Raw genomic sequence first — 57,671 nt, forward strand, 5'->3', positions numbered from 1 at the left:
GTCCAGGATGACGGGCCCTCGCCGACGGCGAGCACGTCCGGGGTGTAGACGGATTTCCAGCGCCGGTTGGTCACCGGGTTCTCGGCGCCGTGCATGGCGAGGCTGGTGGCCATGTCCTCGGTGATCGAGTCCTGCAGGCCGCCGATCGAGCGCAGTGCCGCGATGCGGACCGCGTTGTTCGTGCCGACCAGCATCGGGATGCCCAGGCGGTTGCCGGCCCGTTGCAGCAGTGAGTGGAACAGGTACTGCTGCGACTCGGCCCAGCGGGTGACCACGTTGTCGTAGTTGCCGTAGATCTGCGGGCCGATCACGAACGCCACGTCCGGGTCGCGGAAGTAGCCGAGCAGTCGTTCGGCGAAGTTGGGCAGCGGCACGTGGTCGGGGTCGACCGAGACGAAGACGTCGTAGTCGTCGCCGTTGGCGTCCACCCACGAGTTGTAGTTGCCGTGTTTGGTCTTCGCCTTGTACGCGCCGGCCTCGGTGTTCCACGCGGCCACGCCTTTGCGGCTGAAGTGGCGGATCCCGTTGCGCTCGCACATGGCCTTGACCTCGTCGTCGTCGCCCTCGTCGAGCAGCCAGACGTCGTAGTCGCCGGGGTGCCGGATCTTCGTGGCGGCGACCAGGGTCTGTTCCACCATCTCGATCGGCTCCTTGCCGGGCACGATCGTGGTGAGGAACGCGACGCGCAGGCCGCCGTCGGCCTCCACCGGCACCGGGTCGCGGGCCCAGAGCGTGGCGAGGCAGAGCGTGACCACGTTGATCAGGCGGAACAGTTCGATCAGCGCGGTCGCCACGATCATCAGGATGGTGGCGGCGAACAGCCCGGCCTGCATCTGCCGGTCGGGGATCTGCACCGACGAGAGCAGCCAGCCGAAGAAGGTGGCCTCGAAGGCGAAGGCGAACATCGCGATGAGAACCGAACTGATCGGACGGTTCCGGGAAAGTGGGCGCAGTCGGACCCGGTACTCGGTGTCCGATGCGGGCGCCGTCTCGGGTGAGCCGGCCAGGAGGCTGAAGCCCTGGTAGTCGTAATCACGCTTAGTAACCGGCGCGACCACGGCCGGTTCAGTCGCCAATTGCTGGCCTGTCATCGGTCTCCCCCGCGACTCGACGTCGCTCTGAGTAATTTGGACGGTCGCCGACTCCTGATCGACGAAGGTCGTACCACTCGTTTGCGCCCTTGCAAGACAGCACGTCAGAGTAGGTATTGACGATTGAATACGGCATCACCCGTGGGCAAGGTCACGGCCCCGGGGGTGTGAATCTGTCACGCACGGTCACGGGGCTCGCCCATTGGGGCAGGATGTCGGCGCAGGGTATCTTATTCGCTTACCAGGCACAGTGGAACAATAGCTATATTCCACTAAGATCGGACATACCGTGCACGCGTTCGTGTCGGCGTGCCTTACATCCAGCCCCGTTGATCAGTGGCCGACGTCACGGATCGTGTCCGGTGAACGCGCCGTGCCGCGGGTCGGAAAAGTGGCCTCACGCAGGGCGTACCCAAATGTTGATCTTGATTTGGGGGTCTTTCGTGATGACCGGTTCGGTCGATGTGTCGCCGGGGTCCGCGGGGGTCGCGGAATTTCGTCGCGGTCAGTTACCGAAACCGTCGAACCGACACGCGCCGTGATCCGTTCTCTCTGTCATGCGGGGCACGAGCGCCCCGTGATGACGACATAGGCGGTGGCGATGCTGATCCTGTCCCTGCTCATCCTGGTTCTGGCTGCCGCTTGCGTGCTCGCGGTGCGTGGGGTGCGTGCGGATGCGAGGGCCGAGGCGGAGCCGCTGAGCATCCCGGAGTCGTTCTTCGCCCCCGAGAGCCTCGAAGGCGTCCTCTGTGCCCAGCTGATCGAAGGCGAGATCACCCGAGGTCAGTACCGGCGGTCGATGGCCGGCATCGCGGCACGTGACGAGGTCCGCCACCCGCTGGTGGTGCCGTGGGCGGGCGGCGCCGAGGGCTGAACGTCATCTTCCCGCGTCCTGGCGTGCCCGAGGTTACCGGTGGGTAATAATGGTGTATGAGCGATCAGCACAACCACCTGCGGGACGTCCTGGACGGCCGGTGGGCGCACATCCGCCAGGCCGTCCGGGACCGCCTCGGCGCGGACTTCGTGACGGTGCACGGCGAGACCGGTCCGGAGGCCCGCGACCGGATCAGCACCCTGATCCGCAAGATCCCCGGTGACGCCGGGATCGCCGACGCGTTCCCGGTGGAGTACGGCGGCAACGGCGACCCGGCCGGCTCGGCGGTCGCCGCGGAGATGCTCGCGCACGTCGACCTGTCGCTGATGGTGAAGGCCGGCGTGCAGTGGGGACTGTTCGGCGGCGCGGTCGTGGCACTCGGCACGGAACGGCACTACGAGGCGTACCTGCGGGACATCATCTCGGCCGACCTGATGGGCTGCTTCGCCATGACCGAGACCGGACACGGCTCGGACGTCCAGCAACTGCGGACCACCTGCGTGTACGACCCCGCGACGCAGACGTTCGACCTGCACACCCCGCACGAGGCGGCCCGCAAGGACTACATCGGCAACGCCGCGAAGGACGGGCGGATGGCGGTCGTCTTCGCCCAGCTGATCACCGGTGGCGAGCGGCGCGGCGTCCACGCCTGGATGGTCCCGATCCGCGACGAGAACGGCGACCCGATGCCCGGCGTCACCCTCGGCGACGCCGGTGCCAAGGCGGGACTGCTCGGGGTGGACAACGGGCGGATCTCGTTCGACCACGTGACGGTGCCGCGCGACATGCTGCTGGACCGGTACGGCCAGGTCGCCGCGGACGGCACCTACAGCAGCCCGATCGAGAACGACACCCGGCGCTTCTTCACCATGCTCGGCACCCTGGTCCGCGGCCGGGTCACCGTCGGCGGCGCGTCCTCGTCGGCGACCAAGAACGCGCTGGCCATCGCGGTCCGGTACGGCGACGTCCGCCGCCAGTTCTCCCGGCCCGGCGCCCCCGACGAGGTGGTGCTCAACGACTACCTCGCCCACCAGCGCAAACTCCTGCCGGCGTTGGCGACCACCTATGCGTACGCGTTCGCCCAGGAGGAGTTGCTGGTCGCGCTCTCCGACGTGCAGACCGGCGGGACCACCGACGAACTCCGGCAGCGGGAACTCGAGTCCCGGGCCGCGGGCCTGAAAGCCGCGCAGACCTGGCACGCCACCCGCACCATCCAGATGTGCCGGGAGGCCTGCGGTGGTGCCGGCTACCTCGCCGAGAACCGGCTGCCCGGCCTGAAGGCGGACACCGACGTCTTCACCACGTTCGAGGGCGACAACACGGTGCTGCTCCAACTCGTCGCGAAGGGCCTGCTCACCGGATACCGGGACGCCTTCGGATCGCTGGACGGCTGGGGACGCGCCACGTTCGTCGCCGAGCAGGTCCGCGAGATGGTCCTGGAACGCACCGCCGCCCGCAGCGTGATCCAGCGCCTCATCGGTGCGGTGCCCGGACGCGAGGACGACGTCGCCGTCACCGACCGCGGCTGGCAGCTCAAGACCTTCGAGGACCGGGAGAGGCACCTGCTCGAAGGCGCGATCCGCCGCCTGCGCAAGGGCGCCGCGACGAAGAAGGACGACCCGTTCGCGATCTTCAACGACGTGCAGGACCACGTGCTGCGCACCGCGGCCGCCCACATCGACCGGGTCACCCTCGAGGCGTTCGTCGCCGGCATCGAACGTGCCGACCCGTCGGTCAAGGACCTGCTCTCCCGGGTCTGCGACCTGTACGCCCTCTCGGTCATCGAGGCCGACAAGGGCTGGCTCCTGGAACACGGACGCCTCACCCCGGGCCGGTCGAAAGCGGTCACGGCGGTGGTCAACGACCTGCTCAAGGAGCTGCGCCCGCACATGCGCACCCTGGTCGACGGGTTCGCGATCCCCGACGTCTGGCTCAACAGTGCCATCCTGCGTGAAGAGGAGCAGCGCCAGGAGGCGCTCAGGGCGCAGGCCACTCCCTGAGCGGAACCGGGCGGGCGTGATGACGGCGCGGGTCAGGTGTGCAGGCCGCGGGGGACGTGACGGGAGTCCGGCTCGCGGGTCTCGGGGCGTTCGGCGAGGGCGGTGAGCGCGGCCCACGGCATCCGGTCGGTCTCCTCGGCGCTGCCCGCCTCGGCCAGCGCGCGGTAGGCCAGCGACGCGCCGCGGACCGCGGCCAGCAGGGCGGCCAGCGGATGCAGCACCAGCCGGACACCGGCCGCCGCCAGTACGGCGTCGGTCGTCTCCGGGTCCGTGCCGGTCACCTTCGGGCTGGCGTAGAGCTGCGGGATCCGGCGGGGTGCGGCCTCGCTGCGCTCGATCACCAGGGGTACGCCCGGAGCCGCCCGGTGGATCGCCATCAGCTCGTCCGGGTCGGTCACCCCCTCCGGCAGGACCGCGTCGGCCCCGGCTTCGGCGTACGCGCGGGTCCGCCGTACGACACCGGGGAGGCCTTCGGTCGCGTACGCGTCGGTCCGCGCGAGAAGCGCGAGGTCCGGCACCTGCTCGGCCAGTGACCGGATGGTGGCCGTGGCCGGTGCGAGCCCGAAGATCTCCCTGCGGTCGCCGGTGGACCGGTCGGTCAGGTGCAGGCCGGAGATCCCGGCACGCAGGTACGCCTGGCCGGTCCAGACCGCATGCGACGGACTGTCGTAGCCGGCGTCCGCGTCGGCCAGCAGCGGCACCCCTTCCAGGGCGGCGACCAGGGTGGACGCCCGGTCGGCGACCTGTGTGGCGCCGACGAAGTCGAGGTCGGGGCGGCCGAGCAGGACGGCCGAGACGGCGGTCGTGGAGAGGTGGACGGCCGGGTGCCCGGCCCGGGCGGCGAGCGCGGCGGTGACCGGATCCCAGACGCCGGGCACGTGAGTGACCTTTTCGGAGGAGAGGAGGGCGCGCAGTGCGGATGCGGTCATGATCGAAGTCTGCACCGCGGATCGATTCCGGTCACCTCGGGAGGGGGTGGAGCGACGGCCGGGGACGGGCTTCATTCCGGTGGGAATCGGCCGATCGGGGAGGGGAGGGCACCGCCGGGCGGATTCATCGAGGTTTTACGTATCGACGATTGTACATCTGATCCGGTCCGGGCAGGGTGTGGGGAGTCGCAACGGAGGTGCTCGGTGGACCTGTCACGAACTCTGGCCGGGATCGGTGCCGGCCTGCTGGCCGCGGCCGCCCTGATCGGCGCCCCGGTGGCCGCCGCACCCACTGATCCCGGCGGTCCGTCGAGCCGGGAGTTCGGGAACGGGCCGGAGCGCAACGACGTCGCCGCCCTCGCCACGGCGCTGCGGATCGCGGCGGCGGCACCGGCCGGGAGCGGTGACCGGTGGGTCCCGCGACCGCACGGCTATCCGCGGAAGGTGACACTGCCGCTGCCGCCCGAAGACCTGTCGGACAAATCGCTGAAACTGGGGCTTTTCGCGTACCATCAGATCGCCCCGAAGCTGAACGCGCTGCAGCAGATCTCCGACCGGGTCTCCGCGGAGGTCATCGGGAAGTCGGCCGGCGGCCGCGACCTCTATCTCGTCACGGTGACCGCGCCCGAGACCGCAGCCCAGGCCGCCCGGCAGGACCGCTGGCGTGCCCTGATCGAGAACGACCCGGCGGCCGCCCGCCGCGACCGGGATCTGAGCCGGGACTACAAGACCCCGATCTGGATCAACGCGAACATCCACGGTAACGAGTGGGAGGGCACCGACGGCGCGCTCCGGGTGATCGAACGCCTGGCCACCGCGGGTGACGCCGCGACCGGGGAGTTCCTGCGGCGCAGCCGGGTCCACGTGACGGTCACCAACAACCCGGACGGCCGGGTCGCCGGGACCCGGGCGAACGGCGCCGGCTTCGACATCAACCGGGACCACGCCACCAGTTCGCAGCCGGAGTCCCGCGCGGTCCGCGACGTCGTGATCGCCACGCAGCCGCTCGTCATGCTCGACGAACACGGGTACACCGGCACGACACTGATCGAACCGGCGACGCCGCCGCACGGGCAGAACTACGAGTACGACCTCTACATCAAGCAGGCGCTCCCCAACGCCCTCGGGATGGAGGCGGCGATCCAGCGGCTGGGCCACCCGGAGACCGCGCGCGCCGACATCCCGTTCCGCGACTACGCGCCCGGCGACTGGGACGACTGGCCGCCGATCTTCACCCCGATGTACGCGATCTACCAGGGCGCGGTCGGCCACACCGTCGAGGTGCCGCTGGCGGTCAACAACGCCGAGTACACGAACCTGCCGGTGGCCGAGCTGCGCCGCCGCTCGGCGATCAACACGGACGTGGCGGCGGCGACGATCGAGGCCACCCTCACCTATGCCGGCGAGCACCGGGCGGAACTGCTCGCCGGGCAGATCGAACAGTTCCGGCGCGGCTGGGCGGGCGAACCGTCACCGGTCGTCCCGGACGGCTTCGTGCCCGGGTTCGGGCCCGAGGACCGCTACGCCACCGAGTTCCCCCGCGCCTACGTGATCCCGGCCGGGACCGCGGCCGCCGCCCGCCTGGCCGACCATCTGATCGCCCACGACGTGCGGGTCACCGCCGCCACCGGCGACTTCACGCTCGACGGCCGGCGCTACCGGCGCGGTGACTTCATCGTCGACATGCACCAGCCCAAACGAGGGCTCGCCAACGTGCTCCTCGAAGCCGGCCGGGACATCTCCGGACTGGTCCCGCAGATGTACGACATCTCGGGCTGGAGCCACGGCCTGCTCTGGGGTGCCCGGGTCGACATCAGCCGCACGGCGGCACCGCGGGTCGCCACCCGGCCGGTGACCGGTGCCGCGGTGGCCCCGGACGTCCCGCGCGGCCGCGACCTGGCCCTGACCCTGCGCGACGGCACCGACGTGCGGGCGGTCAACGAACTGCTCGCCGCCGGTGTCGCGGTGCGGCAGACCGGCGCGGACACCGTCGTGGTCCCGGCCGGGGCGCGAGAACAGGCCGCCACGCTCGCGAAGACCTTCGGAGTACGTTTCACCGCGGCGTCCCCCGACTCCCCGGGGACGCCCCTCGCCCGTCCGGTGATCGCGGCAGCCGCCTCGGCCGACGAACTGTTCGCCCTCGCCGAGATGGGTTTCGCGGTCCGGACCGTCTCGACCGCCACCCTGAACGCCGGGGCCACACTGTCCGGCGTGGACACGCTGATCGTCTCGGCCGGTCTCTCGTACACCGCGCTGAACGCCGCCGCCCGCGCCGAGATGGACACGTTCCTGGCCCGCGGCGGGGTGGTGACCCGGGGCGGCACCGGTGCCGCCTTCAACGCCGCCGCCGGTCTGCTCCCCGCGACCGCGGTGGCCGGACGTGGTGACGCCAACGGGGTGGTCTCCGTGGTCAACACCGGTGCCGTGGTCGGACGGGGATCACCCGGCCACGCCTTCGTCTACTCGCCGCTCTGGTTCACCGGCACGGGCTTCACCGTCGAGCAGCGGTACGGGCCGGATCCGCTGGTGGCCGGCCACTGGCTGCCCTCCGCGGCCGGTGCGAACGGTCCCGGGCAGGCGGCCGGCCAGGCGTCGGTGGTGTCCGGGACGACGGCCCGGGGCGGGCGGGCGGTGCTGTTCGGCACCGAACCGTTGTTCCGCGCCCACCCCAAGGGCCTGTACGCCTCGTACGCCCGGGCCCTCTTCTGGACCGCCGGCGTCGGGAGAGGCTGAACCCACCGCGGCCCGGAGGTCCTATGGTCCTCGCCAGGCTTCCCTGACCACGATCGATCCCGCCACGCCCGTGATCGGGCGTGGCGGGGCAACCGCGGAAGCGGTTGTCGGCGCGTCCCGTGAGCACGCTCGCGGAGCGTCAGGGGGCCGCGTGCGAGGCCCACGTCGTGTGCATCGCCGCGTAGCGGCCGTCCAGGGCCAGCAGTGCGGCGTGCGTGCCGGACTCGACGATGCCGCCCCCGTCCACCACGATGATCCGGTCCGCCCGCTCGGCGGTGGAGAGGCGATGGGCCACCAGGATCGCGGTCCGGCCGTCGAGCAGGCGCTGGATCGCGGCCTCCACACGCAACTCGGAACGGAGGTCGAGGCTCGAGGTGGCCTCGTCCAGGACCACCACCCGCGGCTCCGCCACGAAGACCCGGGCCAGGGCGATCAGCTGACGTTCGCCGGACGAGACGGACTGCCCGCGTTCGTGCAGGACGGTGTCCAGGCCGTCGGGGGACCGGTCGACCAGGTCACGCAGGCCCACGGCGTCGACGGCGGCCTCGACCCGCGCCGCCGGGGCGTCCGGCCGGGCGAAGGTGATGTTGTCGCGCAGGGTGCCCGCGAACAGGAACGGCTCCTGGGGGACCACACCGATCTGGCGGTGCAGCGACTCCAGCGTGACGTCGCGCAGGTCGTGGCCGTCGATCTCGATGGTGCCGGTGGCCGGGTCGTACAGGCGGGCCACCAGTTTGGCCAGGGTGGACTTGCCGGCGCCGGTCGGGCCCACGCAGGCGATCTTCTCGCCGGGGCGGATCGACAGGGAGACGCCGGTGAGGACCGGGCGGCCCGGCAGATAGCCGAAGGTGACGTCGCGCATCTCGATGCCGCCGGTCACCGGGGGCAGGACGACGGCGTCCGGGCGTTCGGGCACGTCCGGCCGGGTGGCCAGCAGGCCCCGGAGTTTGGTCAGGGCGGCGCGGGCCTGCTGGTGGTTCGTGTAGAGCTGGACCAGCTGCTGAACGGGCTGGAAGAACGCGTTGAGGTAGAGGACGAAGGCGGTCAGCTCGCCGATGGTCAGCGTGCCCCGCAGCACCATCCGGCCGCCGATCAGCAGCAGCGCCGCCAGGCCCAGCAGTCCGATCACCGAGGTGCCGGGACCGTAGACGGCGTTGATGCGGCCGGTGTGGTCGTTGGCGTCGCGGTACGCCCCGACCACCTCACGATGCTCGACGATGCTGCGGTCCTGCTGGTTGTGGGCGGTGATCACCCGGACGCCGTAGAGGCTCTCCGACAGGTGGGAGAAGAGGGTCGCGATGGCGTCGCGCTGGCGGAGGTACCCGGTGTCGGCGGCCCGGCGGAACCAGAGGGAGAGCAGGAGCAGCGGCGGCACCACCAGGATCAGTGTGACGGCGGCCAGCGCCGGGTCGTAGTGGACCAGGACGGCGGTGACGACGACCATGGTCAGGCCGTGGATCAGGAACTGGGCGAATCCCTCCTGCAGGAGGTGCTGCAGGGCCTCGACGTCCGAGGTCATCCTCGTCATCGTGACGCCGGCCTTCTCCTTCGTGTAGAAGTCCAGGCTCAGGCGCTGCAACTGGGCGAAGACGCGGACGCGCAGGTCCCGCATCGCGTACGCGGCGAGCCGTCCGCTCTGCCGGATGCGCACCGCCGAGGCGGCGGCGGTCAGCGCGACCGACACCAGGAACGCGACGGCGGCGGCCACCAGCACGGTGACGTCCGCGGCGACGATGCCGTAGTCGATGCCGACCTGCACCAGGTACGGGCCGGACTGCAGCAGCAGCGCCTCCACGAGCACCGCCACCGCGGCCGTCACCAGCAGCGCCGGGCGGCCGGAGAGCAGGGACCAGAGGGTGAGGCGCCCCCGGTCCGGCTGCTGGGTGAAGGTCTCGTCGGGCGCCGGGTGATCGGGTTCGGTCGCCTCCAGACGGTCCACGCCCGCCGCCAGCTCCGGCGGGATCCCGGCGAACGGTCCCCGCCGGTCGCCCGCACCGGAACCGCCGCCCATGCCCCGGACCCCGCCTGCGCCGGCGCCGCCGCCCGGCCCGCCGAAACCGCCGCCGAACATGCTCACGCGGGCACCTCCGTGGCCAGGACCCGCGCGTAGCGGGGCTCGGTGGCCAGCAGCCGGGTGTGGGTGCCCTCGGCCGCCACCCGGCCGTTCTCGATCAGGACCACGCGGTCGGCCAGGTTGATGGTGGCCAGGCGGTGGGCCACGACGAGGGTGGTGCGGGAGCGCATCAGGCGGCTCAGGGCCTCGTGGATCTCGTGCTCCACGCGGACGTCCACGGCGCTGGTGGCGTCGTCCAGAATCAGCACGGGCGGGTTGAGCAGCAGTGCCCGGGCTATCGCCACGCGTTGGCGCTGGCCGCCGGAGAGCGTGTAGCCGCGTTCGCCGACCACCGTGTCGTACCCCTGCGGGAGGTCGTCGATGAATCCGGCCGCACCCGCGGCACTCGCCGCGGCCACCACCTCCTCGCGGGTCGCGGCGGGGTGTCCGAAAGCGATGTTGTCGTGCAGGGACATCGAGAACAGGAACGGCTCGTCCGGGACGATGCCCACCCGGGACCGCAGCGTCGCCAGTGGATGGTCTCGGACGTCCACGTCGTCGAGCAGCACCCGGCCGGCGTCGGCGTCGTAGAAGCGGGCGGCCAGTTTCGCGACCGTCGACTTGCCGCTGCCGGTGGCCCCGACCAGGGCCACCGTCTCCCCGGGCCGGATCCGCAGGTCCAGGCCGTGCAGCGCGGGCGTGCCGTCGGGGTACGCGAAACGCACTCCCACGAAGGCCAGCCCGCCCCGGGGTTCCGGGACGGTCGGGACGGCCGGATCGGTCAGTGCGGCGGGAGTGTCCAGGATGTCGTAGATGCGCTGGGCGGACGCGGCGGCCCGCTGGCCCATCATGATGATCATCCCCAGCATCCGGAACGGGGGCAGGAGCATCAGCACGTACGAGTTGAACGCGACGATCGTGCCGACCGTGGCCTGCCCGTCCAGCACCATCAGCCCGCCGAGCAGCAGGACCAGCGCCAGCCCGAGCCGGGGCAGGTTGTCCATCACCGGCAGCCAGCGGCTCCGCGTCCGGGACTCCACCATGTACGCCCACCGCACCCCGCCGGCCGCCTCCGCCAGCAGGTCGAGCTGACGCTTCTCGGCCGCGAACGCCTTGACCACCCGGACGCCCTGGACGTTCTCGTCGACGACGGTGGCGACCTGGGCCAGCCGGGACTGGATCAGCCAGGAGACCGGGAAGATGGCCTTGCGCATCCGGACACCCAGCACCGCGATCGCCGGCATCGTCACCATGGCGACCACCGCGAGCGGGGCGTTGATCGACAGCATCAGGGCGAAGGCGATCAGCGCGATCGTGCACTGGACCAGGATCGACGGGCCGAACGCCAGGTACATCTGCACGGCCCGGATGTCGCTGGTGGCCCGGGACAGCAACTCGCCGGACTGGGCCCGGTCGTAGAAGCCGTAGGACATCCGCATCAGATGATCGAAGACGACGCAACGCAGGTCGTACTCCATCTCGAAGGCCGTGCGCAGCAGGTAGAGCCGGGCCAGGAAGTTGATGAACCCCTGGGTGACGGCGAGCGCGGCGATCAGCCACACGTACCGCGTCAGGCTCTCGGTGCGGTCCACCAGCGCGCGGTCGATGCCGATCCGGAGCAGGTCGGGGATCTGCACCTGGGCGACCAGGCCGAGGAAGGAGAGCGTCAACGAGGTGATCAACAGGAGGCGGTGGGCCCGGACGATCGGCCAGGCGCGCCGGAGCCAGCTCTTCGAGGGATCGGGATCGATGCCGGCCTTGGGGGCCCGGCGCGGGACGGAGGTCAAACGGCACTCCTCGCCTCGGATCTCCTTAGCCTAGCTAACAACGGCGTGCCGACCGGCGTTCCGGGTTTGCCAATCGTGCGAGGCGGGTGAACGATGATCCGGGTGAGCACCGTATTCCTACGGCGCCGCCCGTTCGCGCCGATCAGACGGCGTGACGCGGGTGCTCGCCGATAGCTTCGGGTCCGCAGCGGACCGCTCCGCGCGCCTGGACCGTCTCGAGGACTGGACCGGACGCGACCTGCACGGCCGTGCCGCCGAGGCGGAACGGGCCGAACGCGAGGCCACCGAGGCCGGTGACGTCGCTGCCCGGATGCGGGCGCGCCTGATCCGGGCCGACATCGCGGAACGCACCGGTGAGCTGCGCCCGGCCGCCGAGGCGATGTGGCGGATCAACGAGTGGGCGCACGCCGAGGGGCACCGCTACCTGATCGCCCGCAGCCATCTGCTGCTCGGCCGGACCTACCGCAACCTGGGTGACGTGGCCGCGCTGCTGGACCACGCGGTCGCCGCGGTCGAGGCGCTGCCCGACGAGGTCCCGCCCCGGCGCCGCCTGCCGTACGTGGTCAAGTACGCCGACGCGCTCACCGAGACCGGCTCGATCGCGGCGGCCCGGGAACGGTACCGGCAGGCCGAGGTGCTCGCCCGGTACAGCGCCGACATCCGGGACCGGATCATGGTGCTGAACAACCACGCGTACGCGGAGTACCTCGCCGGCGATCCGCAGCGGGCGTGGGCGGTGGTCCGGCGGATGCGGGTGCTCGCCGCCGCCCACGGGCACGCGCTCGACCCCAACGACCTGGACACCGTCGCGAGTGTGCAGATCGCGCTCGGCCGGCACGCCGAGGCCGAACAGACGGTGCTCGCGGCCATCGCCGCGTACCCGGACGGCCCGCAGGAGGCGGACGCGCTCCCGGAGTTCCTGCTCACCCTGGCGGTCACCCGGCGGCTGGGCGGTGACCCGGCCGCCGCACAGGCCACCCTGGACGAATGCCGCGCCCAGTGCGAGGCGCACGGCCACCAGGAGATCCTGGTCCGGGTGATGCAGGAACAGGCCGAGTTGTACGCGGCCCGCGGCGACCACGCCCGCGCGTTCGAGGAACACAAACGCTTCCACGCCGCCGAGAAGGAGGTGCAGTCGGAGGCCCGCGAGGCGCAGGCCCGCAACCGGCAGGCGCTGTTCGAGGTCAACGAGGCACGGCAGGAGGCCGAACGGTTCCGCGAGCAGGCCCGGCGCGACCCGCTGACCGGTCTGCGCAACCGGCGGTTCGTCGACGAGAACCTGCCGGGGCTGATCGAGCAGGGCACCCGGACCGGCGTGCCGCTGTGGGTGGCACTGTTCGACCTCGACCACTTCAAACAGGTCAACGACGTGTGTACGCACGAGGCCGGCGACCGGGTGCTGACCGCGGTGGCCCGGCTGCTCAGCGACGCGGCGACCGAGGCGGGGTTCGCCGCGCGGCTGGGCGGCGAGGAGTTCCTGCTGGTGGTGAGCGGGATGGACGGCGCGACGGTGACGGCCCACCTCGACCGGGTCCGGCAGGCGGTGGCGGCGTACCCGTGGTCGCCGGTCACCGGGGACCTGGCGGTGACGATCAGTGCCGGGGTGGCCGGGGCGCGGCCCGGCAGCGACCAGGCGGACCTGCTGGCCAGGGCGGACGCGCAGCTCTACCGGGCCAAACGGGGCGGTCGTAACCGGGTGTGCCGGGAGATGCCGCCCGATACGGTGGGTGAGCCGGATTCCTCAACCCGGTCCGGCGACGGGCCGATGGAGGCAGCATGCTCCGCCGTCTCGCCGCCCTCACCCTGACCGCGACGCTCGCCCTGCTGGGAGCGGCGGTGCCCGCCCAGGCGGCGATGGTCGCCTGCCGTCACATGGCATCCGGGCCGCGCTGCCTGGTGTGGACCGGGACGGTCTCGTGGGTCGCCGACGGTGACACCCCGCGCGTCGACCTCGACGGCGACGGCACCCGGGAACTGGTGTCGATCCGGCTGGTGGGCATCCAGGCGATGGAGCAGAGCGTCTACTCCCCGCAGCCGGCGAAACGCCGCGGCGACTGTCACGCGCTGCAGGCGACCGCCCGGTTCGAGCAACTGGTCAAGGCGGGCGGCGGCAAGATCCGGATCACCTCGTTGCAGGCGTCCAGTTCCAGCGGCAGACGTCCGCTGCGCTCGGTGGCCGTGAGGATCGACGATCAGTGGCACGACGTCGGCCTGGACCTGGTCCGCCGTGGTCTCGCCCTGTGGCTGCCGTTCAGCGGCGAGTGGGCCTGGGACGAGCAGTACCGCAAGGCCACCCAGCAGGCGGCGGCCGACCGGGTGGGCCTGTTCGACACGGACTTCTGCGGCTCGGGACCGTCCCAGGACAGCGGGATCCGGATGACGGTGAACGGCGACCCGGACGGTGTCGACGCCGACAACCTGAACGGCGAGTACTTCCGGATCGTCAACCCGTCGTCGCGGGCGGTGCCGGTGGGCGGCTGGTGGGTCCGCGACTCGGCACTGCGCCGCTACACGATCCCGCCGGGCAACGTGGTCCCGGCGGGCGGCGAGTTCGTCGTGCACGTCGGCCGGGGGACGAACACCGCCACCCACAAGTACTGGGGACTGAGCCAGCCGATCTTCACGAACGTGGACCCGGCCAACCACGGGTACGGCGACGGCGGTTACCTGTTCGACCCGCAGGGCGACCTGCGGGCCTGGGACGTCTACCCCTGCGTCGTCGCCTGCCAGGGGAAGTCCTAGAACGACGGCCCGGGGTCGCCGTTGCGCCAGTGGCGGCGGCAGAGCACCCGGTAGGCGACGGCGCCCGTGGCGGTCGTGTCGCCGACGGCCACCTGCTCGCCGGCCCGGGCCACCTCACCACCCACGATCCGCGCGTTCTGCCGGCCCGGCCGCCCGCACCAGCAGGTCACCTCGACCTGCAGCGGGACGATCGTGTCGGCCAGCTCGATCAGGCGCTGCGCGCCCGGGAACAGGTGGGACAGGAAGTCCGTGGTGATCGCGTAGCAGTCGATGTCGACGCTCAGCTCGTCGACCGCCCAGGCCAGCTGTTCGACCTGGTCGAGGCTGAGGAACTGGGCCTCGTCGACGATCACGAAACCGCCGCCGGGCACGTAGTCGGTGACCAGGCGGGCCAGATCCATCCCGTGGGCGACCTCGATGGCGTCGGCGGTCACCCCGAGACGGGAGGACATGATGCCCTCACCGGCACGGTCCTGGCTGGTGAGCAGGACGCCGGGGCGCCCGGCCTGCCGGCGGTTGAAGGCGTTCTGCAGGGCCAGGGTGCTCTTGCCCGAACCCATCCTGCCGGTGAACAGGGTCAGCGTCCCGAAGACGGGCGCCATGACCGGCTGCCGGGGAATGAGCTCTCGCGTCGGAGTCGTGCCGTTCGCGGACGCAGCCGGAAGCAATGGCGAGCCTTCCTCGGATTCAACAGGGGCCGCTACACGCTACCTGGCCCGGACGCGGCCGTGCGAAGGCCATGTCCGGGCCACTCCGATATCACTTGTCCGTTCTTCACCGCCGGAACGGGTCGCCGTACTCCCGCAGGGCCCGCCGGGCGAACGCCTGCTGCTGCGTGGCGACACGCTCGGAGCGCCCGCGGCCCAGGAAACTGACGAACCAGTGCAGGACGGCGGTCACCCGGTTCTTGAAGCCGACCAGGTAGAAGAGGTGGACGGCCACCCAGACCACCCAGGCCGGAAAGCCGGAGAGACGGACCTTGCCGATGCTGGCCACCGCCGACGAGCGCGAGATGGTGGCCAGACTGCCCTTGTCGAAGTACTGGAACGGCTGTCCGGTGGGCTTGCCGGCGAGACGGCGTTCGATCTGGTCGGCGGCGTGCCGGCCGCTCTGGATGGCGACCTGGGCGACCCCGGGCAGCGGGCGGCCGTCCGGTCCGGGCAGGTTCATCATGTCGCCGAGCACGAAGATCTCCGGGTGGCCGGGGACCGTGGTGTCCGGTTCGACCTGTACCCGGCCGGCCCGGTCGGTGCCGGCACCGGTCGCCGCGGCGATCTTGCCGGCCAGCGAGGGCGCGGCGACGCCGGCCGCCCACACCTTGGTCATCGACGGGATGCGCTCCCGGCCGCGGTCCGACTCGACCTCGATGCCCTCGGCGTCGACCCCGACCACCTTGGTGTTCAGCATCACCTCGACGCCGAGCTTCTCCAGCTCGTGCTGGGCCCGGCTGGAGAGGTGGTCGCCGAAGGTGTTGAGGACCGCCCCGACCGCGTCGACCAGGATGATCCGCGCCTTGCGGGAGTCGATGTGACGGTACTGCCCGGCCAGGTTGCGGTGGGCCAGTTCGGCGATCTGGCCGGCCATCTCGGTGCCGGTCGGGCCGGCCCCGACGACCACGAAACTCAGCCAGCGCTCCACCGCCTCCGGGTCGTCGACGTGCAGGTCGGCCACCTCGAACGCGCCGAAGATCCGGGCGCGCAGTTCGAGGGCGTCGTCGATGCTCTTCATGCCGGGGGCGTACTCGGCGAACTCGTCGTTGCCGAAGTAGGACTGGGAGGCGCCGGCCGCGACGATCAGGGTGTCGTACGGCACGGTGTAGTCGATGCCCGGACCGGACACCTCGACCGTCTTCGCCGCCACGTCGACGTCCCGCACCCAGCCGAGGCGGACGTCGACGTTGTCCTGGCGCTTGAGGATCTCCCGGATCGGCGGGGCCACCTCGCCCTCGGACAGGATGCCGGTCGCCACCTGGTACAGCAGCGGCTGGAAGAGGTGGTACGCCGTACCGTTGATCAGGGTGATGTCGACGTCGGCCCGGCGCAGCGCCTTGACGGCGAAGAGCCCGCCGAAACCGGCCCCGACGACTACCACACGATGACGCATGCTCACTCCTCGCACTCAAGGGCACCGTCCACCAGAGTGGTATGCCCCTCCCGGGAGGGGAAGTACTCCTCGAACGGGCCGAAAAAACGACCTTGATCCCGGCTCGTACTCGACCTGCCCTCAAATGGCAACCGGCCACGTGTTCAAGCCGGGGCGGGAAATGCCGATTCGGCTGACATGCCACCTCATCCGCTCGCTTCGACGGAGCGCACCGGTCCGGCCGGTCGCCGTACGTCCGCCGTTCCGGGGCGTTCCGCTCTGCGCATCGGGGTCGTCACCGCTCTGCCGCCGGGTCGCAACAGCCTGAACGAGTTCGGCTTCCACCTGGTGAAGCACCTCGCCACCGTGCACGAGACGGCCGAGGTCGTGGTGTACGCCGACGAGACCGACGCCGGGCCCCCGGCGACGCTGGCCGGCGCCCGTAACGTCGCCTGCTGGAAGTTCAACGACGTCGGGAACCTGTGGCGCATCGTCGGCGCGGTCCGGGCCACCAAGCCCGACGCGGTGATCTTCAACCTGCAGTTCGCCACTTTCGGCGACCAGCGGGTGGCCGGTGGTCTCGGCCTGCTGACCCCGGCGGTGCTGCGGATGCTCGGCGTCCCGTCGGTGGTCATCCTGCACAACCTCTCCGACAACGTCGACATGCGCGACGCGGGCTTCGCCGGCAACCGGGCGACCGCGTGGCTGATGCGGACCGCCGGCAAGGCGCTGACCCGGGCGCTGCTGCGGGCCAACCTGGTCGCGGTCACCATCCCGCGCTACGTCGAGCTGCTGAACACCCGGTACGGCGCCCGCAACGCGGTCCTGGCGCCGCACGGCAGCTTCGAGGAGCTGGCGATGCCGTCGTTCGACGTGCCGCCCGGCAAGCGGCGCATCCTGGCGTTCGGCAAGTGGGGCACCTACAAGACGGTGGACACGCTCGTCGAGGCGTACCAGGAGCTGCTGCGGACCGGGCACGACGACCTGGAGCTGGTGATCGGCGGGTCGGACAGCCCGAACTCGCCCGGTTACCTGGACAGCGTGGCGAAGCGGTACGCCGACGTGCCCGGGATCGTCTACACCGGGTACGTCGCGGAGGACGACGTGCCGGCGCTGTTCCGGTCGGCGAGTGTGGTGGCGTTCCCGTACACCTCGACCACCGGCAGCTCCGGGGTGCTGCACCAGGCCGGCGAGTACGGCCGGGCGGTGGCGCTGCCCCGGATCGGCGACTTCGTCGAGATCATCGAGGAGGAGGGTTTCCGCGGCACGTACTTCGAGCCCGGTGACCCGGTCAGCCTGGCCGGTGCGATGGCCGAGGTGCTCGACGACGACGAGCTGCGGGAGGACCTGGGACGGCGCAACTTCGCCGCCGCGACCGGCATCCCGATGTCCGAGGTCGTGCAGTGGCACGTCATGCACATCAACCGCATCCTGCAGCAGCAACGGTCGCGCCGGTGAGCACGGCCACCAGGAACGCCGCGTCGGCGCAGGGCTCCCGCCTGGCCCGGGACGGCGTCGTGCTGGCGCTGGTCACCATGTGCGCCCACGCGGGCAACTACGTGCTGAACCTGGCGCTGGCCCGGTGGCTGTCACCGGCCGCGTTCGCCGACGCCAACCTGATGGTCACGCTGATGGCGCTGACCACGGCGCTGGCACTGGGCCTGCAACTGGTGGTGGCCCGGGCGGTCGGCCGGTACGAGGTGGCCGGCGACGAGGCGCACGCCGCCTGGCTCACCCGCCGCCTGCACCGGTGGTCGTGGGGCGCCGGCCTGACGGTGGCCGCCCTGCTGATCCTGGGCGCGCCGTACTGGCAGCACCTGTTGCGGACCGAGTCGGCCTGGCCGTTCGTGATCCTCGGCGCGGGCATGCCGTTCTACCTGGCCATGTCGGTCGGGCGCGGTGTCCTGCAGGGCCGGCTGGCGTTCCGCAGGCTGGGGGCGTCGCTGCTGGTCGAGGTGCTGGCCCGGATCGTGGTCACGGTCGGCCTGCTCCAGCTGGGCGGCGGCGCGACCGCGGCCTCGGCGGGACTGACCGCCTCGTTCGTCGTCACCTGGTGGCTGGTACGGCGTACCGTCGCGGTCTCCGAGGCCCCGGACGCGCAGGCGGCCGAGGCCGCCGAGGTGCGCCGGCACGCCGCCCTGGTCGCGGTCTTCCTGGCCGGCCAGACCCTGATCACCAACGGCGACGTGCTGATCGCCAAGCACTTCCTCGACCCGGTCACCGCGGGGTCCTACTCGGCGGTGTCGCTCCTCGGCCGGTCGGTCTTCTTCCTGACGTGGTCGGTGGCGACCGTGGTGTTCCCGGCGGTGGCCCGCCGGCACGCCGCCGGTGAGGGCTCCTCCGGGTTGCTGCGCGGCGGCGTGGCGGTGGTGTTCGCGATCGGTGCGCTCTGCACGCTGGGCAGCGCCTTGTTCGGGGGACAGGTGTTGCACCTGTTCCTCGGGGACGGCTACCCGGATCTCACCACCCTGCTGACCGGATACGTCCTGGGGACCACGTTCTTCGCGGTCGCGAACCTGATCGCCAGCCATCATCTGGCGGCCGGCCGGTCGGTCGAATCCTGGGCGCTCCTGGCCGGCGCCCTGATTCAAACCGTGCTGATGCTCATGTGGCACCACGGTCCGGCCGAACTGGTGAACGCGCAGACGGCGGCGAAGGCCGGCCTGCTGCTGATAGTGGCGGCCTGCCCGCTCGTCACCCTCTCATCCCGGAAACTACTGGTGGAAGGTACTACTGCGCGATGAGTCTCGATGCCTACACGGCCTACCGGACCTGGGCCGCCGAGGAGATCAGTCACCCGCCGCGGGTGTCGGTGGTGATCCCGGCCTACAACGAGGAAGAGCGGATCATCCCGACCATCGGTGCGATCGCCACCCACATGTCGGCCCGGGGTGAACCCTGGGAGCTGATCGTCGCCGACGACGGCTCGACGGACACCACCGTCTCGCTGCTGCAGACCATGAACCTGGCGAACATGCGGGTGCTGGTCGCCGAGCGCAACGGCGGCAAGGGCAGCGCGGTACGCCGCGGCGTGCTGGCCGCCCGGGGCGAGATCGTGCTGTTCGCCGACGCGGACCAGTCGACGCCGATCGAGCAGTTCGACCACCTCCTCAACCGGATCACGCACGAGGGGTACGACATAGTCATCGGCTCCCGGCACGCGGCCGGCGCCTCGGTGGCGAACAAGAGCATGGTGCGCAAGATGCTCAGCGGCGGCCTGCGGTTCGTGGTCCGCACCCTCGGTGGCCTGACCATCACCGACACGCAGTGCGGTTTCAAGCTGTTCACCGCGCCGGCGGCCCGCAGCCTGTTCACCCGGCAGATCATCGACGGTTTCTCGTTCGACCTGGAAGTGCTCTACCTGGCGAACAAGACCCAGATGAGGGTGGCCGAGGTGCCGGTCGAGTGGATCGACGCTCCCGGTTCCACGGTCCGCCCGCTGAAGGTGACGCTGCAGTTCCTCCAGGAACTGATCCGGGTTCGCCTGAACGACCTCCGGGGGCGTTACGCGCACCACCGTTCCGGCGCCGGGATCCCGGCGCAAACCATCCGATAACCAAGGGGAGAAACAACCGATGCAGATCAACGGCGAACGTCACGACAACGGTCACCGGATTGCCGTCACCGGCCGGTTCGACGCCCACGAGACCACCGAGTTCCGGGGCTACATCGAGGACCTGCTGGCGCAGGGCAGCCGGCGGATCCGGATCGACCTGTCCAAGGTCAACTTCATCGACTCGAGCGCCCTGGCCGCGCTGCTGCACGCCTCACGTGCCGCGGCCAACGCCGGTGTCGAGTTCGTGCTGGCGGACCTCTCCGACCCGGTGCGAGTGATCTTCGAGCTCACCGCACTCGACCAGGCCTTCACGATCGAGGGTGCAGCCACGTCCGGCCCGGTCGGTCAGCTCGCATGATGACACGGCCGACGTCGGTCGCCGAAGCGGTGGACGCGTTGCTGCTCGCCACGGGAACGGCGCCCGGCGCCGTCCCGGGCGACGCGTCCGCGTCGCCGGAGCCCGACTCGGCTGCGTCGGCGGCCGCCCATCTGCTCAGGATGGCGGAGCTGTACGAGGACGCACAGACCGAGCTCACCGATGCTCTGGTCGCCGCGCACGACCGTCTGCTCGCGGTGTACGACCTGACCAGCGCGCAGGCGGACAGCCGGGACCACGCGGAGGCGTACGGCCGGACGGCCGCCGCCATCCTGCGCAGTACCGATTGCGACGCCGGGGTTCTTCTGGGCTCCGGCGTCCGGTACACCGTCGGTGACTCCACCCACCGGTCCCGCCTGTTCGGCCTCTGCAAGGCGGCCCTGCGCAAAGGCGTGACCGATGCGGAGATCGTCGCGGACGCGCCGCTGCCGACCATGGTGGCGCCGGTGCCGCGGACCATACCGGCCCTGGTGGTGGCCCTGAGCCGGAGCGAGGGCCCGGCCTTCGACACCGGCGACGTCAAGCTGCTCGGCGCGGTCACCTCGGTGATCGGCGGGCTGGTCAACCTGACCCGGATGCACCAGCGCGAGGTCGAGCGGGCGCAACTGGAACAGGAGCACAAGGCGGCCTCCGAGCTCGCGCAGGCGGTGCTCTCGGCGGAACCGCCGCATGTCACGGGCACCGATGTGTACGCCCGATGTGTGCCGGCGCACCTCGCCGGTGGTGACTTCTTCGCTTTCGTCCCCCGGCCCGGCACCCTGTGGTTCGCCGTCGGGGACGTGGCCGGAAAGGGACTTCCTGCTGCCATGATCATGACTCGTGCCGTGACGTCGATCCGGAACGCGTGCGCTTCCGGCGACGACAGCGATCCGGGAGCCATCGTCAACAGAGTCAATGACGAGTTGTACGAATATCTCTTCAGCGCCGGCCGCTTCATCACCATGGCGGTCGGCCGGTATCGGACCGGCGACGGCTACATCGACATCTGCAATGCCGGGCACAGTCCGGTGGCCCGCGCGGACGGCGACGGCGTTACGGTGATCAAACCGAACACCCTCCCGCTCGGCGCGCTGCAGCATGCCGGGGCCAAGTCGGTCCGGGTGCCGTTCTCCCCCGGCGATCTGCTCGTCCTCGGCTCGGACGGGCTCGCCGAACAGCAGAACCGTGACGGCCAGCTCTTCGGGTACGACCGCTTCCTCGACGCGGTCGGCCGGGCACACCAGTCGCTCTCCTACGGCCGCCGTGCCGACGACGCCCCGCAGCAGGTCGCCCAGCGACTGTTCGCGGAGGTCGCGCTGCACGCCCAGGGCACCCAGCCGGACGACGACCGCACGGTCGTGGTGCTGCGTGCGACGGAGATGACCTCCTGATGGCCGCCCCGCAGTTGTGGGAGCTGGTGCTCCCCGCCGACCACGCGAGCCTGCGCCGCCTCGGACCCTGGCTCGCCGACCTGATGGGCCCGGTACGCCCGGACGACGTGCCGAAACTGGTCAGCCGCATCGAGCTGGCCCTGCACGAGGTCTGCGTGAACGTGGTGGATCACGCGTACAACGGCGCCCCCGGGACGGTGACGATCACCGGCCGGGCCGACGGCGACTACGTCGTGCTGCGCATCACCGACCTGGGCGTGCCCTTCGAGCGTTCCTCGGTCGTCGCGCCCCAGCCCGGGGTGCCGCAGATCCGCGGTTACGGCCTGATGATCGTCGACCAGCTCGCCGATGGTGTGGCGTTCGAGCGCGACGGCGACCTGAACATCTGCGAGCTGCGTTTCCGGCGTACCCGCCCGGAAACCCCCTGAACGGAGAGATATGAAGATCTCGGAGACCAGTGACGAGGCGTCCGGTGTCGCCACGCTGAGCGTCAGCGGCCGGCTCGACTCGCTGGAGGCGGGCAATCTGCGCCGGGCGATCGACCTGTTGATCGACAACGGCTGCACCTCGCTCACCATCGACCTCACCAAGATCGTCTTCATGGACAGTGCCGGCCTGGCGGCGGTGGTGCAGGCGCACCGGCGCCTGCAGTTCTCCGGCGGTGAGCTGGTCGTGGTACGCCCGGCCGAGGAGAACGCGAACCGCGTCTTCGAGCTCACCCAGTTCGACAAGATGCTCACGATGCGCGACGCCGCGATCGAGCGGTGACCCGGGTGGAGAAGATGAACGGTGACGTCCTCGTGGTCGAGGACGACGTCGTCTCCCGCATGATCCTGTGCCGGATGCTGCAACAGATGGACCTGAACCCGGTGGCCGCCTCCAGCGTCCAGGAGGCGCTCGAGGTCGCCGGCAAGGGCGACTTCCGCCTGGTCATCTCGGACTTCATGCTGCCCGACGGCACCGGCCTGGAACTGCTCGAGAAGCTGCCGGCCCTGGGCCGGCAGAGCGCGCCCTTCATCCTGGTGACCAGCGTGGGCACCGCCGTGATGGAGAACGACGGCGGCCAGCACAAGGTCGATGGTTACCTCACCAAGCCGATGCACTCCCGGGAGCTGCGGGCCATCGTCAAGAAGGTCTGCGGGGACGAGTCGTGAGGCGATTCTCCTCATGGCGGTGACCTTCCCGCCGAAGGTTACGCGCAGAGCCAGCTCCCACTGAACTCATCCCCGGCAACGGACGGAACCCAGATGGCCCTCACCCCCCAGATCCTCCGAAGGCACCTGGCCTCGCCGCTTGCGCGGGTCGCCGGAGTCGCCACCCTGCTCGGCGGTGGTCTCGTCGCGATACCGCCCACGGCGGCGATGGCCGCCGTGGCGGTCCCGACCGCGCCCACCAGCGTGACCGCCGAGCGCTCCAGCAAGGACGTCCGTGACTTCACCGTCTCGTGGCAGAAGGGCACCGGCCCGGTCAGCCAGTACGCGGTGGTCGTCTTCGCCGACGGCAAGCGGACCCAGAAGAACGTCTCCGCCACCACCACCAGCCTGCTCGTCGAGGGCAACTCGCTGCAGAGCGTGTACCAGGTGCACGTGGCCTCGCTGAACTCGGAGAAGCAGGGTTCGGTCTCCGACGAGATCACCGTCAACCCGGTGCTCTCCGGCCCGCCGGTGGACGTCAACGGCTCGGTCAGCATCGACGGCTCGGGGATCACGGCCCGGTGGTCCCCGCCGCAGCGCGCCGGCCTCAACCCGGTCCTGCGCTACCAGGTGACCTTCACCGACTCGCTGACCCGGATCAAGCGCACCTACGCCACCACCAACACCCGCCTGGACGCCCCGGTGGACGCCGACCGCGTGTACGAGGTCGGGGTCTCCGCGGTCACCAAGGACGGCACCAGCATCACCGAGACCGCCGAGCTCGGCGGCGCCAAGGCCTCCACCCCGCGGTACTTCACCGCGATCCGCGACTCCGACTCGCCCGAGCAGGTCGTGCTCAACTGGTCCACCCCGGCCTGGGCCGGCTCGGACGACGTCGTCACCGGGTACGAGATCGGCTCCGGCACCGGCACGGTGACCAGCTGGTCCGCTGTCGGCGACACCCTCACCACCACCGTCCCCCTGGCGTCCGCGAAGTCCGCCGTCTACTCGGTGCGGGCGCTCACCGCGGGCGGCGCCTCGGCCCTGGCCGACCCGAACTCGGTCGACACCGCGGTCAAGACGCAGCAGGTCAACGACGCGTACCCGATCGCCGCCAGCTCCACCGGCAGTGACGTCACGGTCAGCTTCGCCTCCAACCTGGCGGTCAGCCAGGAGTGGCTGTGGGCCTGGCTGCTGCCGGCCGACGGCTGGTCGTACCGGGACATGCGCATCGTGCGCAACGGCCTGCAGAAGGCGATCTCGTTCAGCGACGTGCCCAGCGGCCGCTACAAGGTCTACATCCTCGGCCTGAACAGCAGCCTGTTCGCCATCAACGGCGTCACCCTGTTCAACGAGGAGATCATCGTCAACGACCTGTCCGAGACGGTGAACGCCACCGAGGCCGCGTTCAGCGCCGGCAGCTCCACCTGGCACGGCATCTACCCGCCGGCCAAGCTGCCCAACGTCGCGATGACCGACAAGATGTCCTACGACGGCGCGACCAGCATGTCGGTGACCGCGATCGCCAACAGCGTCGGCCAGAACATCACCGCCGGCGCCGGCCCGGCCCGCGCGGTACCGGTCAGCGGCGGCAAGCAGCTGGTGGTCTCGGCCCAGGGCTACACCACCACCCTGCCCACCCAGTGGAACCTCGGCATCTCCTGGTGGGACGCGAACAACAACCAGATCGCGGTGTCCCGCACCAACCGCCTGGCCAAGGTGCTCGGCAACTGGAAGTCCTCCGGCGGCACCTTCACCGCGCCCAAGAACGCGGTGGCGGCCAGCGCCTTCGTCGAGGTCGGCGAGCTGCTGCGCGGACAGACCTTCTACATCGACGACATCGCGCTGCGCAGCTACGTCCCCTCGCAGCAGGTCTCCACGGCCGGCGACTGGAACGTGGTCCGCGGCCAGGCCCAGCTCTCCGGCGGCACGGTCTCGATGACGACGGCCGGTGACAGCGAGGTGCTCGACAGCGACACCCCGGGCAACGACATCAGCGTCAACACGCAGGCCCAGCTCACCTCGGGCACCGGCGCGTACGGCGTCGAGGTCCGCGGCACCAAGACCAGCACCGGGACGACCGGATACCTGGTGCAGGTCAGCAAGAAGGCCGGCAGCGCCGGCACCGTGCAGCTGCTGCAGATGGTCGCCGGCAAGGTCTGCGCGTCCACCCTGGCGAGCGCGACCCTGGCGTCGTCGTTCAACCCGGCCACCGCGCACAAGGTGACCGTCCGGGCGGCCGGCAACGGCCTCGGCGTCTCGCTGGCCGGCAAGCAGGTGCTGACCGTCAGCAGCCTGTCGGACGTGGTCACCGCCAAGAAGTGCGGCGCGGCGCCCACCGGCACCGCGGTCGGCCTGAGCAAGGCCGGCGACGCCACCGTGGAGTTCACCGGGACGGTCCTGAACAAGGGCTGATCCACCCGGCCGCTGACCCGGCCGTTCTCAGATGCCGCCGATGTCGTCCGACAGGGGGGATATGGGAACGGTCGGGTCTTCCGTGCTTCGCCGGGTGCTCGCCGTTCTCCTCGTCCTGCTGGTCGTGGTCCTGATCGCCGGCCGGTGGCAGTACGAGGGCTCGCTCGTCACGATCATGCTCACCGCGATCACCGGCCTGCTGATCCTCGGCGGCGCCGCGGCGGTCCTGCTGGCCGCCGCGCTGCTGCGGGCGTATTGGCTGGCAGGGGCGGCACTGGTGCTCTGCGCGGTGCAGGTCCTCTGGCTGGCCGGGTCGTACCTGCGGGCCGGCGAGCAGCCGGTGCCCGCCGGGGCGACGACGATCCGGATCCTGTCGGCGAACCTGCTGCTGGACAACACCCGGATCGCCGAGCAGATCGGCGTGTTCCGGGAGTCCGGCGCCGATCTGCTCAGCCTCCAGGAGGTGACCCCGGAGCACCTCGCCGTGCTGATGGACGGGGGACTGCCGTCGGTCTATCCGTACAGCGTCGCGGACCCGCTGCCCGGCTTCCACGGCTCGGCGATCTTCTCCAAACGGCCGCTCGCCGATGCGCGGGCCTTCGACGTCAGCGGCTTCCCGATGACCACGGCCACCGTCACGGTGGCCGGCACCGCGGTCCGGGTGGTCGACGTGCACGTGGTCGCGCCGCTGTCGGTGGAGAGCGTCGACCGGTGGCGCAACCAGCTGGCCGACCTGGCCGGCATGCGACCCGACGGCGCGAACCGGGCGGCCGTGCTGATCGGCGACTACAACGCCACCCCGGACCACGCGGCACTGCAGGCGATGACCGCGGCCGGGTGGCGGGACGCGGCGACCGAGGCCGGCAACGGGTTCGCCCTGACCTACCCGGCGAAGGGCTTCCCCGGGACACCGCTGCTGCGGATCGACCACGCCATGGTGTCCGAACCGCTCACCGTGGTCAGCGCCCGGACCCGCGACAACCCGGGCAGCGACCACCGGATGCTCGACGTCGTCCTCTCCGTCCCCACGGCCTCATGATCCTTACCGGCCACCGCACCGCCCGCAGCCCGGCCGCGGTGCCGGACCGGCCCGCCCCGCCGGAGCCGGCCGAGACGCGGCAGACCCCGCCGGAACCCGGGCCCGGCTTCGTCCGGCGCCACCACCTGCTGCTGATCGCGATCTGCATCCTGGCGCTCTACCACGGATCCCTGCTGCTCAGCGGCAGCTACCAACGCACGTACGACGCGTACGTGCACATCTTCATGGCCGACCACTACCGGCGCGGCTGGTTCACCACCTGGGAGCCGCGCTGGTACACCGGGTTCACCACGGTCAGCTACCCACCCGGCAGCCACTACGCGATAGCCGCGCTCAGCCAGTTCGCCGGCCTGCGCGGCGCGTTCGTGGTGGTGCAGATCTGCGCGCTGATGAACCTGACCGTCGGGGTGTACCGCTGGTCGCGGATCTGGGTCGACGACCGGGCCGCCGGCTGGGCGGCGATCCTGCTGGTCGTCTCCTCGTCGATCTCCGAGACGGTGCACGTCTTCGGCCAGCTGCCCACCACGTTCTCGCTGGGCTTCCTGCTCAACTCGCTGCCGTACGCGTACCGGTGGGTGCGCGGCGGCAACCGCAAACACCTGCTGCTCGGCATCGTCTGCACCGCGGCCACCACCGCCGGGCACCACGTGACGACGCTGTTCGGCGCGGTGTTCTTCGTCGGCCCGGTGCTCGTCGCGGCCCTCGTGGCGCAGATGCATGTGCCCCTGCCGGAGGAGCCCGGGGGCCACCTGAGCGACATCGGCAGACGGTCGCTCTGGCCGGTCGCGGCCCGCCGTCTGCGCCGGGTGCTGCGGCCGTTCGTCCGCACCGCGGTCTACGGAACACTGCTGGTCAGTGCACTGCTGATCGTGGTGCTGCCGTACTGGCTGTATTCCCACAGCGACCCGATCACCCAGGTCAGCATCCCGCACGCGAGCCGGGACAACTTCCTGGAGAACACCGCCGCCGGACTGGTCTTCTGGGTGATCCCGTGGGGGACCACGGTGCTGACCTTCCCGTACGCGATGATCCGCGCCCTGACCTCGACAGCCTGGCCCCTGGGGCTGTCGCTGGCGGTGCTGGCCTTCTTCGGCACCGGCGGCACGACCCCGTTCCCGCGGCTGATCCTCGGTGGATCCTTCTACATCCTCACCCTGGACCGGTTCACGTTCTGGGCCACCATCTCGATCCTGCCGCTGGCCGGGGCCCTGGTCTCCAGCGTCACCGACGGCAGCATCCGGGCCTGGCTGATCCAGAACATCGGCCGAAGACTCGCCGGCCTGCTGCCGGTGCTGTTCGCCATCACGCACCTGGCGTTCACGCTGTTCTCCGCCAATCTGACCCACTACCGGCCGTTCCAGCCCAAGGCCATCGACCCGGACCCGATCGTCGCGTTCCTGGACAAGGACCAGCACTCCCGCTGGCGATACCTGTTCCTGGGCTTCGGCGACCAGATGGCCTGGGTCGGCGCGAACACCACCGCCGAGACGGTGGACGGCAACTACCACTCGGCCCGGCGGCTGCCCGAACTCACCTCCCGCCCGGTCGAGCGGCTGGAGGGCGCGAAGTACTCCGGCCTGCCCGGCATCGGCAGCCTCCAGCAGTTCCTGGCGGTCCCCGAGCGCTACAACCTCAAGTACGTCTTCAACAACGACGCGTTCTACGCCCCGCTGCTCAACTTCAGCGGCTGGCACGAGCTGGGCTCCCTGGAGAACGGCATCATGGTGTGGGAACGCGCCGACATCTCACCCCTGGCCAGTGACCGGGAGGCCAAGGAGGTGGCGACCTGGCAGCGGCTGATGTGGGGCACCATCCCGGTCACCGCGCTGTGCTCGGCCAGCCTGCTCCTGATCTGGGCGGCGTTCGGCGCCCGCGTCCCGCACTGGTTCAAACGCCTGGTCCGGCGCAAACGGCGGTTCCCGCTGCCGCACCCGTTCGCCGCTCTGATCGGCTGGATCGACCGGCGGCTGGAACGCTCGTCGCAGCGGATGGGACCGAAACGGCGGGCCGAGGAGGAACGCTGGCAGACCTTCCAGCCGCTGCTGGAACGCGTCCGGGCGGAGGCCCGGATGCGGATCTCGCCCCGGCGGCGGCGGATCCAGGCGAGCGCGATAGTGCTGCTCCTGCTGACCACCGTCGGCTGGGTGGGCTGGAAGTACCGGCCACGGACGCCGACACCGGAGAAGGTGGTGCAGACCTACTTCGACCACCTGGACTTCAACCGGCGGGAGAAGGCGTACGACCTGCTGTACCCGCCGACCCGGCCGACGTTCGCGGCGTACCAGGCGGACCTGTCGCGTGACGGCGGCCTGGTCGCCTCGTTCGGCAAGCTCGACGACATCACCACCCACGTGTCCCGGACCACCTCGGCGGGTGTCACGGTCAGCGCCGACCTGACCTTCCTCACCTCGCTGGAGGAGTTCCACATGACCCGCGAGATGACCCTGCGCCGGGTCGGCGGGGTCTGGCGGATCGACCTGCCGCTGGCCGCGGTCTACGAACCCGCCGACAAGTTCACCGACCGCCCGACGGTGTCGTTCCTGGAACAGACCCGGCAGACCAACGCCATCCAGCGCAGCGACACCACCGACGTGGCCGACGTCCCGGAGCTGGCCTTCCGGTCGGTCCGCTCGCTGCGCCTCGACGGCCGCTGGGTGGCCGTCGGCGAGGTCGTCAACATGGACGTCGACCCGGTCGACGTCACCGTCACCGCCCAGATCCGCGACGCCGGCGACCAGCTGCTCGCCTCCTGGGACGCCGCCCAGGTGCTGATCCACAAGTTGCTGCCCGGGGAGAGCTCGCCGTTCCGCATCGAGTTCCAGCTGATCGCCGGGACCGGGCAGTACGGCACCGAGGCGGACGGCGGCGTGCAACGCGACCAGAGCACCACCGACGGCGAGACCAGCGCGGCCGCCGCCGACACCGGGACCGCCTCGTCGACGGCGAGCACCAGCACCCCGGTCGAGTTCGACCCGAGCCAGATCACCCCACTGGTGCTCTCCGAGGGGTCGGTGCCGGCCCGGGTCGACCTGTACGCCCGCGGCTCGGTCACCTCCCGCGGCACCACCCGAGGCCTGCAGGTGTCGCAGCTGGCGGTGGAACGGGCGGTGGAGGGCACGTACTTCCTGACCGGCGAGATGCGCAACGACATGACGATCGAGGCGGCGATCCCGCACCTGCTGCTGGCCTACCTGACGAAGGAGGGCGAGGTGGGCTGGGTGGACCACGTGTACCTGCCGAACAGCATCGCCCCGCAGCGGCAGACCACCTTCCGGGTGGCGATCACCGACGGCGCCGGGATGACCGCGTCCGGGCTGCCCACCCGCGGGTACGCCGGGACCGGGAAGAGCCCGGCGCCGAAACGGGAGGCGATGGTGGCCACCCCGGCCGGCAACGGTTTCGCGATGATCCAGGTCTATGCGACCACCTACGTGCGGGGAGGGAAGTGAAAGGTCCGGGACGTCACCGGCGGCCACCCGACCCGGGCCGCCGGATGCTGGCCGTCGTGTCCGTGCTGCTGCTCGCCGCCGCGGCCGGATGGTTCGCCACGCGCCCGGCGCAGGACACCGGCACCTCCGGGACCGGCGGCGGGACCGCCTCGGCGTACGCCCTGACCCTGGAACTGCCGGACCGGGTGGCCGCCGCCGAGACGATGAGCGTGCGGGTCGGCGGCGCCCCGATCGGTGCCACCGTGTCACTGGTCAGCATCGGCGGGCTCGGCACCAGCACGGCCGACTCGATCGCCGGGGCCAACGGGGCGCTGTTCCGGATCCCGTCGGCCACCACCCGCTGGGCCGGGGCGCTGACCTTCGTGGCCCGCAGCGGCGAGGCCATCGCGTCGCGGACCATGCGCGTGGTGCCGGGCGCCGTGGTCGAGCCGACCGTGGCCGAGGTCGGACCCAAGACGATCGTCGCGGACGGCGCCGACGTCTCGATGATGGTCACCGTCCCGGTGGACGCGTGGGGCAACGCGCAGCCGGACGGCACACCGGTGACCATGGTGCGCAAACGGCCCACGGGGGGCGTGGAGCGCCGGAGACTGACGATGGCGGGGCTTTTCGCGTACGCGATGCTGCCCTCCGGGAAGAGTGCGGGCAACGGGCTGGTCGGTGTCTCGGTCGGGGACGCCAGCGGCTCGGCGGTGGACCTGGCCGAGGTGGCCGCCCCGCCGCTGCCGTTCACCTTGCGGACCGTCGGGTTCGTGCCGGTGGCCGACGGCCGTTCGCTGCTCACCGTGCGCACCTCCACGCTGCGCGACGCGCACGGCAACGTGGAGCCGGACGGCACCGCGGTCCGGCTCCTCTACGACGGGGTGGCCGGGGAGGGCGAGGCGGCGAGCTACACCGTCGGCGGGCTGGCCGACTTCACCCTGGAGGCGCCGGACAGGGCGGGCCGGATGCGGCTGCGCGCCGAGTGCCGCGGCACGACGACCGCCCGGGTGTTGCAGGTCGCTTTCCCGACGGTGGATCCGCGCATCCCGGTGACCGCGGCCCGCGGCGTCAACGAGGTCACCGTCACCGTCGGCCCGGTCACCGGGGAGATGGGCGCGCTGATGGTCGACGGGACGCCCGCCGCGGTCACGATCACGGACGCGACCGGGAAGCACAACGACGCGAGCGGACAGCTGATCGGCGGCAGCCTGACGCTGACCCTGGTCACCGACGGTCTCACCGGTCCACTGCGGGTCCGGGCCACGGTGCTCGGGGCCGCCACGACCCGGGACCTGGCATGATCCAGCGCAACCGGCTCAAGCGGATCTTCGCGCGGGCCCTGGTGGTGGGCAGCGTGGCCGGCGCGGTCGGCACCCTCGCCCTGGTCGGCCGGCTGGCGATCTGGGACACCCCGAGCAGCACCACGACCGTGGTGCCCGCGGTCGCCGACCTGCCCGACGACGCGGACCGGCTGGTCACCTGGGGCGCCGACCGCTGGGACGGGCTGCGGGACTTCGAGCCGGCCACCCGGGTGCTGATCGAGGCGGCGTACGTGCGGGCCTGGGCGGCGCTCGGGCGCTACCAGTCGACCGGGGACACCAGCCCGGTGATCAGCTCGTTCACCGGCTCGGCCCGGGACGCGGTGCTCGCCCTGCCCCGCGGCTCGGCGGCCACCTGGGGCGTCGGCCACCGGCTGGAGCTGATCTTCTACGCGCTGGACGGCGGCACGGTCGGGATCCGTGACACCGCCGCCGACATCGTCCGGTCCGCGGTCAGCGGCGGGTCGGCCACCGTCACCGACGCCCGGGAGACCTACCAGGTGGTGCTGGTCAAGCAGGAGGGCACCTGGCTGGTCCAGCAGTTCCGGCGGACCGGGACCGGCGACCCCGCGGTGGTCGGTGCCGGGGGCGAGGGCGGCATCTCGGTGCTGCCCGGGTCGGCGAAACCGGGCACGGCGCTCGCGGTGCCGCAGCTGACCGGGGCGAGCCTGTTCCTGGACGTGACCGCGAACCTCGACGAGACCGCGGTGAACGCCCAGCTGACGGCGGCCCGCGACCTCGGCCTGGACACGGTGCGGCTGCCGTTGTCGTACCCGGACCTGGGCGCCGACACCCCGGACGAGGACGTGCTCAAGCGGGTACGGCGCTTCCTCGACCTGGCCGCTGCCCAGCGGCTGCGGGTGGTGCCGGCCCTGTTCGCCGGGCTGGACACGCCCACCCCGGACCTCTGGGTGGCCACCGACATGCACCTGCGGGCCGTGGTCGCGGCGCTCGGCGACCACGCGTCGATCGTGCTCTGGGACCTCGCCGACCGGCTCACCGCGGACGAGCCGGGCACCTCGGCCGACGTGCAGGCCCGCGCCTGGGTGCTGCACACCGTCACGCTGATGCGTGAGATCGCCCCGGCCGCGCCGATCACGGTCACCTGGCCGGACGCCGAGTGGGCCGGCAACGCGACGATGAACTCGCTGCTGGACGTGGTGTCACTGACCTGGAGCGGCGACCGCGCGCAGCTGCCGGCGGCGCTGTCCGCGGTCGCCCGGGCCGCCGCGGGACGGCCGGTGATGCTCTCCCGGTACGGCATCGACACGTACAACAGCGTTTTCCCCGGTGGGCACACCGAGCGTGAGCAGGCCTACGACCTGGCGCAGACCCGGTTGATCGCCGGCCGCAACAACCTGCGCGGCGCGATCTTCGCCGCGCTGCGCGACGGCGACACCGATCAGGAGACGGGTCTGCTGCCCTGGCGGTCCGGTGCGGCACGCGCCGGAGGCCTCCTCCGCGACGACGGTACGCGCAAGGTCGCGGCCGGCCTGGCCGGTGCGAGCAGCGGGCTGGACACCGTGGCCGCGCCCCCGTTCGTCACGAACGCCCTCCGCAAGCCCTTCTGGTGGGTGACGATGAGTTTCGGTACCGCGATTCCTGCGGTCGTCGTCCTGCTGGTGCGCAGGCGGCGGCGCCGGGCGGCGGCGGGAGCCGGAGACATCCGGATGGCAACCGAACCGCACGCCGACGAGCACCGTCACCGGGAAACCATGGCAGCAGGGCCGGCGAAGGGGAGCCGCGCGGGAGGGAAGACATGGGTTACGCGGCACGTGCGCTGGTGGAGGCGATAGCCTCGCCGGCCGCACTGGTGGACTGCTCCGGGCGGGTCCTGACCACGAACGCGCGGTGGTCGGCGCTCGGCGGTCCGGGCAGCGTGCACGCCGGTGCGGGGGAGTCCTTCCCGCCGGAGAACACGGGCTGCGAGGCGCACGCGCGGATGACGCAGACCGTCCGGGCCGGCACCCCGCTGGGTGAACCGGTGACGGTGCGCTGCGGGTGCGACGGCGCCGAGCGGGCCGTCCGGATCGCCGACATCACCACCGAGCGGGGCAACCGCCGGCGCCTGGTCACCACCGAGCCGGCCGCCGGCAGCGCCGACGAGGTGGCCCGGGAGAAGGCCGAGTTCCTGGCGCTGCTCAGCCACGAGGTGCGTACCCCGGTGACCGCGGTCGTCGGCCTGGTCGAGGTGCTCCGGGCGATGACCCTGCCGCACGAGATCCGCGAGGTCGTCGACGGCGTGCACCGGTCCACCCACGCCCTCCAGTCGATCACCAGCGACCTGATCGACCTGGCCCGGCTGCAGACCGGCCAGCTGGAGCTGGACTCGCGACCGGTGCCGCTGCGCCACCTGCTCGAGGGTGTCATCGAGCCGCTGCAGGACCTGGCCCGGCAGAAGGCGCTGCTGCTGCTCGCCGCGGTCGAGCCGGGCATGCCGGACGCGGTCTGGAGCGACCCCAACCGGATCCGCCAGGTGCTGACCAACCTGGTCGGCAACGCGGTCAAGTTCACCGAGAGCGGCGAGGTCGTGGTCACCGCCCGCCGCGACGGCGAGGGCCGGCTGGTGCTCACCGTCCGCGACACCGGTCCGGGACTGGCCGACGAGGATCAGCGCCGGATCTTCGAACCGTTCGTGCAGGTCGACTCGTCCGCCGCGCGCCGGCACGAGGGCGCCGGCGTCGGCCTGGCCATCGCGGCCCGCATCGTGGAGAGCATGGACGGCATCCTCGAGGTCGACTCGTCGCCGGGCGAGGGCTCGGAGTTCCGGGTCCGGATCCCGTTGCGGGCCGCCTCGGCCGACGAGGACCACGGCGCGGCGCCGCTGGCCGGCCGCCGGATCACCGTGGTCGCGCCGTCGCCGCACTCCACCCAGGCGCTGAACTGGCTGCTCACCTCGGCCGGCGCGATCGTCACCATCTCCGGCATGCCGGAGGTGCTCCGTGGCATCCCGGACAGCGAGGTGGTGCTCTGGTGCGACGACACCCACGACCCCGAGGTGGGCAAGCGGGTGGAGGCGGTGGAGAAGGCCGCCGGCCCGGACGGCCGCGCTGTCATGATCAGTACGACCGACCCGCGCCGTGGACTGTTCCGCGGCGGCAACATCCTGACCGCCCCGCTGCTGCGGCACCGTCTGGTGGCCACGCTCAACAAGGAGCGCACCGGGGTGCGGGGCGCGCCGGTGACCCCGCCGGCGCTGCCGCCGGGCAGCCGGGTGCTGCTCGCCGAGGACAACGACGTGAACCGTTCGGTCCTGGCCCGGATGATCACCCTGCTGGGTGTGGAGTGCGACGCGGTGGCCGACGGGGCCGCGGCGGCCGACGCGGTGCTGACCGGTCCGCGCTACGACGCGGTCCTGATGGACCTGCAGATGCCGAACGTGGACGGGATGGAGGCGACCCGGCGGATCCGGGCGGCCGGGTTCCGGACCCCGATCCTGGCGCTGACCGCCACCGCCATGAACAGCGTGACCGAACGATGCCGGGAGGCCGGGATGGACGGCGTGCTCACCAAGCCGATCACGCTGCCCCGGTTGCGGCAGGGGCTCGAGCCGTACCTGGTCGCGCCGGTGCCCGAACCGGTGATCCCGCCGTCGCCGGTGTCCTCCCCACCGGCCCCGGCCTCCCCGCCACCGGTCTCCTCACCGCCGGACTCGCCGGCGTCGGCCGTACCGGCCGCGGCGATGGCGCTGGTCGACGCCACCCGGCTGTACGACCTCGAGGAGCAGCTGTGCGACCGGCCGCTGATGATGGCGACGGTGCGCGCGTACCTGGAGCAGGTGGTGCCGCGCCGGACCGAACTGGCCGAGGCGGTCCGCTCCGGCGACCACTCCTCGGTGTCGCTGGCCGCGCACACCTGGAAGTCGTCGAGCGCGCTGCTCGGCGCCGACGCGCTCGCCGCGGCCTGCGCCAAGCTCGAGGAACGGGCGGTGGCCGGCGCGCCCGGCGACGAGTTACGCGGTCTGTTCGAGGAATTGGATAGCACGGTCGACGGCACGGCCGCGGCTCTCTCCGGTTACCTTGCCGATGGGGAGCGGATCAGCTGAGATGGGACACCCGATGAATTCCACGGCCGCCGAGCGCGGCGGGATAGCCACCGTGACGCCCCAGGACCGGACTCTGCCCGTCCCGGCCGGGCCCTCCCGCAGCGTACGCCGCAGGCTCGCGATCGCCGACGCGCGGCGCCCCTCCCGGTCGGTGCTGCGCCAGCCGGTCATCGGCGCCGACAAGCTGGTGGCGGCGAACGCCGCGCTGCGGGCCGAGAACCGCACCCTGACCTCGTCGCTGAACCGGGTCCAGGAGTTCGCCGGCGAGCTCAGCCACGACCTCAAGGCCCCGCTGATCACCATCGTGGCGTACGCGGACCTGCTCAACCACCTGGACGCGAACCAGATGGGCGCGGGGGAGTACCACGGCTTCCTGAAGCAGATCACCACCAGTGCCGAGCGGATGCAGCAGCTCATCGACGACGTGCTGGAGTCGCTCTCGGCCCGCGACGACGAGATCAGCGCCGAGCCGACCGACCTGGCCGCGCTGGTCGGGGAGGTGGCCCAGGAGTGCCTGGACCGGTTCCGGGCCGCACACGAGGGCCCGCCACCGGAGATCATCGTGGACGAGCTGCCGCCGGTGACGATCGACGCGGTGATGGTGCGCCGGGTCTTCGACAACCTGCTCGGCAACGCGATCAAGTACGTCGGGCACGGCGACGTGGCCCGGGTACGGGTGTCCGGCCGGCCGGACACCCGGGGGTGGGTACGCATCGACGTGACCGACAACGGCATCGGCATCCCGGACGGCCAGCACGAGATGGTCTTCGCCGGGCGGTACCGCGCCCACGCCGACGCCGGGTATCCCGGCACCGGTCTGGGCCTCAACATCTGCCGCCGCATCGTGGAGGAGCACGGCGGCCTGATCGGAGCGGAGCCCGCGGAGACGGGCGGAACGAGATTCTGGCTCACGCTGCCCGCGGTCGCCGGGTGACCGGGCACGACAACCGAACTGCTCCCGTGAAGCACCACAGGCCAAAGCCGCCGATGGCTAGGCTATTTGTCTGGAATGTTATTGGGACGGGGCCAACCATGATGACTGCGCAACAGATCAGTAACTCCACGATCGACGACTCACTGACCGATCCCGACCGGCTGATGGCCGTGGCCGAGATCCTCGACGCCGACAGGCTGAGTGCAGCGGATCTGGAGCAGTTCACCCTCGGGCTCACCAAGGTGACCGGCAGCAAGATCGCTGCTGTGAACCTTGTCCTGGGCGACGAGGTCCTGGTGACCGGGTCGCACGGAATGGACGGCTGGCTGCTCGAGACCAGCACGTACGAGACGGACCGCACACCCTGCTCGACGGTGGTCCGGACCGGGCGCACCCTGCTCATCCCGGATCTCCTCCAGGAGACGCTGTACTCCCAGTGCCCGCTGGCCAGCAACGGCGGGATCCGGTCGTACGTGGGCGCACCGCTGCTGACCATCCGGCGCTACGTCGTCGGCACGGTCTGCCTGCTGGACCGCGAGCCCAACGTCTTCACCGAGGCGCACCGGACGGTCCTGGAACACCTGGCCCGATATGCCGCCACCCAGTTGCGGATCGGGGACTAGGGCCGGGGCCGCAAGGCCGCGGTGTGCGCCAGGAAGCGTCCGATCACGTCGACCTCGTCCTCGCTGAAACCCTCGGTGAGCCGGGCGTTGAGGTCGTGCACCACCGATTTCGCGGTGGTCACGGCCTCACGCCCGAGCGGGGTCAGCGCTAGCCGGACCGCGCGGGCGTCCGCCGGATCCGGTGTCTTGGTGACGAATCCGCCCTTCTCCAGGCGGCTGACGAGTCCGCTCATCCCGGACGGTGACGCGCACAGTGCCGCCGTCACGTCGCCCACCAGGGAGTCGTCGTGCCGGGCGAGGTGGAACAGCACGCCCGCCCCGGCGGCGCCGATGCCGGTGTCCCCGGAATGCGCGTCGATCAGCCGCCGCAGCGAACGCTCGGCGCGCATCAGGTCGAACACCAGCCGCCGGCTCATCGCACGCTGCTCCCGGCATGCCGGCGCAGCCAGCCGAGCAGGTCGGGCCAGAGGGCGTCCTTCACGTGGCGGCGCATGAACCCATGATGGCCGATCTCGGTGACACCGGCGTCGGCGGGTGAGTAGGTGCGCCGCTCGACGGTGGCGTTGGCCAGGTGGGCGGCCAGGCCGTCGATCTGCGACGCCGTCGCCCACTTGTCGTCGGTGAGGCCGATGATCAGCACCGGGAGGGTGACCGTGGCGGCGCGCTCCGGGCCGCGCATGGCCGGATCGGTGAACAGGTATCCCTCCTGCTGTGACCAGGCCGCCCACTGCGCCATGGCGGCGGCGGGGATGTCCTCGCCCAGCCCGAGACGGCGGGCCGGGACGTAACCGAGCATGCGCCCCAGGGCCGGCCCGAGCACCTTCATCACCAGCGACACCCGGAGGCGCTCGGCACGGTCCGGGATCTCCCGGATCGACACCACGTGCGAGGCGACCAGGGCGAACGCGGTCAGCCGCCCGGTGCCGTGGCCCAGCGTCAGGGCGTGCCCGCCGAGGCTGTGCCCGATCGCGAACTGCGGCAGGCCGGGGAACCGCTCGTGCGCCCATGCGGCCACGGCCGGCACGTCGGTCTCCATCCAGTCGCGCATGGCCAGGTGCCGGTGGGCGCGCGGCGAACCGGACCGGCCGGTGCCCCGGTAGTCGTAGGTGATCGTGGCGATGCCGTTCTCCGCGAGATAGCCGGCGAGGTTGCGGTAGAAGCCCTGCGGGGTCGCGGTCGCCGCGTGGATCACCAGCGCGGCCTCGGGCTCGCCGTCGGGCTCCCACAGCGTCCCGGTGATGACGCCGTCACCGGCCGGGACGGTGATCGTCTGGTTATTTCGCATGCGAAACAAACTAGCGGTGCCGCGCACGGCCGGGGAAGGCATGATGACGGGCGGATCCCACGATCACGAACAGGAGTCGCGATGACCCGCGTGTGCTTCACCCTTCAGGTCGCCCCGGAGAAGCTGGACGCCTACCGGGCCGCGCACGCCGCGGTCTGGCCGGACATGCTGCGGGCCCTCAAGGACACCGGCTGGCACGACTACCGGCTCTACCTGCGCCCGGACGGGCTGCTCGTCGGCGTCCTGGAGACCGAGGACTTCGCCGCGGCGCAGGACGCGATGGCGCGTACCGAGGTGAACCCGCGCTGGCAGGCGGCCATGGCCGAGTTCTTCCCGTCACTCGGCGAGGCCCGGCCGGACGAGGGCATGTTCGTACTCGACGAGATCTTCCACCTGGAGGCGCAGCTCGAGGCGCTCTAGCCGTGTTTCGTGGTCAGGGTGCGAAGCCCGTCCGCGTGGTGATTACGGGCGCGCTGGGCACCCCAATTCACCACACCGGTTGTGGTGTGTTGATTTCGGGCGCGCTGGACGCCCCAATTCACCACACCGGTTGTGGTGTGTTGATTTCGGGCGCGCTGGACGCCCCAATTCACCACACCGGTTGTGGTGTGTTGATTTCGGGCGCGCTGGACGCCCGAAATCACCACGCTGTTGTGGGTGTGGTGATTTCGGGCGCGCTGGGCGCCTGAAGTCACCACGCGGACGGGCTTTGCGCGATGACCACGAGACGTCTCTGGCCGGGGAGGTTCCGCCGTCGATGTCCGCGGAACGCCGGACTTGCGCGCCCCTGGTCTGATGGACTCTGCCGCGAGTGATCCGTGCGGCCCGGGCGGACGTGTTACCTGACGTCAAGGCTTTCGGGCCGGACACCGACGGGGGTGACAGTGACCGATTCGCCGACCAGCACACGGCCGGAGCGAGCCACCAGAACGCGGACACCACCGCCCGGCCGGGCGGTCACGCCGGCCGGGCCACCACGGCGCACCACCCGGGCCGGTGACGTCCTCGGCCGCCTGCTGCCCAGCGTGGTGCCCGGCGCGCTGATGGCCGGCATCGGCTCGATCCAGGCCGGCCGGCCCACCCTGAGCTGGGACGAGGTCACCTCCGCCGAGGTGGCCGCCCGGAGCCTGCCGCAGATCTGGGACATGATCCAGAACATCGACGCGGTGTTCGGGTTCTACTACGCGTTCCTGCACTTCTGGAGCGCCGTGGTGGGCTCCTCGGAGACCGATCTGCGCCTGCCGTCGATCATCGCGATGGCCGGCGGGGTCGCGCTCGCCGCCGAACTCGGGCGCCGCCTGTTCACCCCGATGATCGGGCTGATCACCGGGCTCATCCTGTGCGTGGTGCCGAACACCTCCCGGTACGCCGCCGAGGCCCGGCCGTACGCGTTCGCCTGCTTCTTCTCGGTGCTGGCGCTGCTGATGCTGGTGGTGGCGGTACGGCGCGGTCGCGCGTACACCTGGATCGGCTACGGCCTGAGCGTGACGTTCCTGGGTCTCGCCCACCTGGTCGCCCTGACCACCCTCGCGGCGCACGCCGTGCTGATCGCCGCCCACCTGTGGCGCCGCCGGCGGTGGCGGCCGGTCGCCGTCTGGGCCGGCACGGTGATCGCGGCGCTCGTGCCGCTGCTGCCGCTCGCCTGGCTCGGCGCGCACCAGGAGGACACCCAGCTGCACTGGGTCGAACCGATCACTCTCGGACGTCTGCAGGACATGCCCGCCGAGATCACCGGTTCCGCCGAGGTGGCCTGGCTGCTGATCGGCCTGCTCGTGCTCGCCTCCTGGCGGCCGTTGCTGCGGATCGCCCCGATCGCCGCGCTGGCCCTCGGGCCGTTGTGCGCGCTCGCCCTGGTGTCGGCGCTGATCTCGCCGATGTGGGTGGCCCGATACCTGCTCGTGGTGCTCGCCCCGATGGCGATGCTGGCCGCCGTCGCCCTGGCCGGCGGGCGGGAGGGCTGGTCTCGTTTCGGCGCGCTGCGGATCGTCTCGGTGCTTCTGCTGCTCGCGGTGGTGTCCGTGCCCGCCCAGCGGCAGATCCGCGGGCCGGCGGCCAAGAAGGGCCCGGACTACCGCACCGCCGCCCAGGTGGTGGCCCGCAACCAGCAGCCCGGCGACATCGTCGTGTACCCGCCGAAGAACCGTCAGGTGCGTGCCGGCATGGACTACTACCTGGACCGGCTGCCCACCCAGCCGGCCGACCCGCTGGTCCGGGTGCCGTCCGCGCGGACCGGCCTGCTGATCGCCGAGGAGTACCCGGACGTGGCCGTGCACGTGGACGGCGCCCGCCGGATCTGGCTGATCGTCGGTGACCGCCGCGACGACCCGGTCACCGCCCGGCCCGGTCTGCGGCCGCTGCTCGACGCGGAGTACCGGCGGGTCGGCTTCTGGCAGCCGAAGCGGGCGACGGTGGCGCTCTACGAACACGTCGGTTGATGGCAGGCTGGCGAGATGCTGGTTCTGCTTCCCGACACGATGCCGTTGTCCCCCACGCTGCCCGACGGCGTGACCGTTTCCGTCTATGACACGCAGGCGCCGCTGCCGGACTCGTGCCGGGACGCCGAGGTGCTCGTGGTGTGGGGCAACAGCGCCGCGAACCTGACCGATTGCGCTCAGCGGCTTCCCCGGCTGCGGTGGGTGCAGACGCTGGCGGCCGGACCGGACGCGGTGCTGCGGGCCGGGTTCGCGCCGTCGGTGGTGGTGACGGCCGGGCTCGGGCTGCACGACCGGACCGTGGCGGAACACGCGCTGGCGCTGACGCTGGCCGCCGCCCGCCGGGTGAACCTGCTGGTCCGGGCCCAGATCGGCGGCCGGTGGGCGGGGGAGCTGGGCGGCTTGCAGCCGGTGGACGCGCCGGGCACGTTCCGGACGCTGCGCGACGCGAACGTGGTGATCTGGGGATTCGGCGGGATCGCGGGGACGCTGGCGCCGTTGCTGGCGGCGCTGGGTGCCCGGGTCACCGGGGTGGCGCGGACCGCGGGTGAGCGTCACGGGTTCCCGGTGGTGACCGCCGCGTCGCTGCCCACGCTGCTGCCGGACACCGACCTGCTGATCTCGATCCTGCCGGGTACGCCCGAAACGGATCGGGTGCTCGACGCCGCGGTGTTCGCCGGGCTGCCCGAGCACGCGTGGGTTCTGAACGTGGGGCGCGGCAGTGTGCTCGACGAGGAGGCGCTGGTGGCGGCGTTGCGGGCGGGGCGGCTCGGGGGAGCGGCGCTGGACGTGTTCGCGGTGGAGCCGCTCCCGGCGTCGTCGCCCCTGTGGGACGAGCCGAATGTGATCATCTCGCCGCATGCGGCGGGCGGTCGTCCCGAGGGTGCCGACGCGCTGCTCTCCGAGAACCTCGCCCTCTTCCGGACGGGTCGGCCTCTGCGTAACGTCGTCGCCCGCTGACGCGGTCAGTGCGGGGTGGAGCGGGCCCGGACGTGCAGACGCTCGCCCTGTGGTCCGAAGATGTTGAGGATCTCGGCGGGCCCGGTGCCCGGATTCAGGACCAGGTGCGGGAGCCGGGTGTCGAACTCGGCCGCCTCGCCCGGTTCCAGCTCCAGGTCGTGGGTGCCGAGGATGAGCCGGATCCGCCCGGACAGGACGTACAGCCACTCGTACCCCTCATGGGTCTTCTGTTCCAGGTCGCACGCCGGGCCGTCCGGCGGCAGGATCTGCTTGAAGGCCTGCAGGCCGCCCGGCTGACGGGTCAGCGGGATGAAGGTCCGGCCGCCCCGCACGATGGGTTTGGCCCGCACCCGCGGGTCGCCGGTCTCCGGGGCGTCGACCAGCTCGTCCAGGCCGACCTGATAGGCGGCGGCCAGCGGCAGCAGCAGTTCCAGGGTCGGTTTGCGGGTGCCGGACTCGAGGCGGGACAGCGTGCTCACCGAGATGCCGGTGGTCTCGGCCAGCTGCGTGAGGGTGATCTCCCGCTTCCGGCGCAGGTCCCGTAGCCGGGGCCCGACCGCCGCGAGCGCGTTCTCCAGGTCTTTTGCCATAACGGCAAGGATAGTTGCCGTCTCGCGCAAGGGTCATGCACCGTGAGGGCAACGCGAGAGAGGAAACAACGATGGAGCAGACCCGGTACGACGTGGTGGTCATCGGCGGCGGAGCGGCCGGCCTGAGCGGCGCGATGGCCCTGGCCCGGTCGCGGCGCTCGGTGCTCGTCGTCGACAGCGGTGAGCCGCGTAACGCCCCCGCCGCGCACATGCAGAACTACCTGGGACGCGACGGCACCCCGCCGGCCGAGATGCTGGCGATCGGCCGGGCCGAGATCGCCCGGTACGGCGCGGAGGTCATCACCGCGAAGGCCGAGTCGGCGGTCCGCGAGCCGGGCGGGTTCCGGGTGCGGACCGCGGACGGGCGTGAACTGTCCGCGCGGCGGCTGCTGGTCACCACCGGACTGGTCGACGAGCTGCCGGACATCCCGGGACTCGCCGAGCGCTGGGGCCGGGACGTCGCGCACTGCCCGTACTGCCACGGCTGGGAACTGCGGGACAAGCGGATCGGCGTGCTCGCGACCAGCCCGCTCAGCCCGCTGCAGGCACAGATGTGGCGGCAGATCACCCCGAACCTGCTCCTGCTGCTGGGCGACCAGCCGGCGCCGTCGGCGGAGCAGGCCGAGGAACTGGCGGCACGGGAGATCCCCGTCGTGGCCGGGGCCGTCGCCGGCGTCGAGGTCACCGACGACCGGATGACCGGGGTACGCCTGGCGTCAGGTGACGTGGTGGCCCTCGACGCGCTGGTAGCGGGCCCCCGGTTCACGGCCCGGTCCCGGGTGCTGGAGTCGTTGGGTCTCAAGCCGGTCGACATGGAGATGCACGGGCACGTGATGGGCAGCCGGATCCCGTCGGACGAGGCCGGCGCGACGACCGTGCCCGGTGTCTGGGTGGCCGGCAACGTCACCAACCTGGCGGCGACGGTGGCGGTCGCGGCGGCCGGCGGCCAGACCGCGGCGGGCGCGATCAACATGGATCTGATCGCCGAGGACACCCGGGAGGCGGTGGCCGGGTATCGGGAGCGGATCGCCACTATGTTCACCCGGGACGCCTGGGAGGAACGCTACCGCGGCAAGCCGGCGATCTGGAGCGGCAACCCGAACCCGCAGCTGGTCGCCGAGGCGGAGGGGCTGGCCCCGGGGCGGGTCCTGGACGTGGGCTGCGGTGAGGGCGCCGACGCGGTGTGGCTGGCCCGGCGCGGGTGGCGGGTGACCGCCGTCGACATCTCGGCGGTGGCGCTGGAGCGGGCGGCCGGGCACGCCGCGGAGGCCGGGGTGGCCGACCGGGTGTCGTTCCGGGCGATGGACCTCTTGCGGGAGACGGTCGCGCCGGCCGCGTACGACATGGTGTCCTCGCACTTCATGCACCTCCCGGCGCAGGCACGGCAGAAGTTGTACGCCCAGCTGGCCGGTGCGGTGGCGCCGGGCGGGACGCTGCTGATCGTGGGGCACCACCCGAAGGATCTGGCGGCCGGGGTGGGGCGGATGCACTTCCCGGAGATGCTGTTCACGGCCGAGGAGCTCGCGGCGGACCTGGATCCGGCGGCGTGGGAGACGGTGGCGGTGGAGACCCGGGCACGGGCCGCTCGTGGCCCGGAGGGGCAGGACTTGACCGTCCACGACGCGGTATTGGTGGCAAAGCGCCGGTAAAAGACGATAAAGGCGGCGAATTGCCAGCGTGGCTCCGGCTACCTTGCTGGAATGAGGCTATGCGGCCGGATCCTGAACGACAGTCGGGCCCGGGCGACGACGCCCGGGCCGCGCTCGCGGCCTGGCGGGACGGGATCGTCGACGCCGTCGCCGCGGAGCGCCTCGTCAACCTGCCCCGGGGCGGTGCCGACCTGATCGAGATCACCGCGCCGTCGTCGGCCGTCGTCCTGCAGGCCCTGCGAGCCGGGCGTGACTGCTCGTTCGCCGGCCCGGCCTCCGACGAGTTCGCCGGCCCGGGCGGCAACGACTTCGCCGGCCCGGCCGGGGAGGAGTTCGCCGACCCGGCTGCCGAGAAGTTCGCCGGCCCGGCCTCCGAACTCGCCGGCCTGGTCGGCGACCGGCCCGAACCTGTCGGCGAGGACCTCCCGCCGGCCGGCCCCCGGCGGGGGAGGCGGCGCTCGGGGGACGAGCACAAGTCGTCCGGCCGGCACCGGCGTGACACCGTCCTGCGCACGGACCTGCCCGAGGACGTCCTGCGCCCACTGCTGCGGCGGCTGCGCCGGCACACCCGGCAGGAACAGACCGACCGCGGCGTGGACGTGCTGCATCTGGCCGTCGGGCTCCTGCACTGGCAGGACCGCGACGGCGCCGGGCACGCCAGCCCGCTGACGCTGCTCCCGGTGGAGCTGGTCGCCCTCGGCCCCGGCGACGTGCCGCGGCTGCGGCTCGGCGCCGGCGATCCGATGATCAACCCGGCGCTGGTGGCCCGGCTGCGGGCCCTCGAGATCGACCTGCCGGAGACCGCCCCGGCCGACGCCGCCGCGGTCCGCGCCATGGTCGACGCGGCGATCACCGGGCGCAGCGGCTGGCGCACCACCGAGACGATCGTCCTGGCCCGCCTCGACCCGTCCGGCGAGACGGTGCACCGGGACCTGACCGCGCACGAGGACGAGATCACCGCGCACCCGATGGTCCGGGCCCTGGCCGGGATCGGCGGCGACGGCGCGTTCACCGCCACGGACACCGACCCGGACGGCCCGGTTCCGCTGGTCCTGGACGTGGACGCGGACCAGCGGGCGTGCGTCGAGGCCGCCGTCCGCGGACGCAGTTTCGTGGTCGACGGCCCGCCCGGGACCGGCAAGTCGCAGACCGTCGCGGCCATGGTGGGTGCGCTGGCGTACGCCGGGAAACGCGTCCTGGTGGTCTCCGAGGAGGCCACCGCGCTGGACACCGTGCAGGAACGTCTCGCCGCCGCCGGCCTCGGCAACCACCTGCTCGACCTGCGCGGCGCCCGGGTGGCCCGCCGGCAGGTGGCGTCCGGGCTGGCCGCAGCCCTGGACGCCGCGCCGCTGCCGGACGCCGCCCTGTCCGAGGAGGACCGGGAACGACTGCGGGACCGGCGCGAGCAGCTCGACGCCTACGCCGCCGCGGTCGCCGAGGAACGTGACCCGCTGGGGTGCAGCCTGCACGAGGTGATCGGCCGGTTCGCCCGGCTGGCCGACGTGCCGGAGGCGCCCGCCCCCGCGCTGCAACCGCACGCGCTGACCGACACCGGCCTGGAACGGATCCGGGCCGCCGCCGCCCGGCTCTCCCGGGCCTGGCGGCCGGCCGCGGAACGCAGCGGGTTCCGCTGGCGTGAGGTGGTCGAGAAGGAACCGCTGGCCGAGGCCCTGATCGACGCGCAGGTCGCCCTGGAACAGGTGGCGGCGGCCGCCGAACCGAACGCGAGCCTGATCGCCGCGTTCCACCTGCGGCTGCCGGCCGAGGTGTCGGGGCTCGCCGAACTCGCCGAACACTCCGTGGAACGCCCGCCGGCCGCCGCCGACGCGTGGCTGACCGGGATGAGCCTGCGGCCGGTCCGGGAGGCCGCCGACGACCTCGCCCTGCGGCTGGACGCGATCATCGCGGCGTACGAGCAGGTCCGGACCCGGATCGCCGCGCCGTGGGAACGACTGTCCCCGCCGCTGTCCGCCGCCGCGTTCCCGGAACCGCCGCGGCTGAGCCCGCCCGCGGTCCGGCTCGACCCGCTGACCGCCGCCGACGCCAAGGCGCTCGCCGGCCGGTTCGCCGCGGACGCCGACGAACTCGAGCACCAGCAGCGCAACCTGGACCGGATCACGCACCGGCTGCGCCTGCCCGAAGTGATCACCTTCTCCGACGTGGAACTCGTCGGCCTCGTCTCCGAACTGGGCGGTCGCACGGAGAAGCCGGAGCCGGCCTGGTTCGTGCCGGGCGCGCAGGGCGCGGTGCACGGCGCGGCCGCGGCACTGCGCCGGCACGTCGAGGCGGTCGTCGCCGCCCGGGCGCAGGCCCGCCGGTACTTCACCGAGGCGGTGCTGAGGGCGCCGGTCGAGGACCTCGCCGAACGGTTCGCCACCGTGCACCGCGGTGCCCGTAAGCTGCTCGCCCCGCACCGGCGGGACAAGGACGCGGTCGCCCAGCTGGCCGCCCAGGACGTCACCGTCGAGGAGGCGGTCGCCAACCTGCACCTGGCGGTGGCCTGGCGGCGGGCCTGGGAGGGCCTGCTGTCGGCGGAACGGCACAACGCGGCGGCGCTCGGCGGGTACTGGAAGCGGCTGGAGACCGACTTCCCGGCGATCGGCCGGGCGCTGCGGACCGTGGACGAGGCGCTGCGCGTCACCCCGGCCGAGGGTCTGCAGGCGGTGGTCGACTATGTCAGCTCGCGCTCCGCCCACGAGCAGCTGGACGCCGTGGTCGGCGAGGCCCGCGAGGTCTTCCGGCACTGGCGGGGCACCCTGCGTGCGGAACCCGAACCGGCCGCCCGCCCTGAACTGGGGCACGGATCGGTGCAGACCGCGGTGCACTGGCTGCGGGCGCAGGTCGGCCCGCTGCGGGAGACCGCCGCTCTGCTGGAACAGCTCAGCGAACGGACCGGGCGGGACCTCAACGTGGCCGAGGCGCGCACCGTCCTGGCGGTCCGGCAGGGTGTGCTGGACGCCGAGGCGGCGCTGACCTCCACCGAGTTCCACTACCGGTCGGCGCTGGGTGAGGCGTACCGGGGACGGGAGACCGACCTGGACGCGGTGGCCGACGCCGTCGAGTGGACGGCACGGGCCCGGACGCTGCGGACCGGGGCGGACGCCGCGCTCAACAACGAGCAGGCCCAGGCGCTCGGCACCGGGCAGGCCGTCCCGGACCTGCCGGCCATCGAGGAGGCCTGGCTGGAGGCGCGCGGGCGGGTGCTCGCCGCGTTCGGGCCGGCCCGCCAGGTCCGGCTGGGCACCGCGCTGGACCGCTACGAGACCGCCCGGGACCTGCTGCGTGACCTGCTCGAGGACGACACCGGGCAGGCCGAGTGGTTCGAGTACCTGGCCGGCCGCGAGGTGCTCACCGAGTTCGGCCTGGACGGCGCGATCGAGGTGTGCGCCGACCGGGGCATCGACCCGCAGCGGCTGGGGGACGTGCTGGAACGGACGGCGTACCGGTCGTGGATCTTCTCGGTGCTCGCCGAGGACGAACGCCTCCAACCGCTGGCCGCCGTGGACCGCAACGAACTGGTCGACGAGTTCCGGCGGCTGGACGCCGAACAGACGCACGACGCGGCCGCCCGGATCCTCGCGGCGCTCGGCACCCGCCGGCCGTCCGGCGAGGCCACCACGCTGATCCGCGCCGAGGGGGCGAAGAAGGACGGGCACCTGCCGGTCCGGGACCTGCTCGGCGGGGCGTGGGAGGCGGTGGCGGCACTCAAACCCTGCCTGCTCGCGCCGCCGTCGACGGTCAGCCGGCTGCTGCCCGACGAGGCCCGGTTCGACGTGGTGATCATCGACGAGGCGTCCCGGATGACCCCGGCGGCGGCGGTGGCGTGTGCGTACCGGGGGACCTCACTGGTGATCGTGGGGGACGACGCGCAACTACCGCCCCCGGACGGCCGGCCGTCGGTGCTGGTGGTGGCCAACGACTGCGGCGGCTTCGCCCGGCTCGGCCTGACCTGGCACTACCGGAGCCGGCACGAGAGCCTGATCGACTTCGCGGCGCGGACGTTCTATCAGGGACGGCTGGTGACGTTTCCCAGCCCGTACCCGATGGGCCCGGATCTGGGGGTGCAGCTCTTCCCCGCGGACGGCGCGGCGGCCGAGGCGGCCCTGGTGACCCAGCGGGTGGTGCACCATTTCAGCACCCGGCCGGCGCTCTCCCTCGGAGTGATCACCCTGAGTCCGGAGCAGACCGACGGGGTCGCCGCCGCGGTCGAGGCGGCCCTGGCCGGCCGCGAGGACCTGGAGCAGCACCTCGGCGGTTTCTTCGTCAAGAGCGCCGACGCGGCGCAGGGCGACGAACGCGACGTGGTCATCCTGGTGACCGGAACCGATCTGGGCGCGGCGGGCGGTCCCGCGGGCACGCGGCGGCTGGACGTGGCGATCACCCGGGCCCGGCAGCGGGTCGAGGTGATCTCGGCGATCCCACCATCGGCCCGGGAGGACGCGTCCGGCGAGGGCGAACGGCGGCTGGCCGGCTATCTGGACGCGGCCGAGAACGGGACGGCACCGGCCGAGGAGGTCGCGCTGACCGCGCTCGAGACCTCCGTCCTCGAGACCATCGCGGGCTGGGGCTACGCGACCGACGTCCAGGTGGGGACCGGTCCGTGCCGGATCGAGATCGGGGTACGCCACAGCGAGGGCGCCGCCTACGTCCTCGGCGTCCGGTGCGACGGCCCCGGGTACACGCACGCCACCGCGGCCCGGGACCGGGACCGCCTGCACGACCAGGTCCTGCACGGCCTGGGCTGGCACCTGCACCGGATCTGGAGCGTGTCCTGGTACGCCGACCGCGCCGAGGAGGAGAACCGGCTGCGCGTGGCGATCGAGAACGCGCTGTCCACCCCGGACGTGTTCGCCGAGGTCGACGGTGAGGTGCTGACCGTCCGCGCGGCGCAGCGCCCGGAGTGGGCCCTGCCGTACGTGCGTGCCGCCGTCGCCCCGCTGCCGGCCGGTGCCCGGGTGAACGATCCGGCGACCGCTCCGCTGCTGGTCGGCGCCGTCGAACGGATCGCCGAGGTGGAGGGCCCGGTGCACCTGACCACGCTGATCCGGCGGATCCGGGACGGCTGGGGCATCGGGCGGCTCACCCAGCCGGTGCGGGCGGCCATCGAGCAGGCGGTCCGTTCCTCCCGGGCCGGGTTCGACGGCACCTTCGTGACCTGGCCGGACGCGCTGATCCCGGCGGTCCGGGTGCCGGGCGACGAGGTCACCCGCAAGCCGGAGGAGATCGCCGACCCGGAGCTGCTGCTCGCCCTGGAGTACCTCGTCCTGGACGCCGGCCTGGTGGAGGGCGACGACCTGCTGGCGGCGGCGGCCCGCCTGTTCGGCTGGAGCGGGACCCGGCCGGGCGGTCCGCGGCTGGCCGCGATGCTCGACGAACTGGTGTCGGTGGGCCGGCTGATCGCGCACCCGAACGGGCTGATCGCCGCGCCCGAGGGCGACCTGCTCGACCTGCCGGACCCGGCGACCCTGCCGCGCCGGGAGGATTCGCGCCGCAACGTCAAGGCGCGGCAGGACTCGACGTAGGGCGGGTCAGGACTCGACGTAGGGCGGTCAGGACCGGTCAGGACTTGGTGTAGACGTCGTGCGGGATCGCGACCGGCCAGAGCATGTCGCGGATCAGCAGGCAGCGGGCGACCGTCGCCGGGTCGTCGGTCTCCGCGCCGCCGGCGAACGTGCCGTCCTGGTCGACCAGGGTGTACACGACCCGGCGGTCGTCGAAGACCCAGAAGTCGTCGGTACTGACCGGCAGCCCGCCCACCTCGTCCCGGGGCAGCCAGCGGATCCGCTCGCCGGCCGCCACGTTCAGCCCGGACAGGCTGAGCAGCCAGCGGGTGTAGTCGCCGTGCGGCACCGTGACCACCCGCAGACGTTCCACCACGCAGCCGGCCGCGGTGGTCCGCCGGATCAGATCGAGCCAGGACCGCTGCCAACCGAAGTCGTCCGGCTCGCCGGCCAGGAAACGCCGGAACGGCTCGTTCTCCTCCGGGGTGTCGTAGACGTCCGAGACCTCCAGATGGAACGCGGACCGCCGGACGTCGCGGAACAGGTGCCGGAACGCGTCGACCTGCATCAGCCGCATACGTCACGATGGTCGGAGCGTTCCGGCGCGGTCCACCCGGGATGCGGAAAGACGCAAGGGGAGAAGAGTTCGCGTTCAGCCGTTGCGGGGCAGCTCCCGGGCGAGGACCTTGCCGGTGGCGTTGCGGGGCAGCTCGTCCAGGAAGACGACGTCCCGCGGCACGCAGAACCGGGCCCGGTGCCGGCGGACGTGCGCGCGGACCGCCTCGTGATCGAGCGTCTCGCCATCGCGCAGCACCAGATAGGCCGCCAGCCGCTGACCGAACTCGTCGTCCGGCACCCCGATCACCGCCACGTCCCGGACCTGCGGCAGGCCGGCGAGCAGGTCGGCCACCTCGCCGGGATGGACGTTCTCACCCCCGGAGACGATCATGTCGTCCTCCCGGCCGTCCACGAACACCCGGCCGTCGGCGTCCCGGTGCCCCAGATCGCCGGTGCCCAGCATGCCCTCGCACATCCGGGTGTCCGCGTCGTCGGTGTAGCCCTCGAACAGCATCTCGTTGACCACGAACAGGCGGCCCACCGTGCCGTCCGGCACCGGCCGGCCGTCGTCGCCGAGCACCGCTACCCGGGTGCCGTACGGCGGACGCCCGGCGGTGTTCGGCGCGGCCCGCAGGTCGGCCGGCGTGGCGATGGAGACCCAGGACGCCTCGGTCGAGCCGTACAGGTTGTAGAGGACGTCGCCGAACCGGTCCATGAACCGGCCGGCCAGCCCGCCCGGAAGCGCGGAACCGCTGACCGCGGCCACCCTCAGGCTCGGCCGTTTCGCCGACGCCGGGAGATCCATCAGCTGCTGCAGCATGACGGGTACGCCGATGAGCGCGTCCACCGACCGTCCGGCCATGGTGGCCTGCGCGGCCGCCGCGTCGAACCGCCGTTGCAGCACGATCGTCGCGCGCAGCGCCAACGCGATCTGCAGCCCGGCGAAACCCCAGGTGTGGAAGAGCGGCGCGGAGATCATCACAGTGTCGCCGGCCCGCAGCGGGATCCGGTCGATCACCGAGCAGAGCGGGCGGAAACCACCGGGCGTGGGCCGCCGGGCACCCTTGGGCACGCCGGTCGTCCCCGAGGTGAGCACGACGGTCCGTCCCGGACGCGCGGGCGGCGACAGCGCGCCCTCCGGCGACGTCTCCGCGATCATGTCGGCGATCCGCCGCTCGTTCAGCCGCTCGACGCCGGTCAGCAACGCGACCTGGTCGGTGAACTCGTCGTCGTGGATCAGCACCCGCAGGCCCTGGTTTTTCGTCACTTCGGCCAGCTGGTGCGCGGAGAGCCCGGTATTGATCAGCACCGGGTCGGCGCCGCGGATGGTCGTCCCGATCAGCGACTCCACCATCCGGACCGAGTTGCGGCAGAGCAGCCCGACCCGGTCACCCGGACCGGCCGGCAACGCCCCGGCCAGCCGCTCGGCGCGACCGAGCAGCTGGGCGTACGTCAGGCGGCGCTCGTCGTCGACCACCGCGATCCGTTCCGGACTGCGGGCCGCGGCCTGCCGCAGCTCACCGGCGAGACCGAAACCCCACCGGCCGAGCGCGGCGAACTGGCGCACGACACGGCCCGGACGCCCCGGCGTCAGCAGGCCACGGCGGGCCATGGTCGAGGCGATGAAGGCGGCGTCCACTCTGTCATCCTCCCGGCATAATAGGACAAGCCCTAGCGGATCTGGACTCCGGAGATGGCGCGGGCGATGACCAGCCGCTGGATCTCCGACGTGCCCTCGAAGATCGTGTAGATCTTGGCGTCCCGGAACATCCGTTCCACCGGGTGCTCCCGCAGATAACCGGCGCCACCGAGGATCTGCACCGCCTTCTCGGTGACGGACACCGCCACCTCGCCGGCCTTCAGCTTCGACATCGAGCCCTCACCGGCGCCGAACGGCCGCTCGTTACGGCCCATCCACGCCGCCCGCCACACCAGCAGCCGCGCCGCGTCGATCTCGGTACGCATGTCGGCGAGCGCGAACGCCACCGCCTGGTTCTCGATGATGGGACGGCCGAACTGCACGCGGTTCTTCGCGTACTCCAAGGCGTACTCGTAGGCGGCCCGCGCGATGCCGATCGCCTGCGCGCCCACCGCGGGCCGCGACAGCTCGAAGGTTCGCATCGCGGCCTGCTTGGTGGCCCGCTGACCCTCCCGGGCCCGGGCCAGGCGGCGGTCCAGCGACTCCTTGTCGCCGAGCAGGCAGCTGCCGGGGACCCGAACGTCGTCGAGGAACACGTCCGCGGTGTGCGAGGCCCGCAGGCCCAGCTTCTTCAGCTTCCTCGTGCCGGCCAGGCCCCTCGTGCCGGGCGGCACGACGAACGCGGCCTGCCCACGCGAACCCAGCGACGGATCGACGCTCGCCGTCACCACGTGCACGTTCGCGATGCCGCCGTTGGTCGCATACGCCTTCTGGCCGCTGAGCACCCACTCGTCGGTCGCCTCGTGGTAGACCGCCCGGGTGCGCATCGACGCCACGTCCGACCCGGCCTCCGGCTCGGTGCTGCAGAACGCCGCCACCTTCGGGTCGGACGCGTCGCCGAAGCACTGCGGCACCCACTCGACCAGCTGATCCGGCGTGCCCGACCCGTAGATCGCGGCCACCGCCAGCGACGTGCCGGAGATCGCCATGCCGATCCCGCCGTCACCCCAGAACAGCTCCTCGTTGGCCACCGGCAGGCTCAGCCCCGCCGTGTCCGCCCAGGTGTTCACCAGGAACTCGAAGCCGTATAGCCCGATCTTCGCCGCCTCCTGCAGGACCGGCCACGGGGTCTCCTCCCGCTCGTCCCACTCGGCGGCGGCGGGCCGGATCACGGACGAGGCGAAGCCGTGCACCCACTCGCGCAGGTCTTGTTGCTCCTCGTTGAGGTCGAGCCAGAACTCCACGTCCGATCAGCCTTTCCGGCGACGGGTTGAACTCGGCGGTAACTTTAGGGACGTGACCCGGAACACACAAGGTTCATCGATATGTTGGCGGTGTGCCACGTCCGCTGTTCCGGCAGGCTCCCCCCGAGGTCGTCACCGCCCTGGGTGACGCGCTCGGATCCCCCGTGGTCGCGGAGACCGCCGCACCGGCCGGTTTCACCCCCACCGTCGCCTCCACCCTCACACTGGCCGACGGCCGGCGGACCTTCGTCAAAGCCAGCGGCGACCCGGACCGCCACCAGGGCCTGCACACCGCGGTCGCCTGCGACGCCGCACTCACCGACCGCACCCTGGCCCCGCCGGTACTGGCCACCGTGACGCTGGCCGACTGGTGCGCGGTGGCCTGGGACCACCTGCCGGCCGGCCACGTCGAGGCATGGGCACCGGGTGACGTGCCGGCGATCCTCGACCTGACCGCCCGCCTGGCCGCCGGCACCCGCCCGTGCCGCCTGGCCGGTGCGGTCCCGTTCGCCCACGACTTCCAGGGCGAGATGGTGGGCACCGCCCGCGCCCTGGCCGGCCGCGACATGCCCGACCCGCCGCACGTCGCCCACCTGACGGGCATCCCGCTCTGGTCCGGCCTCGACCTCCACCGGCTCGCCACCCTCGAGGAGGACTGGGTCCCGGCCCTCTCCGGCGGCGACCACCTGCACCACGGCGACCTGCGCCGCGACAACCTGGTCCGCGGCCCGGACGGCCGGCTGCGGATCGTCGACTGGACCCACCGCTGGACCGCCCCCGGCTGGGCCGACCTGATCCTGCTCGGCGTCGACCTGACCCGCGGCGGCCTGGACGCGGAACGGATCCTGGCCGCGTCGGTGTGGGCGGCGGCCCCCGCCCACGAGGTGAACGTCCTCCTCGCCGGCTGGACCGGCCACTGGTTCAACGCGGCCCACCGGCCGGAGATCCCGCACGCCCCCGGCCTGCGCCGCCTCCAGCACGACCAGGGGCGGGCCTGCGCCGCCTGGCTCGCCCGCCGCCTGCGTTGACCTGGCGAACCGGGTGTCGCCGTGGACCGCCCCTCCGTCGCCGCCCCTCCGTCGCCGCCCCTCCGTCGCCGCCCCTCCGTCGCCGCCCCTCCGGGGGCGACCTCCCGGCCTGGGCGTTGGCGTGGACGATCCGGTCGATGCCGGCGCCGACCAGAGGTGCGACGGTCCGAAGAGTCCCCGAGAGTGCTATCGACGTCAGGTCAGCGGCATGCAGAAACAGGTTTCGTTGCCGGTGCAGCCGATGGAAGGCGTCCTCGAGCTGCCCGACGATCCTCGGAGGTCGGAGGTCGGAGGTCGGAGGTCGGAGGTCGGAGGTCGGAGGTCGGAGGTCGGAGGTCGGAGGTCGGAGGTCGGCGGTGGCGTTCGGACGTGGCGGTCGGAGGTCGGCGGTGGCGGTCGCATCAGCGCAGCCGTTTGTCGCAGCGCGTGGCCACGTCCAAGGTCAACTTGAGTTGGGTGGCATGGTGCGACTGCTGGCCGTCGCCCACGGTTGTTTTCGGTTCGTGGGTGGGCCGTGGTCGACGGCCGGGTCGGTTGAGCCGTCGGTCGCGGCTGTTCGGGAGGGTGGGAGTCAGCCGTGAGCGACGGCTCGGGGTCGCCCGGCCGTCGTCGGCGGTTGTTTTCGGCCCGCGGATGGACCGCAGCCGACGGCCGAGTCGGTCGAGCCGTCGACCACGGCTGTTTTCGGGACGGCAATCAGCCATCGACGACGGCTCAGGGCCGCCCAGCCGTCGCCCACGGTCGTTTCCCCCGTCTACGGTCGTTTCCCCCGCCTACGGTCGTTCCGCTGCCCACGGTCGTTTCCGACCCCCGGACGGACCGCAGTCGACGGCCGGGGTGGCCGGAACGCCACTCGACCTCTTCCGATCTCGGCGACGGCCCCGGGGTGGCCGCGAGCGGCTGAACGGCGCCGGCGCACGGGCCGACCGGAGGCGGCGCGCGGGGCGACCGGAGGCGGCGCGCGGGGCGACCGGAGGCGGCGCACGGGCCGACCGGAGGCGGCGCCCGGCCGACGTGACGTCGCTGAGCACGCCCACGGGGTACGCGACCGCGACGCGTAACGTCGATACCTGCAAGCCGTCCTGTGCGGACGCCGACTGCCAGCGCACCTCGGTGAAGCTGAAGTTCACGAAGGTCAAGCTCTCGGACTGCCGTCGGGTGTTCAGCCGGGTCACCGAGACCGAGGTCGGGTCGGCGAAGAAGGCCACCCGCAACCTTCCGCTCGTCGTCAAGAAGAGCTGCTGACTGCTCGTCGTCGAGAAGAGCTGCTGACTCAAGAAGAGCTGCTGACTCAAGAAGAGCTGCTGACTCAAGAAGAGCTGCTGACTGTTCCTCGCCCAGAAGACTGCTGACCCCGGCCCGGAGCGTGCGGTCAGCGCTGGCGGCAGGCCGCGTCGATCGGGGCGGCCGGCCGCACCCGCCGGCCCACCGCCTCCAGCAGTGAGTCCTCGATGTGCAGGTCCCGGACCCGCAGGCGGTAGCGGGGCAGTTCCTCCGGCGACGGGCAGGAGATCCGGCCGGTGATCTGCTCGTTGCGGATGTACGCCACCCCGCCGCTCTCCCGCAGGATGGCGGTCAGCACGTCGTCGGAGCCGATCACCGAGCCGCGGACGCCTGTCGTGTCGTACTCGGGGAGGCCCTCGGTCATCGTCACGGTGAACGGGAGCACGGGCGCGGAGGTGACCGGCAGCACCGCCCAGAGTCCGATCAGGATCACCGCGGCCTGGACCAGTGGGGCGATCGTCCGGGCCGGGCCGCGGAGGCCGACGCTTCGGTGCAGGAGCACCACCACGATGGTGCACACCGGCGGCAGGGCGAAGAGTGCGGCGGGCAGGAGTTCGCCGCGGCCCAGGGCCTCGACGATGACCGGCCAGGTGACGCCGAGCGATGCCAGGGCCAGCAGGACCACCCCGCGCAGGCCGGTCAGGCGCGGCACCCGGGCGGCCACCGGCAGGTCGAGCAGCACCGCGACGGCGAAGAGCAGCAGCGGGAGGTACATGATCCGCCAGGTGGCGAGGGCGGCGACCAGGATCATCGCGACCAGCCAGAGCGGGGCGGTCCGGGCCCAGCGGGTGAACAGCGGCGCGCGCTGCTCCGGCGGGGCGGCCACGAAACAGCCGGTCACCATGACGGCCACCAGGACACCGCTGATCACCGGAAGGCCGGTCACCAGCGTGGCGGAGAGCAGGGCGCTGGCGCCGGCGTCCGCCACGATCAGCAGCATCGTCTGGAGCTGGCCGCCGGCCTCCACCCAGAGGCGCATCAGAGCGGCGACGGTCGGGATCGCGACGATCAGGCTCCAGAACGCCTGACTGCTGCCATTCGACTCCGGCGACGAGGACGACGGCGGTGATGGGGGCGGTGATGGGGGTGAGGGCTGCGGCGCCGGGGATGAGGGCGGCGGCGATGAGGATGAGGGCGGCGATGAGGATGAGGGCGGCGATGAGGATGAGGGCGGCGGCGCTGGGGATGAGGACGGTGGCGTGGATGAGGACGAGGACGGCGGCGGGGGAGAAGGCTGCGGGGGAGTGGAAGGCGCGGCCGGCCCGTTCACCGCGTCGGCCCCTTCGAGTCGTAGTCCAGCAACTCCGGCCGCTCGTCCGGCGGGGGCTGATGTGACGTCGCGGTCGCCGCCGCCAGATGCGCGTTGTAGGCCCGCTGCCAATCCGTGGTCAGCCCGCGCTGTTGCTGACGGTAGATCCGGTCCAGGAGGTGGTCGACGAGCGTACGCAGAGCGATGTTGTCCTTGCGGATCCCGATGCCGATCCGTTCCTGGACCGCCGGCTGCCCGTCCTCGCCCGGCGGAAGGTCGAGGAGCTGGTACCGGCTCGGGTCCCGGGCGTCGAAGCCCGCCAGCAGCGTCTTGTCGGTGCTGATCGCCACGAAGTCACCGGCCGCCAGACGGTCGAAGCATTCGTTGATCCCGTTCAGGCCGGTCACCGGGAAGCCGAGTGTCATGAGGAGGCGTTCCGACGTGGAGCCGGCGACCGTACACATGCGGTTCTCCGGCCTGCGAAGGTCGTCGACGCCGGTGAGCCCGGCTTCGGCGGAGGCCAGGACGCCCTGCTCGGTGATCAGGTAGGGGCCGGCGAAGGCGACGTCGCGTTTGCGCTCGTCGGTGATCGAGAAGCTGCCGATCACCAGGTCGGCCTGGTCGTTCTTGAGCATCAGGATCCGGTCGATGTTGTTGCGCATCCGGTGCCATTCGATCCGGTCGTCGTCGGCGTACCCGAGTCCGCGGGCGACCATCCGGGCGATGTCCACGTCGAAGCCGGCGTGCCGGCCGTTCTCGAGGTATCCCAGGCCGGGCTGGTCCTCGAAGACGGCGATCCGGATCCGGTCGGGGCGCAGGCCGGCCGCCCGGATCAGCTGGTCGACGGAGACGCTGGCCGCCGTGCCGCGGCGCTGCTGCACGACGGCGACGACGGTCAAGCTCGCCATCAGCAGGAACACTGTCGCGGCGGCGATCCGGGGCAGCCAGTGGAAGATCCGCCGCATCGTTCAGCCCCCGACCTCGGTGACGTCCTCCGGCTTCGGGTGGTTGCTCTCCAGCCCGCCTTCGAGGGGCTTGAGATATTTCTGGAAGGCGGCGTTCCACGGGTCGGGGACTCCGGTGCTCTGCCGGTCGTAGCTCTTCTGCAGGTAGTGCCGGACCAGTTGGTGCAGGGCGGTCCGGTCCTTGTTCATGCCGATGCCGAGCGACTCGATGCCGTTCATCCCCTCCAGGCCGAGGGCGATGTCCGGCAGCGTGAAGCGGTAGTCGCCGGTGTCGGTGCGGCTGGTCTCCCGGAACCCGGCCAGCAGGGTCCGGTCGCTGCTCACCGCGCGGACCTCGCCCTTGTCGAGTTTGGCGAAGCACGCCTCGACGGTGTTCTGCGGCTGGAACGGGATGTCCCGGGCCCGGAGCAGGCCTTCGGAGGTGGAGGAGGCGACGGTGCACACCCGGTTGCCGGGTTTGCGGAGGTCCTCCATCTCACCGATGCCGGCGTCGGCCGCGGTGAGGATGCCCTGCTCGGTGATCAGGTAGGGGCCGGCGAACGCGACGTCCTTCTTGCGCTCGTCGGTGATCGAGAAGCTGCCGAGGACCAGGTCGACCGCGTCGTTCTTGAGAAACGCGATCCGCTCGCTGTTACGGGTGATCGTGTGCCATTCGATCTTCTCCTCGCTCTCGAAGCCGAGGTTCCCGGCGATCATGCGGGCGATCTCGACGTCGAATCCGGCCCGCCGCCCGTTCTCGACGAAACTCATGCCGG

General features: G+C 71.9%; 44 protein-coding genes (2 of these 44 only partly in view). 29 read left to right on the forward strand and 15 right to left on the reverse strand.

Translation table 11 applies throughout. The features are described 5' to 3' along the window. Window positions 1-1,091 carry the 5' portion of a glycosyltransferase family 2 protein gene (locus QSK32_RS01035; RefSeq protein WP_285470968.1) on the reverse strand. The gene continues 697 nt to the left of window position 1, outside the view, so 1,091 of the gene's 1,788 nt are visible here — the first part of the coding sequence; the start codon lies at window positions 1,089-1,091; the stop codon falls past the left edge of the window. Between the two features lie 601 nt (window positions 1,092-1,692). Here QSK32_RS01035 and QSK32_RS01040 point away from each other — a divergent pair. Beyond that, window positions 1,693-1,965, forward strand: a complete 273-nt coding sequence (locus QSK32_RS01040) for a hypothetical protein (protein ID WP_045744217.1) — start codon at window positions 1,693-1,695, stop codon at window positions 1,963-1,965. 56 nt (window positions 1,966-2,021) lie between these two features. Then, window positions 2,022-3,965 carry an acyl-CoA dehydrogenase family protein gene (locus tag QSK32_RS01045; RefSeq protein WP_285470969.1) on the forward strand — a complete coding sequence of 648 codons (1,944 nt, stop codon included), beginning with the start codon at window positions 2,022-2,024 and terminating at the stop codon, window positions 3,963-3,965. A gap of 32 nt (window positions 3,966-3,997) precedes the next feature. Here QSK32_RS01045 and QSK32_RS01050 read toward each other — a convergent pair whose 3' ends face one another. Continuing rightward, window positions 3,998-4,894, reverse strand: a complete 897-nt coding sequence (locus QSK32_RS01050) for an isocitrate lyase/PEP mutase family protein (protein WP_045744216.1) — start codon at window positions 4,892-4,894, stop codon at window positions 3,998-4,000. Between the two features lie 204 nt (window positions 4,895-5,098). Between QSK32_RS01050 and QSK32_RS01055 the strand changes: the two genes are divergently transcribed. Beyond that, complete coding sequence (locus QSK32_RS01055; RefSeq protein ID WP_285470970.1) at window positions 5,099-7,627, forward strand: M14 family zinc carboxypeptidase; 2,529 nt, start codon at window positions 5,099-5,101, stop codon at window positions 7,625-7,627. A gap of 139 nt (window positions 7,628-7,766) precedes the next feature. On the opposite strand, the gene QSK32_RS01060 is transcribed toward QSK32_RS01055, so the two are convergent. After that, window positions 7,767-9,698 carry an ABC transporter ATP-binding protein gene (locus QSK32_RS01060; protein WP_285471329.1) on the reverse strand — a complete coding sequence of 644 codons (1,932 nt, stop codon included), beginning with the start codon at window positions 9,696-9,698 and terminating at the stop codon, window positions 7,767-7,769. A 2-nt stretch (window positions 9,699-9,700) separates the two neighbouring features. Then, window positions 9,701-11,467, reverse strand: a complete 1,767-nt coding sequence (locus tag QSK32_RS01065; RefSeq protein ID WP_285470971.1) for an ABC transporter ATP-binding protein — start codon at window positions 11,465-11,467, stop codon at window positions 9,701-9,703. 151 nt (window positions 11,468-11,618) lie between these two features. Here QSK32_RS01065 and QSK32_RS01070 point away from each other — a divergent pair, with 151 nt between their 5' ends. Together QSK32_RS01070 and QSK32_RS01075 are read left to right on the forward strand one after the other, a co-directional pair. After that, a complete protein-coding gene (locus QSK32_RS01070) occupies window positions 11,619-13,274 on the forward strand; it encodes a GGDEF domain-containing protein (protein WP_285470972.1) in 1,656 nt (551 codons plus the stop codon). Next, complete coding sequence (locus QSK32_RS01075; RefSeq protein ID WP_285470973.1) at window positions 13,244-14,209, forward strand: lamin tail domain-containing protein; 966 nt, start codon at window positions 13,244-13,246, stop codon at window positions 14,207-14,209. Before QSK32_RS01070 ends, QSK32_RS01075 begins: the two co-directional genes overlap by 31 nt. Here the strand turns inward: QSK32_RS01075 and QSK32_RS01080 are convergent. Then, window positions 14,206-14,811 (reverse strand): thymidine kinase, encoded by a 606-nt coding sequence (locus tag QSK32_RS01080; protein ID WP_045744199.1) that lies wholly within the window; start codon window positions 14,809-14,811, stop codon window positions 14,206-14,208. The genes QSK32_RS01075 and QSK32_RS01080 overlap by 4 nt on opposite strands. 172 nt (window positions 14,812-14,983) lie before the next feature. Beyond that, window positions 14,984-16,312, reverse strand: coding sequence for an NAD(P)/FAD-dependent oxidoreductase (locus QSK32_RS01085; protein ID WP_052720750.1), 1,329 nt, complete (start codon window positions 16,310-16,312; stop codon window positions 14,984-14,986). A 177-nt stretch (window positions 16,313-16,489) separates the two neighbouring features. Between QSK32_RS01085 and QSK32_RS01090 the strand changes: the two genes are divergently transcribed. The 16 genes from QSK32_RS01090 (at window position 16,490) to QSK32_RS01165 (ending at window position 36,532) form a co-directional block, all read left to right on the forward strand. Then, window positions 16,490-17,749, forward strand: coding sequence for a glycosyltransferase (locus QSK32_RS01090; protein WP_052720749.1), 1,260 nt, complete (start codon window positions 16,490-16,492; stop codon window positions 17,747-17,749). Next, window positions 17,746-19,035: an oligosaccharide flippase family protein gene (locus tag QSK32_RS01095; protein WP_045744197.1), complete on the forward strand. Its 1,290-nt coding sequence runs from the start codon at window positions 17,746-17,748 to the stop codon at window positions 19,033-19,035. The genes QSK32_RS01090 and QSK32_RS01095 overlap by 4 nt, the downstream gene beginning before the upstream one ends. Further along, window positions 19,032-19,847, forward strand: a complete 816-nt coding sequence (locus QSK32_RS01100; RefSeq protein WP_045744196.1) for a dolichyl-phosphate beta-glucosyltransferase — start codon at window positions 19,032-19,034, stop codon at window positions 19,845-19,847. The genes QSK32_RS01095 and QSK32_RS01100 overlap by 4 nt, the downstream gene beginning before the upstream one ends. Window positions 19,848-19,866: 19 nt before the next feature. Next, the gene (locus QSK32_RS01105; protein WP_052720748.1) at window positions 19,867-20,205 is read left to right on the forward strand and encodes an STAS domain-containing protein; all 339 of its coding nucleotides are present in this window, start codon (window positions 19,867-19,869) and stop codon (window positions 20,203-20,205) included. After that, on the forward strand, window positions 20,205-21,593 hold the full coding sequence (locus tag QSK32_RS01110; RefSeq protein ID WP_045744195.1) for a PP2C family protein-serine/threonine phosphatase: 1,389 nt from the start codon (window positions 20,205-20,207) through the stop codon (window positions 21,591-21,593). The genes QSK32_RS01105 and QSK32_RS01110 overlap by 1 nt, the downstream gene beginning before the upstream one ends. Next, the gene (locus QSK32_RS01115; protein WP_052720747.1) at window positions 21,593-22,021 is read left to right on the forward strand and encodes an ATP-binding protein; all 429 of its coding nucleotides are present in this window, start codon (window positions 21,593-21,595) and stop codon (window positions 22,019-22,021) included. Before QSK32_RS01110 ends, QSK32_RS01115 begins: the two co-directional genes overlap by 1 nt. A 10-nt stretch (window positions 22,022-22,031) precedes the next feature. Next, the gene (locus tag QSK32_RS01120; RefSeq protein ID WP_045744194.1) at window positions 22,032-22,361 is read left to right on the forward strand and encodes an STAS domain-containing protein; all 330 of its coding nucleotides are present in this window, start codon (window positions 22,032-22,034) and stop codon (window positions 22,359-22,361) included. Window positions 22,362-22,375: 14 nt separating this feature from the next. Then, window positions 22,376-22,747 carry a response regulator gene (locus QSK32_RS01125; protein ID WP_245674062.1) on the forward strand — a complete coding sequence of 124 codons (372 nt, stop codon included), beginning with the start codon at window positions 22,376-22,378 and terminating at the stop codon, window positions 22,745-22,747. 93 nt (window positions 22,748-22,840) lie between these two features. Beyond that, the gene (locus QSK32_RS01130; protein WP_285470974.1) at window positions 22,841-25,141 is read left to right on the forward strand and encodes a fibronectin type III domain-containing protein; all 2,301 of its coding nucleotides are present in this window, start codon (window positions 22,841-22,843) and stop codon (window positions 25,139-25,141) included. 94 nt (window positions 25,142-25,235) lie between these two features. Beyond that, on the forward strand, window positions 25,236-26,180 hold the full coding sequence (locus QSK32_RS01135; RefSeq protein ID WP_285470975.1) for an endonuclease/exonuclease/phosphatase family protein: 945 nt from the start codon (window positions 25,236-25,238) through the stop codon (window positions 26,178-26,180). Beyond that, window positions 26,177-29,629 carry a putative glycosyltransferase family protein gene (locus QSK32_RS01140; protein WP_285470976.1) on the forward strand — a complete coding sequence of 1,151 codons (3,453 nt, stop codon included), beginning with the start codon at window positions 26,177-26,179 and terminating at the stop codon, window positions 29,627-29,629. The genes QSK32_RS01135 and QSK32_RS01140 overlap by 4 nt, the downstream gene beginning before the upstream one ends. Before the next feature lie 56 nt (window positions 29,630-29,685). Beyond that, a complete protein-coding gene (locus QSK32_RS01145; protein ID WP_157411192.1) occupies window positions 29,686-30,912 on the forward strand; it encodes a hypothetical protein in 1,227 nt (408 codons plus the stop codon). Next, the gene (locus QSK32_RS01150; RefSeq protein ID WP_045744190.1) at window positions 30,909-32,726 is read left to right on the forward strand and encodes a hypothetical protein; all 1,818 of its coding nucleotides are present in this window, start codon (window positions 30,909-30,911) and stop codon (window positions 32,724-32,726) included. Before QSK32_RS01145 ends, QSK32_RS01150 begins: the two co-directional genes overlap by 4 nt. Further along, entirely contained in the window at window positions 32,690-34,975 is a 2,286-nt protein-coding gene (locus tag QSK32_RS01155) for an ATP-binding protein (protein ID WP_045744189.1), read from the forward strand. The genes QSK32_RS01150 and QSK32_RS01155 overlap by 37 nt, the downstream gene beginning before the upstream one ends. A 13-nt stretch (window positions 34,976-34,988) precedes the next feature. Continuing rightward, entirely contained in the window at window positions 34,989-35,909 is a 921-nt protein-coding gene (locus QSK32_RS01160; protein WP_169792481.1) for a sensor histidine kinase, read from the forward strand. A gap of 98 nt (window positions 35,910-36,007) precedes the next feature. Next, window positions 36,008-36,532, forward strand: a complete 525-nt coding sequence (locus QSK32_RS01165) for a GAF domain-containing protein (RefSeq protein WP_045744188.1) — start codon at window positions 36,008-36,010, stop codon at window positions 36,530-36,532. On the opposite strand, the gene QSK32_RS01170 is transcribed toward QSK32_RS01165, so the two are convergent. After that, entirely contained in the window at window positions 36,529-36,948 is a 420-nt protein-coding gene (locus QSK32_RS01170; protein WP_285470977.1) for a MarR family winged helix-turn-helix transcriptional regulator, read from the reverse strand. The genes QSK32_RS01165 and QSK32_RS01170 overlap by 4 nt on opposite strands. Beyond that, on the reverse strand, window positions 36,945-37,817 hold the full coding sequence (locus tag QSK32_RS01175; protein WP_285470978.1) for an alpha/beta hydrolase family protein: 873 nt from the start codon (window positions 37,815-37,817) through the stop codon (window positions 36,945-36,947). Before QSK32_RS01175 ends, QSK32_RS01170 begins: the two co-directional genes overlap by 4 nt. Before the next feature lie 81 nt (window positions 37,818-37,898). On the opposite strand from QSK32_RS01175, the gene QSK32_RS01180 reads away from it, so the two are divergent. The 4 genes from QSK32_RS01180 to QSK32_RS01195 all read left to right on the forward strand — a co-directional run bounded on the left by QSK32_RS01180 (window position 37,899) and on the right by QSK32_RS01195 (window position 41,209). Then, window positions 37,899-38,237, forward strand: a complete 339-nt coding sequence (locus tag QSK32_RS01180) for an L-rhamnose mutarotase (RefSeq protein ID WP_045744185.1) — start codon at window positions 37,899-37,901, stop codon at window positions 38,235-38,237. A 35-nt stretch (window positions 38,238-38,272) separates the two neighbouring features. Next, the gene (locus tag QSK32_RS01185) at window positions 38,273-38,506 is read left to right on the forward strand and encodes a hypothetical protein (protein WP_285470979.1); all 234 of its coding nucleotides are present in this window, start codon (window positions 38,273-38,275) and stop codon (window positions 38,504-38,506) included. 195 nt (window positions 38,507-38,701) lie between these two features. Further along, window positions 38,702-40,252, forward strand: coding sequence for a glycosyltransferase family 39 protein (locus tag QSK32_RS01190; RefSeq protein WP_285470980.1), 1,551 nt, complete (start codon window positions 38,702-38,704; stop codon window positions 40,250-40,252). A gap of 15 nt (window positions 40,253-40,267) precedes the next feature. Continuing rightward, window positions 40,268-41,209, forward strand: coding sequence for an NAD(P)-dependent oxidoreductase (locus tag QSK32_RS01195; protein ID WP_045744182.1), 942 nt, complete (start codon window positions 40,268-40,270; stop codon window positions 41,207-41,209). A gap of 5 nt (window positions 41,210-41,214) precedes the next feature. Here the strand turns inward: QSK32_RS01195 and QSK32_RS01200 are convergent, their stop codons facing one another. Further along, on the reverse strand, window positions 41,215-41,799 hold the full coding sequence (locus QSK32_RS01200; RefSeq protein WP_045744181.1) for a helix-turn-helix domain-containing protein: 585 nt from the start codon (window positions 41,797-41,799) through the stop codon (window positions 41,215-41,217). A 71-nt stretch (window positions 41,800-41,870) separates the two neighbouring features. Between QSK32_RS01200 and QSK32_RS01205 the strand changes: the two genes are divergently transcribed. Both QSK32_RS01205 and QSK32_RS01210 read left to right on the forward strand, forming a co-directional pair. Further along, entirely contained in the window at window positions 41,871-43,448 is a 1,578-nt protein-coding gene (locus tag QSK32_RS01205; protein WP_045744180.1) for an FAD-dependent oxidoreductase, read from the forward strand. Between the two features lie 59 nt (window positions 43,449-43,507). Beyond that, the gene (locus QSK32_RS01210) at window positions 43,508-48,970 is read left to right on the forward strand and encodes a DUF3320 domain-containing protein (protein WP_285470981.1); all 5,463 of its coding nucleotides are present in this window, start codon (window positions 43,508-43,510) and stop codon (window positions 48,968-48,970) included. A 37-nt stretch (window positions 48,971-49,007) separates the two neighbouring features. On the opposite strand, the gene QSK32_RS01215 is transcribed toward QSK32_RS01210, so the two are convergent. The 3 genes from QSK32_RS01215 to QSK32_RS01225 form a co-directional block, all read right to left on the reverse strand. Continuing rightward, on the reverse strand, window positions 49,008-49,526 hold the full coding sequence (locus tag QSK32_RS01215; protein ID WP_045744178.1) for a DUF6879 family protein: 519 nt from the start codon (window positions 49,524-49,526) through the stop codon (window positions 49,008-49,010). A 75-nt stretch (window positions 49,527-49,601) separates the two neighbouring features. Next, window positions 49,602-51,146, reverse strand: coding sequence for an AMP-binding protein (locus QSK32_RS01220; protein WP_285470982.1), 1,545 nt, complete (start codon window positions 51,144-51,146; stop codon window positions 49,602-49,604). Window positions 51,147-51,178: 32 nt separating this feature from the next. Next, on the reverse strand, window positions 51,179-52,390 hold the full coding sequence (locus QSK32_RS01225) for an acyl-CoA dehydrogenase family protein (protein ID WP_285470983.1): 1,212 nt from the start codon (window positions 52,388-52,390) through the stop codon (window positions 51,179-51,181). 92 nt (window positions 52,391-52,482) lie between these two features. Between QSK32_RS01225 and QSK32_RS01230 the strand changes: the two genes are divergently transcribed. Then, a complete protein-coding gene (locus QSK32_RS01230) occupies window positions 52,483-53,418 on the forward strand; it encodes a hypothetical protein (RefSeq protein WP_045744176.1) in 936 nt (311 codons plus the stop codon). Between the two features lie 1,014 nt (window positions 53,419-54,432). Further along, window positions 54,433-54,663, forward strand: a complete 231-nt coding sequence (locus tag QSK32_RS01235) for a hypothetical protein (RefSeq protein WP_285470984.1) — start codon at window positions 54,433-54,435, stop codon at window positions 54,661-54,663. A 127-nt stretch (window positions 54,664-54,790) separates the two neighbouring features. On the opposite strand, the gene QSK32_RS01240 is transcribed toward QSK32_RS01235, so the two are convergent. The 3 genes from QSK32_RS01240 to QSK32_RS01250 all read right to left on the reverse strand — a co-directional run. Then, window positions 54,791-55,681, reverse strand: coding sequence for a hypothetical protein (locus tag QSK32_RS01240; protein ID WP_157411190.1), 891 nt, complete (start codon window positions 55,679-55,681; stop codon window positions 54,791-54,793). A gap of 287 nt (window positions 55,682-55,968) precedes the next feature. Continuing rightward, entirely contained in the window at window positions 55,969-56,916 is a 948-nt protein-coding gene (locus QSK32_RS01245; protein ID WP_045744173.1) for a transporter substrate-binding domain-containing protein, read from the reverse strand. Window positions 56,917-56,919: 3 nt separating this feature from the next. After that, window positions 56,920-57,671, reverse strand: partial view of a transporter substrate-binding domain-containing protein gene (locus tag QSK32_RS01250; RefSeq protein ID WP_285470985.1) — the 3' portion only. It continues 175 nt past the right edge of the window; the window shows 752 of its 927 coding nt (coding positions 176-927); its start codon lies off the right edge, out of view — the gene reads right to left on this strand; the stop codon is at window positions 56,920-56,922.

It is taken from the genome of Actinoplanes sp. NBRC 101535 (assembly GCF_030269225.1).
GTDB lineage: Bacteria > Actinomycetota > Actinomycetes > Mycobacteriales > Micromonosporaceae > Actinoplanes > Actinoplanes rectilineatus.

Excerpts from the sequence above, each read along its gene's own strand:
- QSK32_RS01165 (WP_045744188.1), top strand. The coding sequence starts at position 36,008 with ATGATGACTGCGCAACAGATCAGTAACTCCACGATCGACGACTCACTG.
- QSK32_RS01245 (WP_045744173.1), bottom strand. The coding sequence starts at position 56,916 with ATGCGGCGGATCTTCCACTGGCTGCCCCGGATCGCCGCCGCGACAGTG.
- QSK32_RS01215 (WP_045744178.1), bottom strand. The coding sequence starts at position 49,526 with ATGCGGCTGATGCAGGTCGACGCGTTCCGGCACCTGTTCCGCGACGTC.
- QSK32_RS01110 (WP_045744195.1), top strand. The coding sequence starts at position 20,205 with ATGACACGGCCGACGTCGGTCGCCGAAGCGGTGGACGCGTTGCTGCTC.
- QSK32_RS01170 (WP_285470977.1), bottom strand. The coding sequence starts at position 36,948 with ATGAGCCGGCGGCTGGTGTTCGACCTGATGCGCGCCGAGCGTTCGCTG.
- QSK32_RS01130 (WP_285470974.1), top strand. The coding sequence starts at position 22,841 with ATGGCCCTCACCCCCCAGATCCTCCGAAGGCACCTGGCCTCGCCGCTT.
- QSK32_RS01155 (WP_045744189.1), top strand. The coding sequence starts at position 32,690 with ATGGGTTACGCGGCACGTGCGCTGGTGGAGGCGATAGCCTCGCCGGCC.
- QSK32_RS01040 (WP_045744217.1), top strand. The coding sequence starts at position 1,693 with ATGCTGATCCTGTCCCTGCTCATCCTGGTTCTGGCTGCCGCTTGCGTG.
- QSK32_RS01160 (WP_169792481.1), top strand. The coding sequence starts at position 34,989 with ATGAATTCCACGGCCGCCGAGCGCGGCGGGATAGCCACCGTGACGCCC.
- QSK32_RS01175 (WP_285470978.1), bottom strand. The coding sequence starts at position 37,817 with ATGCGAAATAACCAGACGATCACCGTCCCGGCCGGTGACGGCGTCATC.
- QSK32_RS01060 (WP_285471329.1), bottom strand. The coding sequence starts at position 9,698 with ATGTTCGGCGGCGGTTTCGGCGGGCCGGGCGGCGGCGCCGGCGCAGGC.
- QSK32_RS01090 (WP_052720749.1), top strand. The coding sequence starts at position 16,490 with ATGCCACCTCATCCGCTCGCTTCGACGGAGCGCACCGGTCCGGCCGGT.
- QSK32_RS01045 (WP_285470969.1), top strand. The coding sequence starts at position 2,022 with ATGAGCGATCAGCACAACCACCTGCGGGACGTCCTGGACGGCCGGTGG.
- QSK32_RS01105 (WP_052720748.1), top strand. The coding sequence starts at position 19,867 with ATGCAGATCAACGGCGAACGTCACGACAACGGTCACCGGATTGCCGTC.
- QSK32_RS01085 (WP_052720750.1), bottom strand. The coding sequence starts at position 16,312 with ATGCGTCATCGTGTGGTAGTCGTCGGGGCCGGTTTCGGCGGGCTCTTC.
- QSK32_RS01115 (WP_052720747.1), top strand. The coding sequence starts at position 21,593 with ATGGCCGCCCCGCAGTTGTGGGAGCTGGTGCTCCCCGCCGACCACGCG.
- QSK32_RS01180 (WP_045744185.1), top strand. The coding sequence starts at position 37,899 with ATGACCCGCGTGTGCTTCACCCTTCAGGTCGCCCCGGAGAAGCTGGAC.
- QSK32_RS01080 (WP_045744199.1), bottom strand. The coding sequence starts at position 14,811 with ATGGCGCCCGTCTTCGGGACGCTGACCCTGTTCACCGGCAGGATGGGT.
- QSK32_RS01210 (WP_285470981.1), top strand. The coding sequence starts at position 43,508 with ATGCGGCCGGATCCTGAACGACAGTCGGGCCCGGGCGACGACGCCCGG.
- QSK32_RS01075 (WP_285470973.1), top strand. The coding sequence starts at position 13,244 with ATGCTCCGCCGTCTCGCCGCCCTCACCCTGACCGCGACGCTCGCCCTG.
- QSK32_RS01240 (WP_157411190.1), bottom strand. The coding sequence starts at position 55,681 with ATGCGCCTCTGGGTGGAGGCCGGCGGCCAGCTCCAGACGATGCTGCTG.
- QSK32_RS01125 (WP_245674062.1), top strand. The coding sequence starts at position 22,376 with ATGAACGGTGACGTCCTCGTGGTCGAGGACGACGTCGTCTCCCGCATG.
- QSK32_RS01050 (WP_045744216.1), bottom strand. The coding sequence starts at position 4,894 with ATGACCGCATCCGCACTGCGCGCCCTCCTCTCCTCCGAAAAGGTCACT.
- QSK32_RS01195 (WP_045744182.1), top strand. The coding sequence starts at position 40,268 with ATGCTGGTTCTGCTTCCCGACACGATGCCGTTGTCCCCCACGCTGCCC.
- QSK32_RS01150 (WP_045744190.1), top strand. The coding sequence starts at position 30,909 with ATGATCCAGCGCAACCGGCTCAAGCGGATCTTCGCGCGGGCCCTGGTG.
- QSK32_RS01120 (WP_045744194.1), top strand. The coding sequence starts at position 22,032 with ATGAAGATCTCGGAGACCAGTGACGAGGCGTCCGGTGTCGCCACGCTG.
- QSK32_RS01205 (WP_045744180.1), top strand. The coding sequence starts at position 41,871 with ATGGAGCAGACCCGGTACGACGTGGTGGTCATCGGCGGCGGAGCGGCC.
- QSK32_RS01200 (WP_045744181.1), bottom strand. The coding sequence starts at position 41,799 with ATGGCAAAAGACCTGGAGAACGCGCTCGCGGCGGTCGGGCCCCGGCTA.
- QSK32_RS01140 (WP_285470976.1), top strand. The coding sequence starts at position 26,177 with ATGATCCTTACCGGCCACCGCACCGCCCGCAGCCCGGCCGCGGTGCCG.
- QSK32_RS01100 (WP_045744196.1), top strand. The coding sequence starts at position 19,032 with ATGAGTCTCGATGCCTACACGGCCTACCGGACCTGGGCCGCCGAGGAG.